The organism is Janthinobacterium sp. 344 (assembly GCF_900112025.1).
Taxonomy (GTDB): Bacteria; Pseudomonadota; Gammaproteobacteria; order Burkholderiales; family Burkholderiaceae_D; genus Janthinobacterium.
Window position 1 is genome coordinate 907,922 of sequence record NZ_FOKL01000001.1, and the last position, 57,487, is coordinate 965,408.

Sequence of the window (57,487 nt, forward strand, 5' to 3'; positions counted from 1 at the left end):
TCAATGCCGGGCCAGCCGCACCTCGCTTTCCCCGCGTCCCGCCATGCCGCGCGTAAACAGCAGCAGGCAGGCCGCGATGACCAGGATGACGGGAATATTCAGCAGCGCATACGTTTCCAGCGCATAGCCGAAACGCTGGCACAGCACGTTGTACAGCTGCAGCCAGGCGGACAAATAAATGCAGTACAGCAAGCTCATGGCGGCCGTCGTGAGGGTCATCGATTCCTTGCTGGCCGTGATGGCGCTGCGGATCAGGGCGCCGTTGAACAAGCCGAAGCCGATGGAATAGATAAACATGCAGGCGGCAAACACATCGACGTGATGGCGGCCTGCCCCCGCACCGAGCATGCCGACGGCCGCGATCAGCCCGCCCAGGCGCAGCAGCGAGACCAGGGGGAAATCCTGCCGCAGGCGCTGGATGGCGATGCTGCTGAGTACAAAGCCCGACAGGATCACGCATTGCAGGGCGATATACGTGGCGTACGACGCCCCCATCTCCTGCAGCACGAAGATGGGCGAAAAGCCGATCCAGGCCGTCAGGGGCACGGTGGCCAGCCCGGCCGTCAACATGCCGAACATGAAGCGCCCGTTGCTGAAAATGGCCGCATAGCTGCGCACGATGGCGGCAAGGTCCAGACGCGCCAGGGTCGGCGGCGTGCGCGGCATGCTCTTGAACAAGCCCAGCAAGGACAGCAGCGCCAGCAAGCCCGAGAGGAAAAACACATAGCGCCAGTCCAGCTGGCTGATGATGGCGCTGCCGAGGATGGGGCCGGCCAGCGGCGCCAGGATGGTGGTGCTGGACAGGATGCTGCTGAGCTTGACGGCCGCCATGTCGTCGAACAGTTCGTGGATCATGGCATAGCCGACAAAGACGAAGCAGCAGCCCATGCCCTGCACGAAGCGCGCCAGCAGGAATTGCTCGATGGACGTGCTCAATGGCACCGCCAGGGTGGCCAGCAGGAACAGGGTGTTGCCCGTCAGGACAAGCTTGCGCTTGCCGATGTAGTCGGCCAGCGGCCCGAGGAAAATCTGCAGCGAACTGCCGCCCAGCAGATACAGGCTGAGCGACAGGGGAATGAACTTTTTCTCCCCATGGAACTCATCGACGATGGCCAGCATCGCCGGCATGATCATGTCATTGGACAGATAGATATTCAGTTCAAAGACGAGAAAAAAAGCAAAAAACCACAGCAACTGTTTCGACTTGATGGACATGATGCATTCCGTGACGTGGGTGGACGCCGTCAATGCCGGCGCCCTGCCGGCGCGGGGCACGGCAAGCCTACTCTGGCACTGAAAAGTGTACCAATTGTATACCACTTTGCATTTTTGGCACCTGTTTTTGTTATTTTTAAATACCTATGCAATACCACTTACGGACAATGCACCATGCTGGCGCATGCGGCAGCCAGGCGGGAACGCGGCGCCCGGCGGCGTGCCGCCGCGCTGGCGGGAGCGCGCGCGGCCCGGGCCGGCGCGGGAAGGAAAAGCGGAGGAATGCGTACCGAATGCGTACCAGTACCTGCCACGCCGCAGTGGCGAAACGGCTTATCCGCGGCGCTGGGTGGCGAAGAAATCGAGCAGCAACTTGCTGGCATCGGGCTTGGCCTTGTCGTTGAAAGGCAGGCTGGCGTCGCCGCCGCTCCAGGCGTGCTCGAGGTGCTCGACCTGCGCCACGCGCAGCAGCACCTGCTTGCCTACCTGGTAATCGTGCAGCGCATACGCGTGCGCGGGCGTGCGCCCGCCCGCCGCGCCGGCCGGCAGCCGTTGCGCCGTCACCACGGTGTCGGCCGGCATGCGGTTCACGCGCACGCTCTGGCGCACCAGCTGCGTCTGGTTAACAGGCCGCACCACCTTGTCGGACTGGCCCTGGATCAGCATGGTGGGCAGGCGGGGGAAGGCGGGCTGGCGCGCCAGCACTTCATCGATGGCCGCATCCATGCGCGCGGCCGCGCCATGCTGCATCACGTGCAGCGCGCCGATCAGATTGTGGCCGGCGCCAAACACGGGACCCGAATGCAGGCCCAGCGCCGCGAACAGATGGGGATGATTCAAGGCCACGATATGCGCCATGCCGGCGCCGGCGGAAATGCCGCAGATATAGATACGCGCGCGGTCAATCGCATACCGCGCCGCCACCTGCTCGATGGCGCCGACGATGAGGCGCGCATCGCCGCCGCCGTCCTGCGTCGGCTTGTCGTACCACTTCCAGCAGCGGCGCGCATGCGAACGCAACGATTGCTGCGGATACAGCACCGCATAGCCCTTGCGCTCGGCCAGCCGGTTCATGCGCGTGCCCTCGGCAAACTGGGTGGCGCTCTGCTCGCAGCCATGCAGCATCACCAGCAGCGGCCGCCCGCGGCTGCGCATGGCCACGTTCGGCGGCTTGTCCGGCAGATACAGGAAATAGGACAGGCGCCGGCCCGGCAATTGCCCCAGTTCCGGCAGCGGCGCATAGTGGGCCGCCAGCCACTTGCCCGGCGCGGGGGATGCCCGCTTGCGCACGCGCGGTGGCGGCAGGGGCGTGGCGAAGGGCCCCAGGGCGGGGACCAAGGCGGGCACGGCAGATCGCGCCACGGTTTCGCGGACCGGCCTGGCGCGCGGCTTGGCGGCGGCCTTGGCGGCGGGCTTGCTGCGGGGCTTGGACCTGGGCGCCGGCACGGGGCCGAACAGCACCTTCGCCAGCCTGGTTGCCGTGCGCTGCTGCGCCTTCCCCGCGCGCAATAGCCCGCGCAGCCACTTGCTTGCGGGCTTTACCATGGACAAAGGCACACTGGCCGGTGTGGAGCGTACCGCAAGTTCATCCCTCTGCATCGTTGCGTCATCAGCATGTGCGGTTCCTCCGTTGAACGCATAGAGTACCGCACTTGGCTTGCGGCACCGTACGTTTGCACGCTTATAAAGTGCCGCTGGCACGATTGAGGCAGATCAAGCGCGACCTCGTGCACATGCTTAATCTGGGGACTCGATCCGCACCACTTTTACAGGAGAGACCACCATGAGTTATCTGGACCGCGACATCTTGGGCATGTACCGCAACAACGACGGCCCGGGGCCGGCCTTGATGGGTGCCGACACCCTGATCGGCGACGATGTCTACAATCATAACGACGAGGAACTGGGCGACATCAAGGAAATCATGCTCGACATGCGCACCGGCCAGATCGCCTATGCCGTGCTGTCCTTCGGCGGCATCCTGGGCATGGGCGACAAGCTGTTCGCCGTGCCCTGGGAACGCCTGACCCTGGACCCCGTCAACAAGCGTTTCCTGCTCAACGTGGAAAAAGGCCAGCTGAAAGACGCGCCCGGCTTCGACAAGAATAACTGGCCCGACATGGGCAGCGATGCGTGGAACCAGCAGATGGAAGCGTTCTACGGCAGCGGCATGCGCTATGGCAGCGGCGCCATGGCGGGTAGCCGCATGCAGTCCGGCAGCGACCTGCGCGGCGGCGCCAGCCTGCAATCAGGCAGCGAAGGCAGCATGTCCGGCACCTCGATGAGCGGCAGCCGCGCCGGCATGGGCAGCGGCCAGGGCGACCTGGGCGACCTCGGTTCGCGCTCCTCGCTCAGCGATGATGATGATTTGAACAAGCGCACGTGATCCGAGCAGAAGGAAGAGGGGCAAGTCAGGTAAAGGCCGATCGGGCGGCGTAAGGCGGCACAGGGCGGCGTAGGGTGGCACAGGGCTGCACAGCGTGGCACAGCGTGGCACAGGGTGGCGTAGGGCTGCAGGTGGCGTAGGTCGGCGTAGGTCGGATTAGCGGCGCAGCCGCGTAATCCGACGTCACCAGTGACGCCAGGCGTAGTCACCAGTAGCGCCAGCCATACCCTCCGCTGGCCGCCACCCAGCACCCATCACCCGCCAACGCTGCTGTCGGATTACGCGTGGCTACGCCCCGCCAATCCGACCTGCGCCGTCCAACATCAGACCCACATCCGACCTGCGCCGCCCCACATCCGACCTGCATCCGACCACCTGCATCCGACCTGTTTGCAACTGGCATCCAGCCGATCCGATTGCATCCAACCTAGCGCTGCATCGACTCCCATACCTTCTGCAAGCGCTTGGCCGACACCGGCATCGGCGTGCGCAACTCCTGCGCAAACAGCGACACGCGCAGTTCTTCCAGCATCCAGCGGAAGTCGACCAGTTTCGGGTCCGTGTTCTTGCCGGCCTGGCGATCCTTGGCCTGGCGCAGATACGGCGCGGCGGCCGATTGCCATTCGGCCATGAGCTTGGTGTCGCGCGCGGGGTCGGCGCGCAGCTTTTCCAGGCGCACGTTGATCGCCTTCAGATAGCGGGGGAAGTGCGCCAGCTGCGTGTACTCGTTTTCCGTCAGGAAGCGTTTATGCACGAGGCCCTGCAGCTGCGCCTGGATATCGGTGGCGGCCGCGGCGGGAATATTTTGCAGCCGCTTGGGCAAGCCGTGGAATTCCGTCAGCACTTGCGACAGCAGGCGCGCGATTTCATTTACCAGCAGCACCAGGCGCGACTTGCCTTCCGCCTGGCGCTTGGCGAACGAAACGGCATCCAGCGGCAGCGGATCTTGCAAGCAAGCAATGTCCAGCGCCTTGTTGATGATTTGCTCGCGCAACTCTTCCTGCGACCCCAGGGCCATGAATTGCATGCCCATCTGCTGCAGGCCGGGAATGCTTTTCTCGACGTACTTGATCTGCTCCTTCATCTGCAGCGCAAATAAACGGCGCAAACCGACCTTGTGCGTGCGGGCGGCTACGGTCGGGTCGTCGAACACTTCCAGGTCGCAATGCGTGCCCTTGTCGACCAGCGCGGGGAAGCCGATCAGGGTCAGCTTGCCTTGCACGATTTCGAGCAACTCCGGCAATTCGCCGAAGGTCCAGCCCGTCAAGCCCATGTGCTGCGAGACGGTGGCATTGCTTGACGCCGGGGCCGGGGCAGCGCCCTTGGCCGGCGCGCCGCCCTTGCCTGCCGCCGCGTTGGCAACGGTTCCCTGTGCCTGCGCCTGCAGCCGCGACGCCACTTGCGCGCCCGCCACCTTGGCACCGGGCGTGCCCGTGCCCGACACACCCGACACTTCGGCCAGCTTCTGGAAACTCTGGCGCGCCTGGCCGCCGAATTCCGCCTGCAGGGTGGCCAGGTTGCGGCCCATGTCCAGCTGGCGGCCATGCTCGTCGATCACCTTGAAATTCATGAAGTGATGGGCAGGCAAGGTTTCCGGCTTGAAGTCCGTCGTCAGCACGTTGATGGTGATCTGCGCGCGGATGTCAGCGATGATGGCGTCGACCAGGTCGCCGCGGCCGAACACGCCCGCCGCATGCACGCGCTCGCAGAATTTCGCCGCATAGTCAGGCAGCGGCACGCAGTGGCGACGCAGCTTTTGCGGCAACGATTTCAATAGCAGATGCACCTTTTCCTTCAGCATGCCCGGCACCAGCCACTCGCAGCGCTCGCGCGGCAACTGGTTCAGCGCATACAGGGGCACGCTCAAGGTGACGCCGTCGCGCACGCTGCCCGGCTCGAAATGGTACGTCAAGCCCATTTCCAGGCCCGTCACGGACATGGTTTTCGGGAACAGGTCCGTCGTCACGCCGGCCGCTTCGTGGCGCATCAGCTCGTCGCGGTTCAGGTACAGCAGCTTCGGGTTGTCGCGCGTGGCCTCCTTGTGCCATTTCTCGAAACCGGCGCCATTGCACACGTCCGCCGGCAGCAGCTTGTCGTAGAAGGCGGCGATCAGCTCATCGTCGACCAGCACGTCCAGGCGGCGCGATTTATGTTCGAGGTTTTCAATGTCCTTGATCAGCTTGTGATTGTGCGCAAAGAACGGCGCGCGCGTGTCGAAGTCGCCACCGACGAGGGCGTCGCGGATGAAGATCTCGCGCGCTTCCGGCAAGTTGAAGTTGCCATAGTTGATGCGCCGCTGGCTGTACACCACCAGGCCATACAGGGTCGCCCGTTCGGACGCCGTCACCTGCGCCGAGCGTTTTTCCCAGCGCGGCTCGCCCCACGATTTCTTCAGCAGGTGCTCGCCCACCTTTTCCAGCCACTCGGGCTGGATCTGCGCCACGCAGCGCGCATACAGCCGCGTCGTGTCGACCAGCTCGGCCGCCATGATCCACTTGCCCGGCTTTTTCAATAGCGAGGAACCGGGCCAGATGTGGAACTTGATGCCGCGCGCGCCCAAATACCCCGCGCCCGGCTCGTCCTCGCCCTTGAAGCCGATATTGCCCAGCAAGCCGGTCAACAGCGCCATGTGCAGGTTGTCGTAGGTGGCCGGCGCTTCGTTCAGGCGCCAGCCCTGTTCCTTGACGATGGTCAGCAGCTGCGAATGCACGTCGCGCCATTCGCGCAGGCGCATTTGCGACAGGAAATTCGTGCGGCAATTATCCTGCAGCTGGCGGTTGGTTTTCTTGTGCTCGATGGCGGACTCGAACCAGCGCCAGATTTTCAGGTAGCTCAAGAATTCCGACTTTTCATCGGCAAATTTCTTGTGCGCCTCGTCGGCCGCCTGCTGGTGTTCCATCGGACGGTCGCGCGGGTCTTGCACGGACAGGGCCGAGGCGACGATCAGCACTTCCGTCAGACAGGCGTTCTCGAGCGCGGCCAAAATCATGCGGCCCACGCGCGGGTCCAGCGGCAGCTTGGCCAGCTTGTTGCCCAGCGGCGTGAGCTTGTTGACCTCATCGACGGCGCCCAGTTCCTGCAGCAGCTGATAGCCGTCGGCGATCGCGCGCGCCAGCGGCGGCTCGATGAAGGGGAAGGTTTCCACGTCCGTCAGGTGCAATGACTTCATGCGCAGGATGACGGCGGCCAGCGAGGAACGCAGGATTTCCGGCTCCGTGAACTTCGGCCGCAGCAGATAATCCTGCTCTTCGTACAAACGGATGCAGACGCCATCGGCGACGCGGCCGCAACGGCCCGCGCGCTGGTTGGCGGCCGACTGGGCGATCGGCTCGACCTGCAGTTGCTCGACCTTGTTGCGGTAGCTGTAACGCTTGACCCGCGCCAGGCCCGCATCGACCACATAGCGGATGCCGGGCACGGTCAGCGAGGTTTCCGCCACGTTGGTGGCCAGCACGATGCGGCGCGCATTGCTGGTCTTGAACACGCGCTCCTGCTCCTCGGCCGACAAGCGGGCGAACAGGGGCAGGATTTCCACGTGCGGCGGGTGATGCTTGCGCAGCGCTTCGGCGCAGTCGCGGATTTCGCGCTCGCCCGGCAAGAACACCAGCACGTCGCCCGAGCCGATGCGGCACAGCTCTTCCACGCCATCGACGACGGCATCCATCAGGTCGCGCTTTTCGCGCGCGGCGGCCGTGCGCTGGCCCGGCTTGTCGGCATTCGCGCCCGCACCCGGCATGGCCACCTGCTCGCGTTCCACGGGACGGTAGCGCACTTCCACCTGGTACAGACGGCCCGACACTTCGATCACGGGCGCCGGTTTTTCCGGCGTGCCGAAATGGCGCGCAAAGCGCTCGGCGTCGATGGTGGCCGAGGTGATGATGATTTTCAGGTCGGGCCGGCGCGGCAGCAGCTGTTTCAGATAGCCGAGCAGGAAATCGATGTTCAGGCTGCGTTCATGCGCCTCATCGATGATGATGGTGTCGTAATTTTTCAACAACGGATCGGTCTGCGTCTCGGCCAGCAAGATACCGTCCGTCATCAGCTTGACGGATGCGCCACGGCTCAGGGTATCGGTAAAACGCACCTTGAAACCCACCGTTTCGCCCAATGGCGTGCCCAGTTCCTGCGCGATGCGCTTGGCCGTCGACGAGGCGGCGATGCGCCGTGGCTGCGTATGGCCGATCATGCCCTTCTGGCCCCGTCCCAGTTCCAGGCAAATCTTCGGCAGCTGCGTCGTCTTGCCGGACCCCGTCTCGCCCGAGACGATGATGACCTGGTTTTCCATCAGGGCCTTGGCGATTTCGGCGCGCCGGCCCGAGACGGGCAAGTCTTCCGGATAGGTAATCGGTGGCAGCGGATTGCGGAACGCCTTTTCCGCCTCGCGCGCGGCGCGCGCCGCGTCGCGGGCTTCGCGGCTTTCACCACTTTCCCGGTTGGCCTGCGCATTGCGCGGCGCCTGTCCCTCGCGCGGCGGACGCGGCGGGGATGGATGCTCGCCACGTCCGCCTGTGCGCTGCTGCTGTTGCTGCCGCTGTTGCTCTTTCGGCTGCTCCGCGCGCGGACCCGCCGGCCGTTGCTGGCTCACGGGCGGACGCCGGCGGTCCTGCGCAGGCGCGGGTGCGGCGGCAGGCGAAGAGGCGGTAACGGATGCGGAATCGGGCACAGAAACGGGCACATTCGCAACGTTGGACGGAGGGGAAGACTTATTGCTGGCTGAAGACATTGTTTTTTACAGGTATTTTAAGCGCGCACATCGCGCAGCGAATTATAATGCGCTTAATGGAAAACCCTACCCAATTCGTCCAATGGCTGCGCTCCGTCGCGCCCTACATCCACGCCTTTCGCGGCAAGACCTTCGTGGTCGCCTTCCCCGGTGAACTCGTCAGCGCCGGGGCGCTGCAGGTGCTGGCCCATGATCTTTCCCTGCTGCATGCGCTGGATATCAATGTCACCGTCGTCTACGGCTCGCGCCCGCAAGTGGCGGAACAACTGGCCCTGCGCAATGTCGAAGGCCGTTTCCACAATGGCGTGCGCATCACCGACATTGCCGCACTGGAATGTGCGAAGGAGGCGGCTGGCGAGCTGCGCCTCGATATCGAGGCCGCGTTCAGCCAGGGCTTGCCGAACACGCCCATGTCGCATGCGGCCATCCGTATCATTTCCGGCAACTTCATCACGGCGCGCCCGCTGGGCGTGATCGATGGCGTGGACCTGGAATTGACGGGCATCACGCGCAAGGTCGACGCCGAAACCATCCACTCCATCCTCGGCTCCGACGGCCTGGTGCTGCTCTCGCCGCTGGGCTTCTCGCCCACCGGCGAAGCGTTCAATCTCACCATGGAAGACGTGGCCTGCAGCGCCGCCATCGCCCTGCACGCGGACAAACTGATCTTTATTACCGAAACGCCGATGATGGAAGACGCCACGGGCGTGGAAATCCGCGAACTGTCGTCGCACCAGGCCGAAGCCGTGCTGATGGCCGGCTTCCTGCCCGACGCCACGGCGTTTTATTTGAAACATTGCGTCAAGGCTTGCCACAACGGCGTCGAGCGCTCGCACATCGTGCCCTTCTCGATGGACGGCTCGGCCCTGCTGGAATTGTTTACCCATGATGGCGTGGGCACCATGATCAGCCATGAAAACCTGGAAAGCCTGCGCCAGGCCACCATCGAAGACGTGGGCGGCATCATCAAACTGATCGAACCGCTGGAAGCGGACGGCACCCTGGTCAAGCGGGGCCGCGAGCTGATCGAACGCGAGATCGATTACTTCTCCGTCATCGAGCATGATGGCGTCATCTTCGGCTGCGCCGCCCTGTACCCGTTCCCCGCGCAAAAGATGGCGGAAATGGCGTGCCTGACGGTCAATCCCGAAGTACAGGCCCAGGGCGACGGCGAGCGCATCCTGAAACACATGGAAAACCGCGCGCGCGCCGCCGGCCTGAACAAATTGTTCGTGCTGACCACGCGCACCTCGCACTGGTTCAAGAAACGGGGCTTCGTGCCCGCCACGGTCGACGATCTGCCGAAGGACCGCCAGCATATGTATAACTGGCAGCGCAAATCGCAAGTATTAATTAAAACCTTGTAGCGCATTCCACAAAAAGGCCTTGGCGTTGTTGCATTGCCCTGGCCATTTTGTTCAACGCTAAGAAAAAGCCCGGCATGCCGGGCTTTTTCTTTACTTGCTTGCCATTACTTGATGTTCAACGGCGCAAACGATTTCACCAGGTCGTCGAGCGCCTTCAATTGCGTCAGGAACGGTTCCAGCTGGTCCAGCGGCAAGGCGCTGGGACCGTCGCAGCGGGCGTTGTCCGGGTCCGGATGGGCTTCCAGGAACAGGCCGGCGATGCCGACGGCCAGGCCGGCGCGCGCCAGGTCCGCCACTTGCTGGCGGCGGCCGCCCGAAGCGGCGCCACCGGGGTCGCGCTGCTGCAGCGCGTGCGTGACGTCGAAGATGATGGGCAGGTCGTCGCAGGTTTTCTTCATGACGCCAAAGCCCAGCATGTCGACCACCAGGTTGTCGTAACCGAGGCAGGTGCCGCGGTCGCACAGGATCAGCTGGTCGTTGCCCGCTTCCTTGAATTTCTCGACAATATTGGCCATCTGGCCAGGGCTGAGGAATTGCGGCTTCTTGATGTTGATGACTTTACCGGTCTTCGCCAGGGCGACGACGAGATCCGTCTGGCGCGCCAAAAAGGCGGGCAATTGCAGCACATCCACCACTTCGGCCACCTGCTGCGCCTGCCATGGCTCATGCACGTCGGTAATCACGGGCACGCCGAACGCCGCTTTCACGTCCTGGAAGATGCGCATGCCTTCTTCCAGGCCCGGACCACGGTAGGAATGGATGGAAGAACGGTTGGCCTTGTCGAAACTGGCCTTGAACACATAGGGAATACCCAGTTTTTGCGTGACGCGCACGTATTCTTCGCACGCGCGCATGGCGAGATCGCGCGATTCGAGCACGTTGATGCCGCCAAACAGCGCGAAGCTGCCGGTATTGCTGACATCGATGCCATGGACTTTCACTGAGGTCATAGGGATTCCATATTGGTTAATTATTACTACTTGCTTGGAAGAGGCGCAGCCAGCGGCTGGCGCGATAAGGCATCTTACTAGCTAGGGCGGCGCAGATCAAATTTGATCCCGCGCAAGGGCGCGGCAAACGGCGCGTGGCCGGGCCGCGATGGCGCCGCGAGGGCAGGCGCAAAGTGCCTTATAATCACGCTTTATCTCTACACTGATTCAGGAGCACAGATGGCCCGCACGATCCACTGCATCAAACTCAACAAGGAAGCCGAAGGACTGGACTTCCCGCCGTACCCGGGCGAACTGGGCAAGAAGATTTATGAGTCGGTGTCGAAAGAAGCCTGGGCTGCCTGGCTCAAGCACCAGACCATGCTGGTCAATGAAAACCGCTTGAACCTGGCCGACGCGCGCGCCCGCAAATACCTGGCCACGCAGATGGAAAAACATTTCTTCGGCGATGGCGCCGATGCCGCCATGGGCTACGTGCCACCAACGGAATAAGTTTTTTGCCTTGAATGCCCGTGGCCGCCGCGCCACGGGCAGTTTCCCCTGCGTTTCACGCCCTCCCCCGCCGTTTCACGGCACCGCCTCCCCGTTTCGTCGCACCCCGCTCGCCGCCCGCGCCGCGTGCAGGCACAGTACGTCCATCGACAACCTCACTCCAAAGGCGGACACCATGTTGCAGCAAATCTTCAGCCACACTCCCCTGTATGTCTGGGCCATCCTGGGCTTCCTCGTGTACCGCGGCGTGCTGGCCAGCCGCGCGCGCGAAGTGACCTTGCGCAAACTGTGCATCATTCCCCTGGTCATGCTGGCCCTGTCGCTGAGCGGCGTGCAGGGCAGCTTCGGCTTGACCGGCATGGCGCCGTTCGCCTGGGCGGCCGGTGCGCTGGCCGGCGCGGCGCTGGCCTGGTCGCTGACCGATGCGCGTGCCATCGTGGCCATTCCCGCGCGCGGCAGCGTGCAGCGTCCCGGCAGCTGGCTGCCGTTGATCCTGATGATGAGTATTTTCTGCATGAAATATGCGGTGGCCGTGACCCTGTCCATCGCACCGGCCTACGCCCATGCGGCCGGCTTCATGCTGCCCGTGTGCCTCGCCTACGGCTGTTTCAGCGGCCTCTTCCTCGGTGGCTTGCTGCGCACCGTGGCCGTGTACCGGACGGTACACATGACAAGCGACCCGCAAGGGGCCGCCGTGTAAGACAAGTGCAAATGCCGGCGCACGCCGGCGATCACCTTAGTACGCCAGGGTGCGCACGCCTTCCGGCATGCCCAGCAGGCAAACGTTGGCGCCGCGCACGGCGAACAGGCCGACGGCGATGACGCCGACGATCTGGTTGATCTGCTGTTCCAGCGCCACCGGGTCGGCGATCTGCAAGCCCAGCACGTCGATGATCTCGCCGCCGTTGTCCGTGATGAAGGCTTCCGTGCTGCCCGCCTTCAGGCGCAGACGGGGCGTGCCGCCCAGCGCGGCCAGCTGGCGCGAGACGGCGGCGCGCGCCATCGGGATCACTTCCACGGGCAGCGGGAAGGCGCCCAGGGTCTCGACCAGCTTGGAGCCGTCGGCGATGCAAACAAATTGCTTGGCAACGGAAGCGACGATCTTTTCACGCGTCAATGCCGCGCCGCCGCCCTTGATCATGGCGCCGCTGGCCGTGATTTCATCGGCGCCATCGATGTAGACGGCGATCGATTCGACGTCGTTGAGGTCGAAGACGGGAATGCCGTGACCGGCCAGGCGCGCGGCCGTCGCTTCGGACGACGCCACGGTGCCCTTGATGGTGTCCTTGATCTTGGCCAGTTCATCGATGAAGAAATTGGCGGTGGAACCGGTGCCGACACCGATGATTTCACCGGCCACCACGTAGTCAATGGCGGCGCGGGCTACGGCTTGCTTCAATTCGTCTTGGGTCATGGCATAAAGGCTAAAGTGGGGAATGCCGCTATTTTAACGGATTGGCGGCGCGCCAAACGGGGCTTGCCCGCCTGGCGTCGCATTTGCTCCACCATGCCGCCGCCAATTTTGCCCAAGAGCAATTCATTGGCCAATTCCTCCGTATGCCCGTTAAAATATGCGAAAATGCCACTATTGACACATATGACGTTTCAGGAATAGCAAATGACTCACAGTAAACAGGTACTTGTTGTCGATGACAGCCGGGTTTCACGTTTGATGTCGCATCAATTTATCCTCAGCAAACATGCCGACTGGCAGGTCATCGAGGCGGCGACGGGTGAGGAAGCCCTGGAAAAAGTCAAGACCTTCACCCCTGTGCTGATACTACTGGATGTCAACATGCCCGGCATGGGCGGCGTGGCGGCGGCGGAGCAATTGCGCGCGCTGTGCCCGCAAACCCACATCTTCCTCGTCACGGCGAATGTGCAAAACGCCATCCGCAACCGCGCCAGCGAACTCGGCGTCGGCTTCATGGAAAAACCGATCACGGAAACCCGCATCCACCAGCTGATCGAATCACTGGGACTGTGAGCATGGTCAATCTCTCCGAACTGGAAAACGATGCCCTGGTAGAGATATTCAACATCGGGGTGGGCCACGCGGCCGCCGCGATGAGCGAGATCGTCAATGAGGAAGTCACCATGTCGGTGCCTTCCATCACCTTTCTGAACCGCGCCGACGCGGCCGCCCTGCTGGGCAGCAAGAAGGATGGCGAACGCATCTGCGGCGTCAGCCAGCATTACGATGGCGCCTTCGCCACCGAAGCCATCCTGATGTTCCCGGAAGATAAAAGCCTGGAAATCGTGCGCCTGATGGTGGGCGACGCCATGCCGCTGCAGGAACTGACGGAGATGGAACAGGAGGCGATGAGTGAAATCGGCAACATCATCCTCAATTCCTGCGTCGGCACGCTGGCCAACCTGTTCGACAGCGAACTGCATGGCTCCCTGCCCCTGTACCACGTGGGCACCAGCGCGGAAATCCTCTCGTCGTTCGGCGGCCAGGACGACGACGCCGTCGTGCTGATGCTGCACATCGACTTCGTGCTGTCCAAGCACCAGATCCACGGCTATGTCGCGTTCGTGCTCGACCTGTCCGCCTTGCACGACCTGAAACAGCAGGTCAGCCGCTATCTGGCCAAGGTCCTGGGACAGGCGTGACGATCATGCCGCATGCCTTGCACCGCCTCGCCCTGCTCGAGAGCATCATCGGTGCCGTCAACCTGGGCGCCATCGTGCTCGACGAGCAGCACCGCATCGTGCTGTGGAACGGCTGGATGGCGCGCCACGCGGGCCGGCCGGCCGAGGCCGTGCTGGGCCAGGATTTCTTTGCCGTCTTCCCGGAGCTGCGCCACAAGCGCATCGCCTCGGCCATCACCCAGGCCCTGCGCGACAATTTCCAGTCGCTGCTGTCGCAGACCCTGCACAAGGCGCCGTTCGCCCTGTACACGCATGGCGCGGCCGCCGGCGGCAACGAGGGCGCGGAGCGCATGCAGCAAGCCATCGCCGTCACGCCCGTCAACCTGCCCGGTTCGCCACGCCATTGCCTGATCCAGATCAATGACGTCACCATCGCCGTGGGCCGCGAAAAGCTGCTGCGCGAACAGACCATGGTCTTGCGCTCGCAAACCTTCTCCGACGGCTTGACGGGCATCGCCAACCGCCGCCACTTCGATGTCGCCATCGAGAAAGAAATGCGGCGCGCCATGCGCACGGGCAGCCCGCTGTCGCTGCTGATGATCGACATCGACCATTTCAAGGATTACAACGACCACTACGGCCACCAGCAGGGCGACGGCTGCCTGATCCGCGTGGCCGCCGAACTGGCCGCCATGCTGCAGCGCCCCACCGACCTTCTGGCGCGCTACGGCGGCGAGGAATTTGCCGCCATCCTGCCCGACACGGATGCGGCGCAAGCCTTGCGCCTGGCCGAGGCGATCCGCCAGCGCGCGGCCGACCTGCGCATTCCGCATGCCAAGACGGGCAATGAGGCCAAGCACATCACGGTCAGCATCGGCATCGCCACCCAGCACCCGCACCAGCCGCTGGAAATTTCCGCCCTGATCGGCGCCGCCGACCGCGCCCTGTACCTGGCCAAGCGGGCAGGACGCAACCGGGTCATGGTGCAGACGCTGTAGGAAAGCAACGTCGCGCGTACAATTCCAGTGGACATCCGTACGGCGGATGCGTAGACTCGCTTCTGATTGCAGCAAAAACAACAAGAATTTATCTGTGGCATCCATCCATGCGCATGTGCCGTCCATGCGCGGATATGGCCAGGAGTGCTTGTGAACCTCGACCTGCCCCTCAAATCCAGCTTGCCGGGCACCGGCATGGATACGGCCATGGTGAATGGCATGCGCTTGCTGCTGTCCAGCGCAACCTTGCTGACCCTGTTCATCGATCCCGAAAGCGCGGGCAAGCTGACGCGCATCACCTGGCTCATCTTTTCCGCCTATACCCTGCACAGCCTGCTGCTATACGTGCTGGCCATCTGCGGCGTCAATTTGCCGCAGGCACCGCTGCTGTACTGGCTGGACGTGGCCTGGTATGCGCTGATCGTCTTTTCCACCAGCAGCCACAACAATCTGTTCTTCCTGTTTTTCTTCTTCGCCATCCTGACGTCCTCGTTCCAGCGCGGTTTCGAGGAAGGCGCGCGCATCACCCTGGCCTCGGCCGGCCTGTTCGCCGCCACGGCCCTGTTCGGCGAAACGGATGCAGAGCTGTCGCGCCTGCTGCTGCGCACCACGTTCCTGCTGGCGCTGGGCTACATGATCGCCTACTGGGGCGGCTCGGCCATCACCCAGCGCAGCCACCTGGCCCTGCTGCGCGATGTCAGCCAGCTGTCGAATCCCCGCTTCGGCGTCGAACAGACCATCACCTCGGTGCTGGAGAAAACCCGCAGCTACTTCCATGCCCGCAGCTGCCTGCTCGTCATGCAGGACAAGGGGGCGCCACACTGGTCGCTGCGCAGCGCCATCCATAACGGGGGCGAGGTACTGAGCACCAGCTCGATCCTGACCGACGATGCGGCCAGTCCCCTGCTGGCCTTTCCGCACGACAAAATCGTGCTGTATAACCAGCCGCTGGCCACCTGGCTGCCATGGACGGGCGGCGTGCGCATCCTGGTGCCGGACAGCGGACGCTGGCTGCGCAAGGACGATGCCGCCGGCGCCAGCCTGGCCGAACTGCTGGAAGCGCACTCGTACATCAGCGCGCCCCTGCCGCTGCGCAATGGCAAGGGGCGCATCTACGTTGTTTCCGCAACCAGCCTGAGCAAGACCGACGCCCTCTTCCTCAGCCATATTGGCGCGCAGGCGTTTCCCGTGATTGAAAACATCGACCTGCTCGACCGGCTCGCCTCGCAGGCCGCCTCGCGCGAACGCGAAAAGATGGCGCGCGACCTGCACGACACGGCAATCCAGCCGTATATCGGACTGCGCCATGGACTGGCGGCCCTGCGCAACGAGGCAACGCCCGGCAATCCCCTGCTGCCGGAACTGGAAAAGCTGATCCTCATGTCGGGCCAGGTGATCGCCGACCTGCGCAGCTACGCGCGCACCTTCCGCAACGGCCAGGTGCAAAGCGAACCCGAACTGCTGGTGGCGCTGCGGCGCCAGGCAACGCAGATCCACGAATTCTATGGCATTGACATCGCCCTGCACATCGAGGGCGACCTGCACATCAACGACCGCCTGGCGGCCGAGGTGTTCCAGATCGTCAACGAGGGCATGAGCAATATCCGCAAGCACACGTCGGCGCGCCACGGCGCCGTCAAGCTGACCTGCGTGCTCGGTGCCTTGCACATCAGTATCGACAACGAATGCGCGGCCGCGCACGTCCCCGATTTCCTGCCCGACTCGCTGGCCGAGCGGGCCGCCGCCCTGGGAGGCGCCGCCCGTGTCACCCACAGCACCCTGGGTAATACCTCGGTGCAGATCGAGATCCCCATATGATGAATAGCAGCCCGATGCCAGCCGCCAGCCAGCCCATCCGCGTCATGCTGGTGGATGACCACAAGACCATGCTGTGGGGCCTGGAGCGCCTGATCGGCAGCGACCATTCCGGCATGCGCGTCGTCGCCACGGCGTCCGACAGCACCGAGGCCCTGGAACAGGCCAGGGCACTGGAACCCGACGTCATCGTACTGGACCTGGACCTGGGGGGCGTCAGTTCCCTGGCCATCCTGCCGGCGCTGGCGCAGCGCGGCTGCACGCGCATCCTGGTACTCACGGCCAGCCACGACCAGGCGGTTCTCGACCAGGCCATCCTGAAAGGCGCGCGCGGCATCATCAGCAAGGATGCGCCGGCGGAAATGGTGCTCAAGGCAATCGACAAAGTCTACCGCGGCGAACTATGGCTCGAGCACGCGATGCTGGGACGCATGCTGACCCAGCTGACGCAGCCGGGCGGCGGTTCGGCGCACGCCATCGCCGTGGCCAGCCTGACATTAAAGGAAAGAAAAATCATCGCCGCCCTGGTGCACGGCAGCGGCACGCCGGCCAAGCTGCTGGCCGACCAGCTATGCATTTCGGAACACACCTTGCGCAATCACCTGACCTCGATCTACCGCAAGCTGGGCGTGTACAACCGCCTGGAACTGTACGCCTACGCCACCAAACACCACCTGGGCGAATTGCCGCCTTCCGCCTGACGCCGTAATCCCGCAGTGTCCCCCACGCGGCCCGCCACAGGGCCGCGCATGCCGCAGGCAGCCCCCTGGCCGCCTGCGCCCGCCCGCCTGTCGCCCGCTCACGCCGAGCTCAGGCATGACAATTGTCCCGAAAAAAACAAGCAATTCCTCCCGGCATAAAAAGGAGGTTCTTCTGATGTAGATCAATTTGCTGACTTCTATAGTGGTGTTACCGGAGTACACATTACGTGCCACGGTCCACCACCACCCGGAGTACAGCATGCGCTTTGACAAGTTTCTTCCGATGGCCCTGGTCACCTACTTGCAGGGCAAGGAAAGAGCCGCGTTCTACCGCTATGCGCTGGTGGCGGCACTGCTGGCGGTGGTGTGCATCATCGGGCTGCTGGCACTGGGGGAAAGTCCATGAAAGCGCCGCCGCATGCGACCTGACTGTAAAGCAGCAAGACCGTTTCATCCACCGCCGTACCTTAACCACCGCTAGGAGTTGTCATGAACCTCATCAAAAACTTTATCCGCGAAGAAGATGGTGTCACCGCAATTGAATACGGCCTGATCGCCGCCCTGATCGCCGTCGTGATCATTGCCGCCGTCACCATCGTCGGCACCCAGCTGAAAAAGACCTTCAGCACCATCGGCACCAAGCTCACCACCGCCAACGCCTGACGCGGCCACGTCCGGGCCCGCCCAGCGCCGGCCCGGACATGCCACGAACCTGTCCACCTTGACGAACGCATAGCGAGGCTTATCGTGAAATATCTCTTCAGCCGTCTATCCGACGAGTCGGCCGTCACGGCGATCGAATATGCGCTGCTGGCCAGCCTGATCGCCGCCGTGCTGGTGGTCACGATCACCTTGCTCGGCGACCAGGTCAAGCTGCTGTTTGTCTACGTCAAGGACCAGGTGGTCCTGGCCCTGTCATGAACACCCTGCGCGCCTCGCTGCGCAGCCACAGCGTGCTGCTGCTGATCGTGCTGCTGTATGCCGCCGCTGCCACCCTGCTGGCCGGCAGCCTGCCCAGCGCAGCGGACATCCTGAATGTGCTGGCCGGCTTCCTGCTCGCCATCCTCACGGGCCCCGTCTTCATCCTGTGCGGCTACACCATCCACGTCATGCTGATGCGCCGCCCGCACCGCCTGTGCCATTACCTGTACCACGATCTGCGCGGCTACCTGAGCAACGAGCGCCTGCTGCACGCGCTGCCGGCCATGCTGCTCATCCCCATCTTCGCTTCCAGCTTTACCGTGTTCAAGGCCGCCATCCCGCGCCTGCATGCGTACACCTGGGATGCCACCCTGTCCAGCTGGGACATGGCCCTGCATGGCGGCATGGCGCCGTGGGAACGGCTGCAGCCGCTGCTGGGCCACCCGCTGGTGACGGGCCTGCTCAACTTTGCCTACCATTTCTGGTTTTTCCTGTTTTACGCCGTCCTCTACTGGCTCATCCTCGATACCCGCCGTCCGCTGCTGCGCATGCAGTTCCTGCTCAGCTTTGCGCTGACCTGGATCGTGCTGGGCAGCCTCATGGCCGTGCTGTTCGCCTCCGTCGGTCCCTGCTACTACGGCCACCTGCACGCCAGCGATCCCTACGCGCCGCTGATGGCCTACCTGCATGAGGCCAACCAGCACGTCCCCATCTGGGCCCTGCAAGTGCAGGAGATGCTGTGGCAGGGCTACCAAAGCAAGGGCGCGAACGGCGAGCTGGGCATTTCCGCCATGCCCAGCATGCACGTCGCCACGGCCGTGCTGATGGCCATCATGGGCTGGCGCTTGAACCGCGCCGCCGGCCTGGCCCTGACCACCTTCGCCGTGCTGATCCTGCTCGCCTCCATCCACCTGGGCTGGCACTACGCCGTCGACGGCTATGCGGGCGCCGTCGGCGCGGCGCTGGTGTGGCACCTGGTCGGACGGGCGCTGGGCAGGCAGGCTGCGGCCCCCGCCATGCACCTGGCCACGGCGCCGTGCATGAACAAGGGAGGGTTGACGTCATGAACACGCCTCTGCCCATGCTGCTGTGCCTGGCCATGCTGGCCGCGCTGCTGGCGGCCGCGCTGTGGCACGACCTGCGCACGCGCCGCATTCCCAACCAGCTGGTGCTGTGGGGCACCCTGGCGGGACTGGCGCTGAACAGTTTCATGCCTTCCGGCAGCGGCCTGTTCGATCCCTCGTTCGGCGGCCTGGGCCTGCAGCAGGCGCTGGCCGGCGCCGCCGCCGGACTGGCGCTGCTGCTGCCCATGTATCTGCTGCGCGCCCTGGGCGCCGGCGACGTCAAGCTGATGGCCATGTGCGGCGCCTTCCTGGGGCCCGACGCGGTGCTCGAGGCGGCCCTGCTCACGTTCCTGTGCGGCGGCGTGCTGGCGCTGGCCGCCGCGCTGGCCGGCCAGCGCCTGCGCCAGGTGCTGAAAAACACCTACCACATGATGCTGGGCGCACTGCTGCACAGCCTGGCGGGCGGCGCCGCCACCATCGCCGAGCCGCCGCCCGCCACCGGCAAGCTGGCCTACGCCTTTGCCATTGCCAGCGGCACGCTGCTGCAGCTGTTCCTGCATTACACCCACCTGTGGAGCTTGCGCTGAGGCGCGCCACTCCCACCGCCACCCGCCACCGGATACGACCATGGATACCATCACCGCCCTTTTCAGCTCCCGCCGCGCCAGCCTGTTCACGGGCATTGCCATGGCCTGCCTGTGGGGCGTCTTCGCCAGCGCCCACGTACTGGCCTTCCTGCGCGGCGGCGACTGGAGCTACCTGCTGTTCTGCGCCGCCGAAACCCTGGCCGCCCTGTTTTTCATCGTACGCTCGGCGCCCGTCAGCGTCTCCACCGACGCGGGCGACTGGCTGCTGGCCATCGGCGCCACCTTCGCGCCATTCTTTTTCGCCCCCTCGGACCTGACCATCTGGCCCGGCGCGCGCTACCTGCTGGCCATCGGCAGCCTGCTGCAGATGGCCGGCCTGCTGTCGCTGAACCGCAGCTTCGGCCTGGTGGCCGCGCAGCGCGACATCAAGACGGGCGGCTTGTACCGCGTGGTGCGCCATCCCGTGTATGCCAGCTACCTGATCTCGTCGAGCGCCTACCTGCTGACCAATACCTCGCCCATGAACGGCGCCGTGTACGTCCTGGCCATGCTGATGCTGGTGGCGCGCCTGCTGCGCGAAGAGCGCTTCCTGGCCGCCGACGTGCGCTATCGCGTCTACATGCGCCAGGTGAAATACCGCCTGCTGCCTTTCATTTTCTGACATCCGGCCACCAATCAGAACGAGGAGTACCCATCATGCCTGACACCTATCCAGAACGCAGCGACGGCGGCGGCATCGCACCGGCGGCCAAACGCGCGCCGCGCACGGTCGAGGAAACGGGGCTGCCCTTCCTCTTCCTGGTCGAACTGCTGGTGAAGATCCTTTTCCTGCGCGGCCAGATCGGCCTGCCAGCGCTGTCGAGCCACGTGAAGCTGGGCGCCGGCGTGCTCGAACCGCTGCTCGCCTTCATGCGCGCCGAAAAGCTGTGCGAAGCGCGCCGCAATGGCATCAGCGGCACCGACGCCGACCTGCAGTACCAGCTGGGCGACCAGGGCCGCCTGCGCGCCGCCGAATACATGCGTCGCAACGCCTACAGCGGCCCCGCCCCCGTCACCCTGGCCGACTACAGCAACCAGGTGCTGGCGCAAAGCGTGGCGCACATGCATGTCACCCGCGACGACGTGCAGCGCGAATTCCGCGACGTGGTGGCCAGTTCGGCCGTGCTTGACCAGCTGGGCGCGGCCATGAACTCCGGCCGCCCGCTGTTCTTCCATGGCCCCGCCGGCAGCGGAAAAAGCTACCTGGCCGAACGCCTCAATGGCCTGCTCAGCGGCGCCATCATGCTGCCGCACGCGGTCATGGTCGACGGCGAAGTGCTGCCCTTCCTCGATCCCATGCTGCACACCCTGTCGGACAGCGGTGCCACGCCAGCCGATCCCCGCTGGGTGCGCACGCAGCGGCCCGCCGTGCTGACGGGCGGCGAGCTGACGCTCGACATGCTGGACCTGCAATTCGACCAGGGCACCCGCCTGTACCAGGCGCCGCCGCACCTGAAAGCCAACAACGGCATCTTCATCATCGACGACCTGGGCCGCCAGCGCTGCTCGCCGGTGGAACTGATGAACCGCTGGATCGTGCCGATGGCGCGCCACATCGACTACCTGTCGCTGCATACCGGCTACAAATTCCCCGTGCCCTTCGACGTCATCGTGGTGTTCTCGTCGAACCTGGCGCCGCGCCAGCTGGCCGATGACTCCTTCCTGCGCCGCATCGGCTACAAGATCCACGTGGGTCCCTTGCGCGCCTACCACTACCTGGCCGTGTTCCGCAGCACCTGCGCCCAGCTGGAGATCAATTTCGACGAGGCGTCGTACACCTACCTGCTGCACCTGCACAGCCAGTACCAGCGCCCTTTGCTGGCCTGCTATCCGCGCGACATCCTGGCGCAGATCCGCGACCGGGCGCGCTACGAGGATTGCCCGGCGCAGCTCTCTCCCGAAGTGCTGTTCTGGGCGTGGGAAAACTATTTCGGCAGCGATGACGACCTTGCAGGCACACACAACGGACCGGTGGCGGTCCAGCACAAAGGGGAAGCAAAATGAGAAACGCACGCGCTCTGACGATGATGGCCATCGCGGTCATCCTGGCGTTCGCCGCGGTCATCGTGGCCGCGCGCTGGATCAATGCCCAGGCCTCGGGCAACATCAACAAGGTGGCCGTGGCCCAGGTCGACATCAGCCTGGGCGCGCGCCTCACGCCCGACATGGTGCGCATGGTGGACTGGCCATCGAACGCGCTGCCGCCGGGCGCCATCAACGATCCGAAACTGCTGGAAACGCGCGTCACGCGCACCAGCATCCAGCACGGCGAACCGATCATGGAAGGCAAGCTGGCGCCGCCCGGCACCCAGGGCGGCCTGTCGGCCGTCGTCGCCGAAGGCAAGCGCGCCATGACCGTGCGCGTCAACGACGTGGTGGGCGTGGCCGGCTTTGCCCTGCCCGGCAACTTCGTCGACATCCTCGTCAACACCCAGGGCGAGGGGGCGCGCAAGACGCCGGACCGCGACCCGAACATTTCCAAGATCGTGCTCGAACGCATCCTCGTGCTGGCCATCGCCCAGGAATCGAACCGCGACGACACCAAGCCCAAGGTGGTCAACGCGGTGACACTGGAACTGACGCCGGAGCAGGCGGAAAAACTCGACCTGGCGCGCAGCGTGGGCACCCTGTCACTGGTGCTGCGCAACCAGATCGAAGACAAGCCCGTCAACACGGACGGCGCCACCAAGAGCAGCCTGCTCGATGAAAAGGTCGCCATGGCCGCGCCCGCCGCCATGGTGCAGGCCAAGCCTGCTCCGCGCCGCCGTCCTGCCGCCGCACCCGCAGCACAGGCGGGTCCGCGCGTCGATGTCATCAAGGGGCTGGAACGCAGCTCCCAACAATTCTAACCTGCACCAGAGGAGCCATGCCATGAGCACATTTTGCACAGCAAGCGGAAGCCGGGTACTCAGCCTGGCGCTTGCCCTCGCCATGATCGGCGCCCTGGCGCCCCAGGCCCGCGGCGAAGCCGTCGCCGCTGCCGCCACCGCCGCCGACACGGGCGCCAGCCGCGGCAGCCGCGCCGCCACCCGGCCCAAGGCCACGCCGCCGCAAAGCGAATCGCGCGCCGGGCGCACCGAGATGGCGCCGCAAATGAGCCTGGCCGAAGGCAAGTCGACCCTGATGCGCCTGCCGTTCGCCGCCAGCCGCATGTCCGTCGGCGATCCGCGCATCGCCGACGTCATCCTGCTCAATCCCAGCGAGGTGTACCTGCTGGGCCGCGCCGTCGGCACCACCAACCTGATCCTGTGGAACAAGAGCAATGACGCCACCATCATCGACCTGGCCGTCGGCATCGACAGCAGCAGCCTGCAGGCGCGCATCGCCGAGCTGCTGCCGAACGAAAAGAATATCCACGTCACCGTGGCCGGCGATACGCTGATCCTGTCGGGCATGGTCAGCGATGTCGTCAAGGCCGACCAGGCCCTCGCGCTGGCCAACGCCTACGTGCAGCGCGCCGGACGTGGCGGCGCCGCCACGCCCGGCGCGGCGCCTGCCGCCGGCGCGGCCGCCGCTCCCGCAGCCGCGCCCGATGCCGGCATGCCGCGCGTGATCAACCTGCTGTCGATCGCCGCGCCGCAGCAGGTGATGCTGGAAGTGAAGGTGGCGGAAGTGTCAAAAGTGCTGGTCGACCAGCTGGGCGCCAGCATCGGCCTGAACCGCAACATCGGCAGCTGGACCTATTCGCTGCTGTCCAACCTGCTGAGCAACAACCCCAGCGGCGTGGGCGGCTCGAACCAGCACAGCTTCTTCAATCTCGACGCGCAAAAGCGCGATGGCCTGATCAAGGTGCTGGCCGAGCCGACCATCATGGCCATCAGCGGCCAGGAAGCCAGTTTCCTGGCCGGCGGCAAGATCTTCATCCCCGTCAACCAGACCAACACGGGCGGCGTCTCCACCATCACCCTGGAAGAGAAGGAGTACGGCGTGGCCGTGAAGTTCACGCCCACCGTGCTCGATGGCGGGCGCATCAATCTGAAGGTGGCGCCGGAAGTGTCGGACCTGAACAAGGACGGCATCGGCATCACCGCCACCGGCATTTCGACGACGGCCATCCTGCCCTCGTTTACCACGCGGCGCGCCACCACCACGGTGCAGCTGTTCGACGGCCAGAGCTTCGCCATCGGCGGCCTGATCAAGAACAATGTGACCAGCAACATCAAGGCCGTGCCGGGCCTGGGCGAAGTGCCCGTGCTGGGCGCCCTGTTCCGCAGCACGGACTTCCAGACGGACCGCTCGGAACTGGTCTTCATCATCACGCCGCACCTGGTCAAGCCGCTGCCGGCCGACTACAAGCTGCCCACCGACCCGTATGTGCAGCCGACGCGCGGCGACATGTTCTTGCAAGGAAAAATGGAAGGCACGGCGCCAGCTCCACAGCCCGCGCCGGCCGCCCCCATGCAGCCGCAAGCGGCCGCGCCCCAGCCCGCCGCCAGCGGCTTCGACCTCAAATAGGAGCACACCATGAAAACCGCACATTGCCTGCCCGGCGCCGCCCTGCTGTCGCTGTCGCTGCTGTCGCTGCTGGGCGGCTGCGCCGCCACCACCACGCCCGTGCTCGATTCCCACTTCGGCGAATCGGTGGCCCTGCTGAAGGCGCAGCAGATCATGTATCCGGATGCCTACCGCAACATGGACCCCGTCAGCGGCATGGATGGCAAGGCCGGCGCCAGCGCCTACCAGCGCTACCAGAAATCGTTCGCCGCGCCGGAACCGCAGCCGAACGTCTTCACCATCGGCGTGGGAGGACGCCAGTAGGCGCCAGTCCCCGATGCACTTCCCCAGGCCACCAGGAGAATCGCCATGAAAACAGCATGCCGCAGGCACGACAAGCAGCAGGGCGCGATCGCCATCGTGCTGGGACTGACCCTGGTGATCCTGTTTGCCATGGGCGGCCTGGTGCTCGACCTGGGCCACCTGTACATTGCCAAGGCCGAGCTGCAGAACGGCGCCGACAGCGCCGCCCTGGCAGGCGCCGTGGAACTCAATCAAAGCGCCGCCGGCATCGACAACGCGCAAGCGAAAGCCATCGCCATCGCGCAAAAGAACCGCTATGACTTTTCCACCGCGCTGACCATCACGGCCGCCAACATCAGCTTCGGCCCCAGCCCGGACGGGCCATGGTCGTCGGGCGCCAGCGCCCGCACCAGCCCGCAGGGGATGACCTTCATCCAGGTCGACACGGGCAGCAAGACCTTCGCCACCTACCTGATGGGCATCGCCGGCATCGCCAGCACCAGCACCTCGGGCGTGGCCGTGGCGGGCCGCTTCGTCAACGACGTCACGCCCATCGGCGTGTGCGCCGTCGATCCTGCCAACAAGACGGCGCAATACACCTATCCGGCGGCGCCGGCCGGCACGGGCCTGAAGGAACTGGTCGAATTCGGCTTTCGCCGCGGCGTCACCTACAACCTGTTCGGCCTCAATCCGCTGGGCGGCCCGTCCGATCCCTACCTGATCAACCCCGTCGACGCCCCGCCCGGCAGCTGCAGCGCCTCGCATGCGAGCGCCGCCTCCACCGCGCCCTTCATGTGCACGGGCAGCAGCGCCGTCATCACCAGCGGCACGGGCCAGGTCTACACCAACACGGGGCTGACGGCTTCGCTGGCCGCCTCGCTCAATTCGCGTTTCGACGACTACGGCGGGCCATCCGTGTGCGACCCGGCGACGGCGCCGCCCGACACCAACATCAAGGAATATCCGTGCGCGGGCGCCGCCTCGCCCTGCGCCGCCAGTGCCGCCAACTCGCCGCCCACGGGCTGGATGCAGCCGGGCGCCAGCACCTTGCCCAGCCAGCAGTCGGTCAGCCTGAGCGGCAGCAAGCCGAATTACCAGCTGCCATCGGCCGGCACCGTCCCGGCGCCGTCGGCCACGTTCGCCCAGTTCGCCGGATACGGCGTGCTGTGGTCCTACGGCCCGGCCTACCAAAGCAACGGCGCCACGCCGGCCAAGGCCGGCACGGCGTTCAGCGTCGCCGACGCCAACGCCAATCCCATGTACAGCACGGCCAAGGCAAATTACTTCGACACGGCCAGCTACCCCGCCAGCGCCGGCGCCGGCTTCCCTGCGGGCACGCCGCCCTCGCCCTACAACCAGACCAGCGGCCCCACGTTCCAGGCGCCGTCGGTGGCCCATCCCGGCCAGCGCAACCGGCGCATCCTCAACGTGGTGCTGGTCGACTGCCGCACGGCGCCCGTGGGCCCGGCCTCGTGCGGCACCATGAACGCGGTCGGCATCGGCAAGTTCTTCATGACGATGAAAGCCGATTTCAGCGGCGGCACCAAGCGCCTCGACGTCGAGTTCGCGGGCCTGATCGAGCCCGTGCCGAATTCCGAAATCAAGCTCTACAAGTGAGGCCGCCATGCGCACCCACCTTTCCCCATCCAGGCAGCGCGGCGCTGCCGCCGTCGAGTTCGGCATCGTGCTGGCCCTGCTGGTCACGCTGCTGGCCGGCATCTTTGGCTTCGGCCGCGCGTTCTGGTACTACGATGCGCTGACCAAGGCCACGCGCGACGCGGCGCGCAACATGTCCGTCAAGGCCAAGGCCAGCATCGCCTCGCAAGGCGTGGCGGCGGCCAAGCAGACGGTGGCCGACGCCGCCGCCAGCGCCGGCATCAGCGATTTCACCACGGCCAACGTGACGGTGACCTGCCTCGATGCGAGCTTCAACGACAGCAGCTGCAGCGATGGCACGGCGCCCGGCGGCATCCGCGTCGAAGTCGTCAACTACACGCTGTCGGTGGGCCAGTATCTGCCGTTCGTGATCGGCGCGGCCAGCACCTATGCCACGCCGCTGGCGCCGCGCACCACCATGCGCTACATGCTGTAAGGAGAACGCCATGCGCCCATCCCGCCCATCGCCAGTTGCCGTCCGCGGCCAGGGCGGCGCCGCCGCCGTCGAATTCGCCCTGGTGTCGCTGCTGTTTTTCACCCTGCTGTTCGGCATCCTGGAATTCGGCCGCCTGCTGTACCTGTACAACACGGTGCAGGAAGTGAGCCGCCGCGCCGCGCGTGAAGCCGTGGTGCGCTGGATCGACCAGACCGACGCCGTCAAGACGCTGGCCCTGTTCGGCGGCACGGCCCTGCCGGCCGCGCCCGAAGTGACGGCCGCCAACATCACCATCCGCTACCTGAACAAGAGCGGCGCCGAAGTGACCCTGCCGCCGCTCGACCCGGGCGACAACCTGTCGGCCTGCGGCGACATCACGCGCACGGCCAGCTGCATCGACAGCGTGCGCGTATCGATCGACAACGTCAGCTATACGCCGATGGTCAGCCTGTTCGGCTTTTTGAATATCGCCCTGCCCGCATCGGTGGTGGTCATGCACGCCGAAAGCCTGGGCTTCCAGATCAACTGAACGCCTTTACCGGGAGTACCAAGTGAATATCGTCATCGTCTCGAAGAATGAAATCCAGCTCAAGCGGCTGACCCGTTTGCTGCGCGAACGCAGCAGCGCCGACCGCATCTCGCTGCTGGCCAGCACGCCCGAGGCCTTCGACAGCGGCGTCACGCCGGACCTGCTGTTGCTGGAACAGGAGCATATGGGCGAGCAGGAGCTGGAAGGCGTCGAAGCGCTCGGCGGCCGCCACCCGAGCCTGGCCATCATCGTGCAAAGTGCGCAGCAAAGCCCGCAATTCCTGCTGCGTGCGATGCGCGCCGGCGTGCGCGAAGTGCTCTTGCCCGACGACGACGCGGGCCTGTGCGCCGCCTTGCGCCGCATCGAGGACAAACTGCAAAAACAGGTCACGCGCAAGGGCCAGGTGCTGGCCTTCGTCTCGTGCAAGGGCGGCAGCGGCGCCACCTTCATCGCCGCCAACCTGGGCTATGCGCTGGCCGCCGGCGAACAGCGCAAGGTGGCCCTGTTCGACCTGAACCTGCAATTCGGCGACGCCGCCCTGTTCGTCTCGGACCACAAGCCGGCCACCACCCTGTCGCAGCTGTCGCAGCAGATCGCGCGGCTCGACGCCTCGCTGCTGACGGCCAGCATGATCCAGATTACGCCCGCCTACAGCGTGCTGGCCGCCGCCGACGATCCGGCCCACGCGGCCGACGTGGAAGCGGAGCATATCGACCGCCTGCTGACCCTGGCGCGCAGCCAGTACGACTACATCCTGCTCGACGTGGGACGGGGACTCGATGCCGTCAGCGTGCGCGCGCTGGACCGGGCCGACCTGATCTTCCCCGTGCTGCAGGCCACCTTGCCGTACGTGCGCGACGGCAAGCGCCTGCTCGACGTGTTCCGCGGCCTGGGCTACCGCGAAGACAAGATCCGCCTGATCCTGAACCGCTATGCCAGCAGCGACAACATCCGCGTGGCCGACCTGGAGGCGGCATATGGCAAGCACGTCTACAAGTCCATCCCCAACCACTACGAGGCGGTGGCGGCCTCGGTCAGCCAGGGCGTGCCCATCCTCAAGCTGACGCCGCACAATCCCGTCACGCGCGCCCTGCAGGAACTGGCCGCCAGCCTGGCCGGCGAAACCCCGCCCGCCGCGCAAGGCTGGGTGGCGCGGCTGCTGGCGCGCGCCTGACACCTCAGCCCGATACGCAAGCCGACTACGCCCCATTCACCGGAGACCGACCATGACTGCCGAAAAACTCACCCTGCGGGACCGCCTGGGCTACGCCCAGGACGACGCCAGCCTGAATGACGCCGCGGCGCACCAGGGCGCAGCCAGCCACAGCTACCAGCAGCTCAAGCACCGCACGCACCAGGCGCTGCTCGACAGAGTCGACCTGGAGGGCATGCAGCGCCTGTCGCGCGAGCAGATCCGCGAAGAATTGAAGATCCTCGTCAGCGACGTGCTGAGCGAAGACAATGTGGTGATCAACGAACTGGAACGCCGCTCGCTGATCCGCGACATCCAGGACGAGGTGCTCGGTTTCGGCCCGCTCGAACCGCTGCTGGCCGACCCCGGCGTGTCCGACATTCTCGTCAATAACTGCCGCCAGGTGTATGTCGAGCGCCATGGCCGGCTGGAGCTGAGCGACATCTGTTTCACCGATGACGCGCACCTGATGAAGATCATCGACAAGATCGTCTCGCGCGTGGGCCGGCGCATCGATGAATCGAGCCCGATGGTCGATGCGCGCCTGCCCGACGGTTCGCGCGTCAACGCCATCATCCCGCCGCTGGCCATCGACGGCCCCGTGATGTCGATCCGGCGCTTCTCCGCGCAACCGCTGCGCCTGGCCGACCTGATGCTCAAGCACAGCCTGACCGAGGAAATGAGCACCATCCTGCAAGCCCTGGGCAAGGCCAAGATGAACATCCTCATCTCGGGCGGCACGGGCAGCGGCAAGACCACCATGCTCAATGCGATTTCCGGCTTCATCAGCACGGCCGAGCGCATCGTCACCATCGAGGACGCGGCCGAACTGCAGATGCAGCAGCCGCACGTGGTGCGCCTGGAAACGCGCCCCGCCAATATCGAAGGCAAGGGCGAAGTCACGCAGCGGGCTTTGGTGCGCAACGCGCTGCGCATGCGTCCCGACCGCATCATCCTGGGCGAGGTGCGCGGCGCCGAGGCGCTCGACATGCTGGGCGCCATGAACACGGGCCACGAAGGCTCGATGGCCACCATCCACGCGAATACCCCGCGCGACGCCCTGACGCGACTGGAAAACATGATCAGCATGGCCTCGGCCGCCCTGCCCGTGAAAGCCATGCGCCAGCAAATCAGTTCGGCCATCAGCGTGGTGGTGCAGGTGTCGCGCCTGACGGATGGCAAGCGCAAGGTCACCTCGATCCAGGAAATCACGGGCATGGAAGGCGAGATGATCACCATGCAGGAGATCTTTACCTTCCGCCAGACGGGCATCGGCGAGGATGGCACGGTGCAGGGGCATTTCCATGCCAGCGGCGTGCGGCCGCGTTTCCTGGAGCGCCTGCGCGCCTTCGGCATCAGCCTGCCGGAAACCCTGTTCGATCCCACCCGCCAGTATCACTAAGGGGAGCATCATGGACTATCTATACTACGTGTTCGCCATCTTCACCTTCATCGCCGTGGTGCTGCTGATCGAGGGCCTGTACCTGGCATGGAACAGCGCGCGCGGTCCCGAAGCGGAGCGGGTGGCGCGCCGCCTGCGCATCATGTCGGCCGGCGCGCATGGCGAGACGGGCAGCTCGATGATCAAGAAGCGCCTGCTGAGCGATACGCCGGCGCTGCAGCGCCTGCTGCTGAGCGTGCCGCGCGTGCATGCGCTCGACCGCTTGCTGGAACAGTCGGGGCTGAGCTGGAGCGTGGCCAGCTTTACCGGCCTCATGCTGGCCGCCGCCGGCACCGCGCTGCTGCTGTTCAGCTATTTCAGCGTGCCCTGGGCCTTGCGCCTGCCGCTGGTGGCCGGCGCGGCCGTGCTGCCGCTGCTGCTGGTGTTGCGCGCCAAGGCCAGGCGCCTGCGGCGCATCGAGCAGCAGTTGCCCGATGCGCTGGACCTGATGGGGCGCGCGCTGCGCGCCGGCCACGCCTTTCCCACCGCCCTGAAAATGGTCGGCGATGAAATGAACGCGCCGCTGGCCGTGGAATTTCGCGCCACCTTCGACGAAGTCAATTTCGGTATCGCCATGCCCGATGCGCTGATGAACCTGGCCACGCGCGTGCCCAGCACCGACTTGCGCTATTTCGTCATCGCCGTGCTGATCCAGCGCGAAACGGGCGGCAACCTGGCGGAATTGCTCGACAGCATCAGCCGCATCATCCGCGAACGCATCAAGCTGCTGGGACAGGTGCGCGTGCTGTCGGCCGAAGGCCGGCTGTCGGCCTGGATCCTGTCGCTGCTGCCGTTCGGCGCGGCCGCCATGATCCACCTGACCAATCCGCAATTCCTGGAAATGCTGTTCGTCGATCCGGGCGGACGCAAGATGCTGGCTGGCGCCCTGCTGCTGATGGTCTGCGGCGTCTTCGTCATGCGCAACATCATCCGCATCCGCGTCTGAGCCCGCAAGGAGAATCCCCATGAATCCCGTGCATATCGCCTTTCTCGCCCTGCTCTTCATCGCCGTCTTCGGCACGGCGCTGCTCGCCCTGCGCAGCTTTGCGCCGGACCCGCTGCGCCAGCGCTTCGACACGGCCGCCGGCAAGGCCGCGCCGCCGCCCGGCGCAGCGCCGCCCAGCGCCTGGCTGGCGCGCATCGTGCGCCTGACGGGTCCGCTGGCAAAGCTCTCGCTGCCCGACCAGGGCTGGGAAAATTCGGCGATGCGCCGGCGCTTCATGAATGCCGGCCTGCGCCAGCCGTCCACGCCGATCCTGTTCTTTTCCGCCAAGACCATGCTGGCCATCGGCTTGCCGCTGCTGCTGTTCCTGGGATTGAGCGCGTCGGGCAGCCAGATGGCCGGCAAGGCGCTCCTGTTCTGGCTGCTGATCGTGGCCGCCGTCGGCTACTACCTGCCCAACATCGTGCTGGCGCAGATGATCAAGCGGCGCCAGCGCGATATCTTTGAAAGCTTTCCCGACGCGCTGGACCTGATGACGGTCTGCGTGGAAGCGGGCCTGGCCATGGATGCGGCGCTGGCCAGGGTGGCCGCCGAGATCGCCCTGAAAAGCCGCGTGCTGGCCGAGGAACTGCATCTGGTGATGCTGGAACTGCGCGCCGGCAATACCAAGGAGCGGGCCCTGCGCAATCTGGCGCTGCGCACGGGCGTCGACGATGTCGACGCGCTGGTGGCCATGCTGATCCAGGCCGAGCGCTTCGGCACCAGCATCGCCGCCTCGCTGCGCGTGCAGTCGGACCAGCTGCGCACCAAGCGGCGCCAGCGCGCCGAGGAAGAGGCGGCGAAGATCGCCCTCAAGCTGCTGTTCCCGCTGATCTTCTTCATCTTTCCTTCGCTGCTGGTCGTCCTGATGGGACCAGCCTTCCTGCAAATTTACCGCGTGCTCCTGCCCAGCATGGGCGGCGGCAGCTGATGGGAGAAGCGCCATGTCACAGCACTCCACACTGATGTTCATGCTGGCCTGCGCCGGCCTGCTGCCCGCCTGCGGCAGCCTGCCCGGCGTCGCCAGCCACCCCGCGCCGGCTCCGGTGCAGAGCGACGACAGCGACGCCACGCGCGCCGCCGCGTACTGCAAGCTGGGCAAGCGCATGCAGGAACTGGGCGACCCGCGCGCGGCGCTGGCGGCCTACCGCGAAGCCTTGCTCCTGCTGCCCGCCTTGCCCGATGCGCGCAATGGCGCCGCCGTGCTGCACGCCCAATTGGGCCAGCTGGAGACGGCGCGCGCCATGCTGCAGGCGCTGAGCAGCGAAGCGCCGAGCGCCAGGACCTACAACAACCTCGGCTACGTGCTGTTCCTGCAGGGCGACTACGCGCAGGCGGCGGCCGTGCTGCGCCAGTCGCTGCAGCTCGACAACGGCCAGCAGCCGGCGCGCGCCAACCTGGACCTGGCCATCGCCGCGCTGGCGCGCCAGGTCGGCACGGTCGATGCCGGCACGGACGCCATCGCAGCCGACCTGGCGCCCGCGCCCCTGCCGGCGGCGCCTGCCAGCCGCCTGCAGCTGACGCAGTTGCAGCCGAATATCTTTGCGCTGAGCTGGCGCGATGCTGCCGTGGCGGCGCACACGGCCGCGCCGCTCCCGGCAAGACCGGTGGCGCCGGCGGCGCCGCTGCCACGGCTGGAAGTCATCAACGGCAATGGCGAAACGGGGATGGCGGCGCGCATGCGCGGCATGCTGGGCGGCATGGGCATCAGCGTGCTTCGCCTGGGCAACCAGCGGCCATATGGACGCCAGGCCAGCAGCATCGTCTACCGCCCCGGCCATGCCGGCGCGGCGGCCACCTTGGCCAAGGCCCTGGGCGGCATGCCGCAGTTGCAGGCGTCGAGCGAAGACGGCATCGGCGCCGGCGCCGACCTGCGCCTAGTGCTGGGCAAGGATGCGGCGGCCAGCCTGCGCGCGCCCGATGCCCTGCTGGCGGCGAACACGGCGCCGTAGCGAGGGCGCCGTCAGCGGGGCAGCAACTTGCGGTCGGCGGGGTCGAGCAGGAAGCCTTGCAGGATGTCCTGCAGCTGCGGCAGCTTCGCCACATAGGCGGGAATGCCCAGCTGGCGCGCGCCGAAGTAGTGAGCGATGATGTCGCCCTGCTGTTCCATGTTGAAGTCGGACAAGACGCCACCGGCCTGCGCCTCGTAGCGGTAGGCGCGCTGTTTGATGTAGCCGCCGCGCAAGGCCAGCAGCACCCCATGCAGCAGCACGCTGTAGCCGAGCTGGTACTGCCACACATGCACCATCTCATGGATGAAGAACAGCTTGCCGCCATTGCCTTCGCGCGAGAAGTCGTCGCGGTATTGGGCCGGCATGAAGTGCAGGTTGCCGCGCGGCGTCATCGCCGTGTTCTGGTCCTGCAAGCCGAACGGCAAAAAGGAGCCGCGCACCACGCGCACGCGCGCGTAGTCGATGGCGTCGCGGAAGACGCCGCGGGCCATGGCGGTTTCGCCGATGGTCAGGGGGCGGCGCAAGACGCGCATGGCACTCCGATACAAAAGAAGCGCGGCAAGCATGCAAGCTTGCCGCATATTACAACTGCGAGTATCCGACAGAAGCGTCGCGAGCGGCGGTGATTTGCGGCCGGGAAGCGCAACCGTACTGGCGTACGGTGAGCATCGCAGGCCGCAAAGCGCGACGCGCAGTCGCTGATGTCCGGTACGGCTAAGCGGAGCGCAGGCCGCTGGCCGCCTTGGCGATTTCCGTGATGCGGTCCCAGTTGCCGGCCGCGATCGCGTCTTTCGGCGTCAGCCACGAGCCGCCCACGCAGGCGACGTTCTTCAGCGCCAGGAACTGCGACGCCGTCTCTTGCGAGATGCCGCCTGTCGGGCAGAACGTCACGTCCGGCAGCGGGCCGTAGAGCGCGTTGAGCATGCCGATGCCGCCCGCCGGCACGGCGGGGAACAGCTTCAGCTGCTGGAAGCCGTTTTCGCGCGCCGCCATCACTTCGCCTGGCGTCATCACGCCCGGCAGCAGGGGCAGGCCGCTGCTTTTCGCCGCCGCCACCAGGGCGGAAGTCAAGCCTGGCGAGACGCCGAACACGGCGCCCGCATCGCGTGCCTGGGCAAATTCCTCGGGACGCGTCAGGGTGCCCACGCCCACGATGGCGCCCGGCACCGCTGACATGGCGCGGATCGCCTCGAGGCCGTGTTTCGTGCGCAGGGTGACTTCCAGCACGCGGATGCCGCCCGCCACCAGCGCGCGTGCCAGCGGTACGGCGTGGTCAGGGTCGTCGATCGCGATCACGGGGATCACGCTCGAGGTGCGCATAATTTCCAGTAGTGTCATGGTCATTTCTTATTTCCTAGCCAAAAAGTCTTCGTCGGAACCGGGCACAGTATCGCCGACATTGTCGGCATCGTGCAAGGCAACGGTGGTGGGAATCGGCGACGGCAGGCCGAAGGTGGTGGCCCCCTCCTCCGCCGCGCTGACGGTGGAACGGAACATGGAAAACAGCTCGCGGCCCATGCCGATGTGGTTCGGCGACAGGTCGGCCTGCACCAGCGAGCGGGCGTGCCAGACGTCGGCCGGCACCAGCGCTTCCAGTACGCCGGTAAACGCGTCGAGGCGGATGATGTCGCCGTCGCGCACCAGGCCCAGCGGGCCGCCGGCGAGAATCTCCGGCGACACGTGGATGGCCGCCGGCACCTTGCCCGACGCGCCCGACATGCGGCCGTCCGTCACCAGCGCCACATGGCGGCCCGCATCCTGCAGGTTGGCCAGCGCCGGGGTCAGCGCATGCAGTTCCGGCATGCCGTTGGCGCGCGGGCCCTGGAAGCGCAGCACGGCGACGAAATCGCGGTCCAGCGTGCCCGCCTTGTAGGCGGCCATGAAATCTTCCTGCGAGTTGAACACCAGCGCCGGCGCTTCCACCGTGCGGTGCTGCGGCTTGACGGCCGAGACCTTCATCACGGCGCGGCCCAGGTTGCCCGCCACCAGCACCATGCCGCCGTCCGGCGCGAACGGGTTCGATGCCGGACGCAAGACGTTTTCATCGGCGCTGGCGAGTGGCGCCTCTTTCCAGAAGACCTTGCCGTCTTCGCCCAGGAACGGTTCCTGGCAGTGCGCGCGCAGGCCGTGGCCCAGGATGGTGTTGACGTCCTCGTGCAGCAGGCCCGCGTCCAGCAGTTCGCGGATCAGATAGCCCGTGCCGCCGGCCGCGTGGAAATGGTTCACGTCGGCGTCGCCGTTCGGGTAGATGCGCGTGAGCATCGGCACGATGGCCGACAGCTCGTTGAAATCGTTCCAGTCGATGACGATGCCGGCCGCCTTGGCGATCGCCACCAGGTGCAGCGTATGGTTGGTCGAACCGCCCGTGGCCAGCAAGCCGACGACGGCGTTGACGATACATTTCTCGTCAACGATGTGGCCGACCGGCAGGTAGCTGGCGCTTTGCGCCGTGATGGCGGCCGCGCGCTGGGCGGCGGCTCTTGTGAGCGCATCGCGCAGCGGCGTATTCGGCGTGATGAAGGCGGCGCCCGGCATGTGCAGGCCCATCACTTCCATCAGCATCTGGTTGCTGTTGGCGGTGCCGTAGAAGGTACAGGTGCCGGCGCCATGGTAGGCCTTCGACTCGCCTTCGAGCAAATCTTCGCGCGTCGCCTTGCCTTGCGCATACAGCTGGCGCACCTGGGCTTTTTCCTTGTTCGACAGGCCCGACGTCATCGGACCGGCCGGCACGAAGACAGCCGGCAAATGGCCGAAGTGCAGCGCGCCGATCAAGAGGCCCGGCACGATCTTGTCGCACACGCCCAGGTACAGGGCGGCATCGAACATATTGTGCGACAGCGCCACGGCCGTCGACATGGCGATGGTGTCGCGCGAGAACAGCGACAGCTCCATGCCCGGCTGGCCTTGCGTCACGCCATCGCACATGGCCGGCACGCCGCCGGCGAACTGGGCCACGGCGCCCACTTCGCGCACGGCTTGCTTGATAATCTGCGGGAAGCCTTCGAATGGCTGGTGCGCCGACAGCATGTCGTTGTACGACGAGACGATGGCGACGGACGGTTTTTTGTATTCTTTCAGCGACAGCTTGTCGTTGGCGGGAAAGGCGGCAAAGCCGTGCGCCAGGTTGGTACACGACAGGGCGCCGCGCTGCACGCCCTGGATGCGGGCCGCATCCAGGTGCGCCAGGTAGGCGCCGCGCGATGGCCGGCTGCGCGCGATGATGCGCGCTGTTACGGATTCGACTACTGGATGCAGCGCCATATGGATTTCCTTAAAAATGAGTATTTCGTGAAATTTTACTACAAAATGGTGAAGAAGAAGCACTCTTGCATGGGCCAACAACACAAATAAGCCACGGCTTGAGGCTTATCGAGGCAAACTCGGGCAATATCGCGTCGCCGCACCCGCCAACCCACTTCCTATATGCCACTGGCACAATCGCTAAAAAAAGCACGACAAAAGCGGCTTCACGTCACAAACTGTAGTGAAATTACGTTTTTCTGATGTATTATTCTCATACCAACGCCGGATCCACTGTTCGCCACACCGAACGCGCCGCGCTCCTTTCAACCGAGACAAGCACCCAAGCCGACCGCCATGCGCCAGCCAGTACCTACTCCCGCCATCACCGCCACCGCCAGTTTCCAGTCGCTGCAAGCGCATAGCGCCAGCCTGCGCGAAGTCCACCTGCGCCACCTGTTCGCCGCCGACCCGGCCCGCTTTGCCAGCATGACGGTCGATGCGGCCGGCCTGCTGCTCGACTACTCGAAGAACCGGGTCGACGCCACCGCCATGGCGCTGCTGATGGACCTGGCCCGCGAACGCGGCGTGGAAGCGCAGCGCGAAGCCATGTTCACCGGCGAGAAAATCAATCTTACCGAACATCGGGCCGTTCTGCATACTGCCTTGCGCGCGCCGCGCGGCACCAGGCTGGTGGTCGATGGCCAGGATATCGATGCTGACGTGCAAGATGTGTTGCAGCGCGTGAAAGCCTTCACGGACAAGGTGCGCAATGGCAGCTGGCTCGGCTACACGGGCAAGCCCATCTGCGACATCGTCAATATCGGCATCGGCGGCTCGGACCTGGGGCCGAAGATGGCGTGCCTGGCCCTGCGCTCCTACGCCAACCCGGGCCTGGAAATGCACTTCGTGTCCAATGTCGACGGTCACGACATGGAAGCGACGCTGTCGAAAGTCGATCCGGAAACGACCCTGTTCATCGTGGCGTCGAAAACCTTCGTCACGGCGGAAACCATGCTCAACGCCAACACGGCGCGCGCCTGGTTCCTGCTCGAAGGCGAAGAAAAGGATTTGGCCAAGCACTTCGTCGCCGTCTCGACGAACACGCAAGCGATCGTCGACTTCGGCATTTCGCCGGACAATATGTTCCCGTTCTGGGACTGGGTCGGCGGCCGCTACTCCGTCTGGTCGTCGATCGGCCTGGCCGTGGCCCTGTCCGTGGGCTTTGAATACTTCAGCGACTTCCTCGCCGGCGCGCATGCGATGGATCAACACTTCCGCCAGGCGCCACTGGAACAGAACATGCCCGTGGTGCTGGCCATGGTGGGCTTCTGGAACCGCCAGTTCCTCGACTGCGGCTCCGTTTCCATCGCGCCCTACCACCAGGACCTGAGCCGCTTTGCCGCCTACCTGCAACAGCTGGACATGGAAAGCAACGGCAAGCGCGTCACCAAGGATGGCGCGCCCGTCGACGTGCCGACCGGCCCCGTCATCTGGGGCGACTGCGGCACGAATGCCCAGCACGCGTATTTCCAGCTGCTGCACCAGGGCACCGACATCACGCCCATCGACTTCATCGCCGCCCTGCGCGCCACGCACGACTTGCCGGGCCACCACGACGCCCTGCTGGCCAACTGCTTTGCCCAGTCGGAAGCGTTCATGACGGGCAAGACAGGCGAGGAAGTGCGCCTGGATTTGCAGGCGCAAGGCTTGCCGGAAAACGAGATCGAGGCCCTGGTGCCGCACAAGACCTTCCCCGGCAACCGTCCCAGCAACACCATCCTGATGGACCAGCTGACCCCGACCACCCTGGGCGCCCTGATCGCGCTGTACGAACACAAGACCTTCGTGCAGGGCGTGTTGTGGAACGTCAACAGTTTCGACCAGTGGGGCGTGGAGCTGGGCAAGGTGCTGGCGAAGAAAATCCAGGCCGAACTGACGGGCGAGGCCCGTCCCGACCACCACGACAGCTCGACCAATGGCTTGATCGCGCTGGCGAAAGCCGCCAAGGCGGCGTATTAACTTAATTGAGGTTTATGAATATTTACGAAATCAAGGTCGTCAGCGACAAAGCCATGCAAGTGGGCGAATGCCCGCTGTGGCATGGCAAGGAAGCGGCCCTGTACTGGGTCGACATCGACGGGCGCGCCGTGCACAAGCTGCACCCGGCCAGCGGCCAGCACGAACAGTGGGACATGCCGACGGAACCGTCGGCGCTGGCCATCAACGCGGGCGGCGGCCTGATCGTCGCCCTGCGCAGCGGCTTCGCCCACCTCGACACAAAAACGGGCAGCCTGGCGGAAATCGCCCCGGCGCCGTTCGACATGGCCACCACGCGCTTCAACGATGGCAAGGTCGATCCGGCCGGCCGCTTCTGGGTCGGCACGATATTCGAGCCGCGCAGCGCCGATGCGGCGGAAATGTTCGTGCTGGAAAAGGGTCAGGTGCGCAAGGTGTGGTCGGGCGGCATGACGGTGTCGAACGGCCTGGGCTTTTCCCCGGACAAGCGCACCATGTACCACGCAGATACCACCACGCACCGTATCGACCGCTTCGACTTCGACGCGACCACGGGCGCCATTTCCGAGCCGCAACCGTTCCAGCGTTTTTCCATGGACAAGAAGGCGGCGGATTATGGCGGACGCCCGGACGGCGCGGCCGTCGACAGCGAAGGCAATTACTGGGCGGCCATGTTTGAAGGCGGCAAGATTTTGCGCTTCGCCCCCGACGGCCACTTGCTGGGCGAAATCAGCGTGCCCGTGCGCTGCCCCACCATGGTGACGTTTGGCGGCCCCGACCTGCGCACCCTGTACATCACCAGCGCCAGCCACAACCGCTCGGCAGAGGAAATCGCCCACTACCCGCTTACGGGCCACGTGCTGTCCGTGCGCGTGGACGTGGCGGGCCAGCCGGAAACGCCGTACCAGGCGTAATAATACCGGGAATACCGCCGGGGTCAGACCCTCAATGCCGCTCACTCAGAGGCTTGTGCTGTCGCCCCCGGGGGTCTGACCCCAGCTTTTCGACCTTGGGTTGAAATTACCGCGCCAATACCTTGCGGATCGTTTCCGCCAATTCAGCCGCCACAAACTTGGCCACATAACCATCGGCGCCCACGCCCTTGACGTGGTCTTCGTTGGTCGAACCCGTCAGGGACGAGTGGATCACCACGGGGATGTTGGCGAAGCGGCCATCGTTCTTGATGTTGCGCGTCAGGGTAAAGCCATCCATTTCCGGCATTTCCAGGTCGGTCAGCACCAGCGCGATTTTGTCTTTCGCCGTCTTGCCTTCCGTTGCCGCCTGGGCCGAGATCGCCTGCAGGCGTTCCCACGCTTCCTTGCCCGTCTTGGTCATGATGAAGGGCACGCCCATCGCCTCAAGCCCCTTTTCGATCAGCGAACGGGCCAGCGAGGAATCGTCGGCCGCCAGGATCACGGCGCCCGCCGGCAGGCGCACCTGCGGGCCGATGCTGTTCTCGTCCACGTCCGGGTCGCCCGACGGCAGCACGTTGCGCAGGATCTGCTCCACGTCCAGCACTTGCGCCAGGCGCGTCTTGTCCGTGTCGCCATCGAGGCGCGCGATACTGGTGACGAGGCCGCCACCGACGCTCGATTCGGCCGACAGCACCTGGTTCCATTCCAGACGCACGATTTCATCGACCTCTTCCACGGCAAACGCCTGCGTCGAGCGGGCGAATTCCGTCACCATCAGGATCTTCAAGCCGTTGCTCTTGCAGCCGACCGCCATCGGCAAGTCGATCACGGGCACGATCTGGCCACGGATGTTCACCACGCCCAGCATGTGCGGATGCGAACCGGCGACGGCCGTGATGGCCGGCATTTCCATGATCTCCCGTACTTTGAACACATTGATGCCGAACAGTTCGCGGCTGGTCGAGTGATCACTGGTGCCCAGCTTGAACAGGAACAGCTCGAATTTGTTATTGCCTGTCAGGCTGGTACGTTCATCGACATCTTGCTGCATTGAATTCATTGTGTCCCCTTGTGCCGTCTTGTAAAGTTAAGTCTGCCTGCCCGCGAAGCGGACCAGGCTGACTGCATGCCGCATGGGCGTCGGGAGGCGGGTTCGGGGCATGGCCGGCGCTAACGGTGCAGTGGTGTGATCGTGCAAATTCATACAACCAATAGTTGCTATTGATTCGAGTCTGAATTATACGGTTTTTTACTTTCCACAAAGCTACTTTACGCCGCCAGCGGCCATCCTGGCGGCATTTCTTGACTTGCTTGTTGCTACAACGCAAATCGTGATGCAAAGCATGGAAAATTTCCCCAGCAACCATGGTTTCTTTGCAAAGCCGCGCTGCGATCACGTCCGCGCACCGGTACCGGGGAAGGGCCTATAATGGCTGCGCAAGATCGCCGCACTGGCAGGCATGGCAAAAGCCCCACGCCTGCAGCATGAATGTAGTAAAATTTCTTGCAATTGCCACTTCTACGTAGTAAATTTACACCACGATTTCAAGTAGCGACAGACTGGCACTTCCGGTCGGCCTCCTCCCCGCTCCGGCTCTTTTACTTTTGCGACGACACTCACACTTATGGCTCTTACCGATTTTGACCTGGTCCTGTTTGGCGGCAGCGGCGATTTAGCAATGCGCAAATTGCTGCCTGCCATGTATGCGCGCGACGTCGCGAACGACTTGCCGCCCACGGCGCGCATCATCTGCGTCGGCCGCCAGGACAGCGGCCAGGAAGCGTTCCTGAAAATGGTGGAAAGCAATGCCCGCCCGCACATCAAGGCCAGCACCCTGAACGCCGCCACCTGGAGCCGCTTCTGCGCGCGCATCGTGTACGTGTCGCTCAACGCCAGCGATGCCAAGACTTACGCGCCACTGGTCGAAGCGCTGCGCGACGGCGCCGAGCTGACGCGCGTGTACTACCTGGCCACGCCGCCGCATTTGTTCGCGCTGATCTGCGACAACCTGGAAGAAAATGGCCTCGTCACGCCGAACTCGCGCGTGGTGCTGGAAAAACCGCTGGGCCGCGACCTGGCCAGCGCCAAGCAGATCAACGCCGAAGTGGGCAAGGTGTTCCAGGAATCGCAGATCTACCGTATCGACCATTACCTGGGCAAGGAAACCGTGCAGAACTTGCTGGCCCTGCGCTTTGGCAACGTGCTGTTCGAACCGCTGTGGCGCCGCGAATGGATTTCCGACGTGCAGATCACCATCGCCGAGAAACTCGGCGTGGGCAACCGCATGGGTTACTACGACACCTCGGGCGCGCTGCGCGACATGCTGCAAAACCATCTGCTGCAACTGCTGTGCATCGTCGCCATGGAACCGCCGACCTCGATCGCGCCGGACGCCGTGCGCGATGAAAAGCTGCAAGTGCTGCGCTCGCTGAAAAAATTCACGCCCACCACGCTGGCGCAGAACATCGTGCGCGGCCAGTACCGCGCCGGCCACGTGGACGGTGTCACCGTGCCGAGCTACCGCGACGAGCCGGACGCGCCCGAACATTCGCGCACCGAGACCTTCGTTGCGCTGAAGGCGGAAATCGACACCTGGCGCTGGGCCGGCGTGCCGTTCTACCTGCGCACGGGCAAGCGCATGGCCGACAGCCTGGCCGAGATCGTCGTGCGTTTCAAACAGATCCCGCACTCGATCTTCAACCAGCCGACGTCGAGCTTCCAGCCGAACTGCCTGGTGATCCGCTTGCAGCCCGACGAAGGCTTGCGCATGAACCTGATGGCGAAAACGCCGGGCGACGGCATGCGCTTGAAACCGGCGGAACTGGAACTCGATTTCCGCGAATCGTTCAAGACGCCGCGCATGGACGCCTACGAGCGATTGCTGCTCGACGTGCTGCGCGGCCAGCTGACCCTGTTCATGCGCGGCGACGAACTGGAAGCGGCCTGGGAATGGGTCGAGCCGATTCTCGACAACTGGGAACAGAACGACAGCGCACCGATTCCGTACACGGCCGGCACCTGGGGCCCGGCCGCGGCCAGCGCCCTGATCGGCCGCGATGGCTTGCAGTGGCGTGAAGAAGCCTTGCCAGAGGACTAAGCTAGCAAGGCAAGGAGTCTGGCCTTGCAAGGCCAGACCGTTACGCAGGCGCGGAGCGGTGCTCCGCGAATTCCCTGCTTCACCCTTGCCAGAGGACTAAGCTAGCAAGGCAAGGAGCCTTGCAAGGCATGGCCGTTGCGCTAAGCGCCAGGAGCATTTGGCGCTTACCCCGCACAGCGAAAATACTGGGGTCGGACCCTGAGGGTCCGACCCCGGCAGTTTGCCGTTGGGGTGAAAAGGACGCGAACTTAACAGCGTTACCGATAGAAGATTAATCAATGCTACTCGACTCCATCCGCACCCAGCTCGATTCGCTCTCCAAGTCGGAGAAGAAGGTCGCGCTGGCCGTGCTTGACCAGCCCAACCAGACGGTCAGCCAGAACATCACGGCGCTGGCGAAAAGCGCGCAGGTGTCGGAACCGACCGTGGTGCGCTTTTGCCGCACCCTCGGCTATGACGGCTGGCATGAATTCAAGCTCAAGCTGGCGCAGGGACTGGCCCTGGCCATGCCGGGCGCGAACGAGCAGCCGGCGCAGGACGACCTGGCCGCCGACCTGGTGAATAAAATCTGCAGCCGCTCGATCAACACCCTGCTCGACCTGCGCAACAACCTGAATCCGGAAGCGATCCAGCGCGCGCTCGACATCCTGTCGCGCGCCAGCAAGATCGAATTCTATGGCCAGGGCACGTCGGGCATCGTGGCGGCCGACGCACAGCACAAGTTCTTCCGCTCGGGCGTGCCGACGGTGGCCTACAGCGATCCGAACATCCACAGCATCGCCGCGGCGCTGCTGCGCGGCGGCGACTGCCTGGTGGCCATCTCGCAGCGCGGCAACAGCCCCGCCCTCGTGCGCTCCGTGAAACTGGCGCGCCGCGGCGGCGCCGACGTCGTCGTGCTGGCACCATCGGGCACGCCGCTGGCCGACCTGGCCACGGTGCTGATCCCCATCGACCTGGTCTTCAATACCGATCCGTACACGCCGATCTCGGCGCGCCTGGCCTACCTGGTGGTGATCGACGTGCTGGCCGTGGGCCTGGCCCTGCAGCGGGGGCCGGAATTCCGCAAGAAGATGCAGAACGCGCAGAAGGCGCTGCAGGAATTCGACATGCAGTTCGATTCGTTTATCGGCTAAAAAGCGGCAATCCGGGGTCGGACCCGCCGGGTCTGCCCCCGGCACTTTCGCCCTGGGATCAAAAACGCCGCCACCGTCCCGCATTCGGTACAATAGTCCGGCAAGCCCATTCACTCTTTCCCGTGCAGCCATGAACCAACTCGAACAACTGAAGCAATTTACTACCGTGGTGGCCGACACCGGCGACTTCCAATCGATCCAGGCGTACACGCCGCGCGACGCGACGACGAATCCATCGCTGATCCTGAAAGCCGTGCAGAAGGCCGAATACAAGCCGCTGCTGGAAAAGGCCGTGCGCGACCATCCGAACGCCTCGAATGGCGAGATCATCGACCGCCTGCTGATCGCGTTTGGCGTGGAAATCCTGCAAACCATTCCCGGCCGCGTCTCGACCGAAGTCGATGCGCGCCTGTCCTTCGACGTCGCCGGCACGGTGGCCAAGGGCCGCGACCTGATCGCCCTGTACTCGAACGCGGGCATCGCGCGCGAGCGCGTGCTGATCAAGATGGCCTCCACCTGGGAAGGCATCCGCGCCGCCGAGATCCTGGAAAAGGAAGGCATCCGCTGCAACATGACCCTGCTGTTCTCGCTGGCCCAGGCCATCGCCTGCGCCGAAGCGGGCGCACAGCTGATTTCGCCATTCGTCGGCCGCATCTACGACTGGTACAAGAAATCGACGGGCATCGACTACGTGGGCGCGGAAGACCCGGGCGTGCAATCGGTCAAGCGCATCTACAATTACTACCGCAAGTTCGGCTACAAGACCGAAGTGATGGGCGCGAGCTTCCGCAACACCTCGCAAATCCTCGAACTGGCCGGCTGCGACCTGCTGACCATCAGCCCCGACCTGCTGCAGCAGCTGGCCGACAGCGATGCGCCGGTGGAGCGCAAGCTGAGCGCCGAAGCGGCGCCGTCCGCCAACATCGTGCAGATGTCGCTGAACGAGGAAGCCTTCCGCTTCATGATGAATGAAGACGCGATGGCGACGGAAAAACTGGCCGAAGGCATCCGCGCCTTCTGCGTCGATTCCGGCAAGCTGAAACAGATGATCGCGGCGCTGCGCTAATCCGGGCCTGCGTCAAGAAAAGCGGCGTCCGTGCACTGCACGGACGCCGCTTTTTTCATGCAGGACCGATCAGGAGCAGCGGAAGGTGGCCACGCCCTGATAGTTGCCGCCGTTGGCCAGTTGCACCTTGTAGGCGGACAGCAGCAGATAGCGGCCGGTGCCGCCATCGCCCAGCATCAGCTGCGCGCCCGTGCCACTCGACAGATAGCCGCCCGTGATGCTGCTCGACGCCGGCGAAGCGATGCTCGTGGAAGCCGTCACCTTGCCCGTGCTGCCGCCGGCGCTGGCGTCGATGGCCAGTACGATCCTGGCGCCCGAGCCATCGAAGGCGATGCTGGCATTGCCGCTGGCCGTGCCGAAGTTGGCGCTCGACGGGACGTTGCCGCCGCCGGTGTAGCTTGGCGCCGTGAACGTGCCTGCGTCGCAGGTGAACGTGCCGCTCGCCGGCAGCGCGGCGAGCACGTTATAGACGACGTAATGCGCGCTGGCATTGTTGCCCGTCAAGGTCGTGGCGCCGGTGCTGCTGCTGAACGCGCCCTTGAACCAGCGTCCCTGCGCAAAGCTCGCGTCGCCGCTGATCTCGTGCGTCACGGACGGGTTGCCCGTCAGGACGATGCTGCCGATGGTGCTCAAGGCGCCGGAGGCGTCCTGTACCAGCGTGCTGGCCTTGCCATTGCTCTGCAAGCCGATCGACGTAAAGATGAAACGGCTGTTGTCGCCATTGGCAAAACGGGCGCTGACGGCGCCCGTGCTGTCGCCGGTGAGCGTGGGCGTGACGGGTACGACCGGCGGCGTGACGGGCACCACGGGCGGGTTCACGGCGACAGCCGGGTCGGCCGGGGAGGACGAGCCGCCACCGCCGCAGGCAGCGAGGGAGCCGGCGATGAGGGTCAAAACAAAAGCGTGATTCAATTGCATGCTATTCCAATAAAAAAGACGTGACGCGTCCTTGGCACATGCCAAAAACTTAACGCCGAGCATTATGCAATATTTCCCAGGAGAATGCTTATTCAAAAGAAAATCACTAATACTAACAATGTGACGATAGCGCGCACGACTGTGTCGCGGCGCCACGCTGAAGGTAGAATACAAAGCTACCGTCCGCTTCTTGCTTGCCAACGTCACTCCATGCAATCACCGATCACCATCCGCCTGGGCCGCCGCGCCCGCGCCCGCATCGCCGCACACGGCGTGCGTGCCAGTGATATCGCCATCGTCCCCGCCGCCGCGGGCGGGCCGAAAGGCCTGATCCTGCACCAGCTCGACTGTTGGCTGTTCGGCGAATTCTTGCCGCAGGCACCGCGCCCGCGCCACTTCGTCGGCGCCTCGATCGGCGCCTGGCGCATGGCGGCCGCCGTGTTTCCCGATCCCGTCGCCGCGCAGCGCCGACTGGTGCGCGAATACGTGGGCCAGCGCTATCCGGACAAACCCGATGCCGCCCACGTCAGCCGCACCTGCCGCGCCCTGCTCGACGCCGTGCTCGATGGCCAGGATGCGCAATTGCTGCAGCATGGCCGGCACAGCCTGGGCGTGCTGGCCGTGCGCGGCATCGGCGCGCTGGCGCAGCCGGGCACCTGGCGCGACCGGCGCGGCTTCCTGCTGGCGGCGGCCAACAACGCCGTGGCGCGCGCGCGCCTGGCCGCCTCGCTCGAACGCGTGGTCTTCCATGCGGGCGCGGATGGGGCCAGCTGGCTGCGTTCGCGCTTCGACGCCTTTCATTCGCACTTCGTGCCGCTGGCGCAGGACAACCTGCGCGATGCGCTGCTCGCGTCCGGTTCCATCCCGCTGGTGCTCGATGCCGTGACGGACATCGCCGGCGCGCCACCCGGGCGCTACTGGGACGGCGGCCTGGTCGACTACCACCTGCACCTGCCCTACCAGCGCGAGCCGGACCTGGTGCTGTACCCGCATTTCGCCGACCATCTCGTGCCGGGCTGGCTGGACAAGGCCATGCCGTGGCGCCGCGCGCGCGCCGGCGATAGCGCGCTGGACAACATGATCCTCGTCTCGCCCTCGCGCGACTTCATTGCCAGCTTGCCGAACGGCAAACTGCCGGACCGGCGCGACTTCCCCCACTATGGCCAGGACCACGCGGGGCGCATGCGCGACTGGCGCCGCGCCATCGCCGAAAGCGAGCGCATGGCCGCCGCCTTCGCCCGCTGGGCCGAGCAGCCGGACTTGCGCCAGGCGGGCGATCTGTAGCACGGGCGTGCCTGCAACAGTCACGGCAACAGGCACTTGTTTCGCTTACCTATCGGTCACTTATCGGTGCATACTATGTCGCACAGGCAATTAAATCCCCTTGCGACAGGAGCCCGACCATGCACGCCCTCTCCCACCTTCGTATCGGCACGCGCCTGGCAGCGGGTTTCGCGCTGGTGCTGCTGCTGTCCGTGATTTCCACCTCGTACGCGCTGTACAGCGCCCACGTCAATGCCGAGGCGACCCGGCAAATGATGGAAAAACCGCTGGCCAAGGAACGCCTGGTGTCGGACTGGTACGTGCTGATTTATTCGGCCATCGCGCGCACCTCGATGATCGCCAAAAGCACGGATGAAACCCTGTCGAACGTCTTTGCCGAGACCATCGCCGACAGCACGAAACAGGGCGGCGAACTGCTGAAGAAAATAGAGGCCCTGCTCGACAGCGACGAGGAAAAAGCCACCTTCAAGGCCTCCATCGCCGAGCGCGTCAAATACCAGGATGCCAAGACCCTGGTGATGAATGCGCGCAAGGCGGGCAACGCGGCGCAGGCGGAAAACACCTACCGCGACAGCTTCGCGCCGGCCGCCGCCAATTACCAGAACAACGTCAAGGCCCTGCTGGCGCAGCAGCGCAAGGCCATCGACGCCACGGCGCTGGCGATCGAGGCGGCCAACGAACGCAGCTTCACCCTGCTGCTGACCCTGTGCGCGCTGGTGGTGGCCCTGGGCAGCGTCTGCGCCTGGCTGATCACGCGCTCGATCACCGTGCCGCTGCAGGCGGCCGTGAAGGTGGCGGAAACGGTGGCCGACGGCGACTTGCGCACGCATTTCGGTCCGGCCGCCAGCGATGAAATCGGCGACCTGATGCGCGCCCTGCACGGCATGAACGAAGCGCTGCGCAAGGTGGTGTCGGAAGTCCAGACGGGCACCAACGCGATCGCCACGGCGTCGGGCGAAATCGCCGCCGGCAACCAGGATTTGTCGGCGCGCACGGAACAGCAGGCCAGCTCGCTGGAAGAGACGGCATCGTCGATGGAAGAACTCACCAGCACCGTCAAGCAGAACGCGGACAACGCGCGCCAGGCCAACCAGATGGCGGTGGCCGCGTCCGGCGTGGCCGAACGGGGCGGCAGCATCGTCAGCCAGGTGGTCGACACCATGGGCGCCATCGACACGGCGTCGACGAAAATCGTCGACATCATCGGCGTCATCGACGGCATCGCCTTCCAGACGAATATCCTGGCGCTGAACGCGGCCGTCGAGGCGGCGCGCGCCGGCGAGCAGGGGCGCGGCTTTGCCGTCGTCGCCACGGAGGTGCGCAGCCTGGCACAGCGCTCGGCCGCGGCGGCGCGCGAAATCAAGACCCTGATCGGCGACTCGGTGGAGCAGGTCAACAACGGCACGCGGCTGGTGCAGCAGGCCGGCAGCACCATGGGCGAAGTGGTCGACAGCGTGCGCCGCGTTACCGACATCATGGCCGAGATCACGGCCGCCAGCGCCGAGCAAAGCATGGGCATCGACCAGGTCAACCAGGCGATCGCGCAGATGGACCAGGTGACGCAGCAAAACGCCGCCCTGGTGGAAGAAGCGGCGGCCGCCGCCGAGAGCATGCAGGACCAGGCGGCGCGCCTGGCGCAGGTGGCGGCCGGCTTCCAGCTGGAGCACATGGCGGCAGCGGCGGCGCCGGCACGCGCCGCGCGGCCGGTCAAGGCCGCGCCACCCGGCGTGCCCCGTCTGGCGCCACAGCGCAAGCCGGCCAGCGCGCCGCCAGCGGCCGCCACGCCGCGCAAGCCCTCCGCGCATGTCGGCGGCGAGCAGGACTGGGAAGAATTTTAGGCCGGCGCCTGGCCGGGCCAGCAAAGTATTTGACAGCCGGGCCGGGCGCGCCGATACTGGTTTCAGGTGGGACTGGCGCGCCACCGCACGATGCACCAGCCGGCGCCTCCAGGGAGAGACCATGCGCCCCTATCTTGTTACCGCCCAGTGCCTGCTGCGCCTGGGCGCCATTGTGCTCTGCGCCGCCCTGGCAGCCTGCGCCGCCACGCCAGTGGCCAGCCTGCCCCCCGTCTTCAACGATGCCGACTTCGCGCCCGCCGCGGCGATAGACGCGGGCCAAGTCTTCGCCGTCAATGATGTGATGCGGCACTATATACAGGACGAGGTGCGGCACGCGGCGCGCAACGGCAATCCCCGCGTGGCCCTGTACGACGCCCTGTACGACAAATCCAGGCTGAAGCTTGAATACGATGCGGCCATGACGCGCAATGCGCGCGAGACGTTCGCCGCGCGCAGCGGCAATTGCCTGTCGCTGGTGATCATGACGGCGGCGCTGGCGCATGAAATGGGCTTGCAGGTGCGCTACCAGGAAGTGCTGGGCGAAGAGAGCTGGAGCCGCAGCGGCGACATGTATTTTGTCGCCGGCCACGTCAACCTGGTGCTGGGCAGGGGCTTGAGCGAGAACCCGAACAACTACGATGCCAAGGGCATGATGGTGATCGACTTCCTGCCCGCCGGCGACGTGGCGGGCTACCGCACGCGCGAAATCAGCGAAGCGACCGTGCTGGCCATGTACATGAACAACCGCGCCGCCGAAACCATGAGCGAAGGGCAGCTGGACCAGGCTTACTGGTGGGCCAGGGCGGCCATCGGACAGGATCCGTCGTTCAGCAGCGCCTACAACACCCTGGGCGTGATCCAGTTCCGCCACGGCAATCTGGAGCAGGCACGGCGCACGCTGGCCCATGCGCTGACCCGCACGCCGGACAATACCGTGCTGCTGTCGAACCTGGCCCAGGCGCTGGAAGCGTCGGGCCTGCCGGGCGAAGCGCTGCCGCTGCGCAGGCGCCTGCTGGCGCTGCAGCCGCAACCGCCGTTCTACTACTTCAACCAGGGCAAGGCGGCCATGCGGCAAGGCGACTATGCGCAAGCCATCCGCCTGTTTTCACGCGAACTGGCGCGCGATCCCTACTACCATGAATTTCACTTCGGGCTGGCGCAGGCGTACGCGCGCATGGGACAACTCTCGCAGGCGGACAAGCAGCTGGAACTGGCGATGGACAACAGCACCACGCGCAGCGACCACACCCTGTATGCGGCCAAGCTGCAGCGCCTGCGCGCCGTCGCGCATTAATCTTCCAGGAACATCTGCTGCAGGTCGTTCAGGAAGCACAGGCCCAGTTCCGTCGGCCGGATGAGCTGGTGGTCGCGGTACAACAGGCCTTTCGCCTCGGCCGCATTGAGCGGCTGCTCGATGGCGTTGATGGCCAGGCCCGTGCGCTCGGTGAACAGGTTCGGCGAAAAACCCTGCGTCAGGCGCAGGGTATTGAGCATGAATTCAAAGCCCATTTCCTCGCGTGCCAGCTCGCGCTCTTCCTGTACCGGATTGCCGGCGCCAACGGCGTCCATGTAGGCCTTCGGCTGCTTGTAGCGGGCCTGGCGCAGCACGCGGTGCGGGAACGAGATTTTACTGTGCGCGCCCGCGCCGATGCCGATATAGTCGCCGAATTCCCAGTAGTTGCGGTTATGCCTGGCCTGGCGGCCCGGCTGCGCATAGGCCGACACTTCATAGCGGCCATAGCCCGCCTGCGCGGCGCGCGCGGCCACCATGTCGGCGATGTCGGCGCTCTCGTCGTCATCGGGCAGCACCGGCGGATACTTGGCGAACAGGGTGTTCGGTTCCATGGTCAGGTGGTACAGCGACAGGTGCGGCGGCGCGAACGCCAGCGCCGTGTCGAGGTCCTGCTGCGCCTCGGCCAAGGTCTGCGTGGGCAGCGCGTACATCAGGTCGAGGTTGAAATTGTCGAAATGCGCATGCGCGATGTCCACCGCGCGGCGCGCCTCGTCGTCGTCGTGGATGCGCCCCAGCGCCTGCAGATGGCGGCCATTGAAACTCTGGATGCCGATCGACAGGCGGTTGATGCCGCTGGCCCGGTAGGACTTGAACTTGTCCGTTTCAAACGTGCCCGGATTGGCTTCCATGGTGATTTCGCAGTCGGGCTCCAGTGGCAGCAGGGTGCGCACGTCCGACATCAGCCGGTCCAGTCCCGCCGCCGACATCAGGCTGGGCGTGCCGCCACCGATGAAGATGGTGTGGATCTTGCGGCCCCAGATCAATGGCAGCGCCATTTCCAGGTCCAGCCGCAGGGCCGCCAGGTAGTCGTCTTCCGGGAAGCTGCCGCGCACCTCGTGCGAATTGAAATCGCAATACGGGCATTTTTTCACGCACCACGGGAAGTGGATGTACAGCGACAGCGGCGGCAGGGCCGTCAGGTTCAGCGCGCCCGGCTGCAGGTATTTCAGGGCCGCGCCGGCGGCGCCGGAAATGCCCTCCTGCGGCACCGGCGCGGCTCCCGCCTTGGCGCCAGGCCTGGCAACGGCACCCACCAGTTTGATCGGGATCATCGCAGCTTTTCCACCAGCGCGCGCAGGGCCTGGCCGCGGTGCGACAGCGCGTTCTTTTCATCGGACGTCAGTTCGGCGGCGCATTTGCCCAGCGCGGGAAGGTAGAAATGCGGATCGTAGCCGAAGCCGCCCTGGCCGCGCGGCGCGGCAATCATCTCGCCGTTCCAGCGGCCATCGGCGATCACCGGCTGCGGATCGTCCGCATGGCGCACGTACACCAGCACGCAATAGTAGTACGCGGACTTGTCGGCATGCGCTTCCAGGTCGGCGATCAGCTTGGCGCTGTTGGCGGCGTCCGATTTCGGCTCGCCCGCATAGCGGGCCGAATACACGCCCGGCGCGCCGCCGAGCGCATTGACGCAGACGCCGGAATCGTCGGCCAGCGCCGGCAAGCCCGTCAGGCGCGACGCGTGGCGGGCCTTTTGCAGCGCGTTTTCAACGAAGGTGTGGAAGGGCTCGTCGCTTTCGGGTACGTCGTACTCGCCCTGGGCGTGCACGGAAAAACCGATGGTCGAGAGCAGCTCGTTGAATTCCTTGAGCTTGCCGGCGTTGTTGGAGGCGAGGATGAGGCGTTGGGTCATGTCAGTAGTCCGGTTGAAGTGCCGACATTGTAAACCTTTTGCGCTCCCCTCACCGTGGCCCGCTGCCGCGCCCGACGGCGGCGGATGTGGGCTTTTTGCCCGGCGCGGCGGGCGGCGATGTGTAAATCTATGTAAAGATCAGATCCCCAATGCCTGCTTCTGCATGGCGATCAGATCGGCGATGCCGCCTTGCGCCAGATCCAGCAGGCGGTTCATGCCGGCGCGGTCGAACGCGGCGCCTTCGGCCGTGCCCTGCACTTCGATGAAGTGGCCCGCTTCCGTCATCACCACGTTCATGTCCGTGTCGCAGCCCGAGTCTTCCACGTAGTCGAGGTCCAGCACCGGCATGCCCTGGTAGACGCCCACCGAGATGGCGGCGACGAAGCTTTTTACGGGGATGGCCGTGATCGCGCCGCGCGCCTGCAACTGGGAAAACGCGTCATACGCGGCCACCATGGCGCCCGTGATCGAGGCCGTGCGCGTGCCGCCGTCGGCCTGGATCACGTCGCAGTCGAGGTGCAGGGTGCGCTCGCCAAAGGCTTGCAGATCAAAGGCGGCGCGCAGCGAGCGGCCGATCAGGCGCTGGATTTCCTGCGTGCGGCCGGACTGCTTGCCGCGCGCCGCTTCGCGGTCCATGCGCGTGTGCGTCGAGCGGGGCAGCATGCCGTACTCGGCCGTCAGCCAGCCTTGTCCCTTGCCCTTCAGGAAACCCGGCACCTTGTCTTCGATGCTGGCGGTACAGATGACCTTGGTGTCGCCGCACTCGATCAGCACCGAGCCTTCGGCATGCTTGGTGTACTGGCGGGTGATGCGGATGGCGCGCAGCGCGTCGACGGCGCGGCCGCTCGGGCGGGATTCAAATGTCATGGGAGGTCCTGTGTGAGTGGGGGTTGCGGCAGCGATTTTACCACCGCGCCCGCGCACATTTACAGCCATGCAACAGCGCCGCGCCACCACGGCCCGCGGCGGGGGCGCTGCACACATGATCCCTACAATCCTGCCCCGCCATACACAATTTTCTTTACAATGCCGTAAAACGCACACTATTCAGCAATTTTCAGGCCACCGGACGATCCGGCACTGTTTGACGGCGCGGGCGGGTATTGCCTGCGCTGGCTGATTAAGTGTATAAGTGACTGTATACAAGATCAAATCGGGGAATCCTTTGAGCATTTCAAGCATGACAGGCTACGCGGTTGCCACCAGCGAAGGTGCTGCAGGCACACTGACAATTGAAATCAAGAGCGTCAATTCGCGCTTTCTCGACCTGCAATTCCGTATCAACGACGATTTGCGGGCGCTGGAGCCTGACTTGCGCGCCGCCGTCATGTCCGCCATCACGCGCGGCAAGGTGGAGGTACGCCTGAGCTTTGGCCGCAAGGCCGCGACCGCCGGCACGCAGGCGCTGAACCTGCCCCTGCTGACCGAACTGGCGCGCCTGCAAAATGAAGTCGGCCAGCATTTCGTCTCCGCCCCCGTCATGACGGTGGCGGAACTGCTGCGCTGGCCTGGCGTCATCGAAGAAGCGCAAGTGGGGCAGGAATCCCTGCAGGCGGACGTGGGCGCGCTGACCCGCCGCACCGTCGCCGCCTTCGTCGACAGCCGCAAACGCGAAGGCGCGGCGCTCGAAGCCGTGCTGGTTTCGCGCATCGAAGCGATGGAAGCCATCGTCAAGCGCATCACGCCACTGATTCCGCAAGTGGTGGCGGCCTTCCAGCAAAAAGCCATCGAACGCATGCAGGACGCGCTGGGCCTGGCCAGCCAGGGCTCGAATTCGGCCCTGTCGCGCCAGGACGCCATGGAGCGCATCCGCCAGGAAGTCATCCTGTACGGCATCCGCATCGACGTCTCGGAAGAGCTGGCGCGCCTGTCGGCCCACCTGGGCGAGACGCGCCACATCCTCACCAAGGGCGGCCAAGTGGGCAAGCGCCTGGACTTCATGATGCAGGAACTCAACCGCGAAGCGAACACCCTGGGCGCCAAGGCCTCCGTCAAGGAACTGGCCGACGCCTCGATGGATCTGAAGCTGCTGATCGAGCAGATGCGCGAACAAGTGCAGAACCTGGAGTAATGCCCCGGCCATGCCGGCCTCTTTGGGACTGGCCCACCGCCTTGCCTCTTGGTAAAATACCGGATTGGGCGCCGCCTGCGCGAGCATCGGCGCCAACAACACGATTATTGAAAGATCCGCATGAGCCACCCTACCGCCTTCTCCGGCAGCCTGTTCGTGGTTGCCGCGCCTTCGGGCGCCGGCAAATCGACACTGGTCAATGCATTGCTGGCGCAAGAGCCCGGCATCAAGCTGTCGATCTCGACCACCACGCGCGCGCCGCGTCCCGGTGAACAGCACGGCCGCGAGTACTACTTCACGACGGCGGAAGACTTTGTCGCGCGCGCCGAGCAGGGCGAATTCCTGGAATGGGCGGAAGTGCACGGCAATTACTACGGCACCTCGCGCATCATGGTGGAACAGCAGATGGCCGCCGGCACCGATATCCTGCTGGAAATCGACTGGCAGGGCGCGCGCCAGGTGCGCAAGCAATTCCCCCGCGCGGCCGGCATTTTCATCCTGCCGCCGTCGATCGATGCGCTGGAAGAGCGCCTGAACAAGCGCGGCCAGGACGAGCCGCACGTGATCACGCGCCGCCTGCTGGCGGCCGGCGGCGAAATCGCACACGCTCCCGAGTTCGAGTATGTTATTATCAATGAAGAGTTTACGGTCGCTTTGTCCGAACTGAGCGCGATCGTGAGAGCGGCCCGTTGCCGGTTTGCGCAACAAGCGGCCCGCAACGCATCGCTATTCGCCCAGCTGGGCCTGCACGCGGAATAATCGCTTCTGCACGCCAGTTCACACAGCACCACGCACAAATTTTAGGAGTTACCATGGCCCGTATCACAATCGAAGATTGCCTGAAGCAGATCCCTAACCGTTTCCAGCTGACCCTGGCTGCAACCTACCGCGCACGCCAGTTGTTGCAAGGCCACACCCCCAAGGTGGAAGCCAAGGACAAGCCTACCGTTGTCGCACTGCGCGAAATCGCTGCCGGTAAAGTCGGCATCGAAATGCTGAAAAAGGTCCCGATGTAAGTGGGAACCCGCGTGCCGGAACAGTGCTGACCCCTGGTTCTACCGTATCCATTATTCACACTGTGAAGCAACGCGACGTTTTATGAGTCTGACCCCAGCCGACACGACTTCCGCAGCACTGCAGCCCCTGGCCTCGCGCCAGGCGGCAAAATCGCAGGGCGCTTCCGCGCCCGGCGCCGGCACGTCCGGCAACAACACCCCCGCGGCACCGCCAGCGCCCGCCTTGGGCGTGGCCTCCGTCAGCCACCTGGCCGACAAGCTGGCCGAATACCTGTCTCCCGCCGACCTGAAAAAAGTCAAGGAAGCCTACCGCTTCTCCGACGAAATGCACCTGGGCCAGATGCGCCGCTCGGGCGAGCCGTATATCTCGCACCCGATCGCCGTCGCCGAAATCTGCGCCGACTGGAAACTCGACGCGCAAGCCATCATGGCCGCCCTGCTGCATGACGTGATGGAAGACCAGGACGTCAAGAAGGAAGAATTGATCGAGCGCTTCGGCGCGCCCGTGGCGCACCTGGTCGACGGCCTGTCGAAGCTGGAAAAGATCGAATTCCAGAGCCAGATCGAAGCGCAGGCGGAAAACTTCCGCAAGATGCTGCTGGCCATGGCCTCCGACGTGCGCGTGATCCTCATCAAGCTGGCCGACCGCCTGCACAATATGCGCACGCTGGACTTCATGACGGCGGCCAAAAAGCGCCGCATCGCCAGCGAGACCATGGAAGTGTACGTGCCGATCGCGCACCGTCTCGGCCTGAACAATATTTATCACGAGCTGCAGGACCTGTCGTTTTCGCACCTGTACCCGATGCGCTACCGCACCCTGGCGAAAGCCGTCAAGGCGGCGCGCGGCAACCGGCGCGAAGTGGTCAACAAGATCATGGAAGCGGTGAAAAGCACCCTGTCCATGGCCGAGCTCGACGCCGAAGTCACGGGCCGCGAAAAGACCCTGTACGACATCTATAAAAAGATGCGCAGCAAGCATTTGTCGTTCTCGCAAGTGCTGGACGTGTACGGTTTCCGCGTGGTGGTGGGCAGCTTTGCCGACTGCTACGTGACCCTGGGCACCCTGCACAGCCTGTACAAGCCGATGCCGGGCAAGTTCAAGGATTACATCGCGATCCGCAAGCTGAACGGCTACCAGTCGCTGCACACGACCGTCATCGGCCCGTATGGCACGCCGGTGGAATTCCAGATCCGCACGCAGGAAATGCACCGCACGGCCGAATCGGGCGTGGCGGCGCACTGGCTGTACAAGAGCGGCGAGTCGAACCCGTCCGATTTGCAGCAGCGCACCCATGCGTGGCTGCAATCGCTGCTCGACATCCAGCAGCAGACGGGCGATTCGGCCGAATTCCTCGAACACGTCAAGGTCGACCTGTTCCCCGATTCCGTCTACGTGTTTACGCCGAAATCGAAGATCATCGCCCTGCCGCGCGGCGCCACGGCCATCGACTTCGCCTATTCGATCCACACGGGCATCGGCGACCAGACGGTGGCGGTGAAAATCAACAACGAAACCTCGCCGCTGCGCACCGAGCTGCACAATGGCGACATCGTCGAGATCATCACCGATTCCTCGTCGCGCCCCAGCCCCACGTGGCTGTCGTTCGTGCGCACCGGCAAGGCCCGTTCGGCCATCCGCCACCATTTGCGCACGATCAACCTGCCCGAATCGATCGCCCTGGGCCAGCAATTGCTGTCGCAGGCGCTGCACACGCTGAACATCGACGCCGAGCTGCCCGCGCCATTGGTGGAACGCCTGCTCAACGAGTCGAGCGCCAATTCCATGGACGAGCTGTACGCGGACATCGGCATCGGCAAGCGCATGGCCACCCTGGTGGCGCGCCACATCTTCGGCCTGATCGGCGGCGAAGCGGCCAGCATGCCGGTGGAACACAATAGCGGCAGCGAGCTCGACCCTGTCACCATCTGCGGCAGCGAAGGCGTTTCGGTGCAACTGGCGCCGTGCTGTTTGCCGATTCCCGGCGACCAGATCATCGGCCAGCTGCGCCGCGACCAGGGGCTGCTCGTGCACACGAGCGACTGCTCGCAAGCCAAGCGCCAGCGCGCCAAGGAACCGGACCGCTGGATCGCCGTGCGCTGGGGAACCGAACTGAACCGCCGCTTCGATTGCCGCATCAAGGTCCTCATCAACAGCGAGCGGGGCATCCTCGCCCGCGTGGCCGCCGAAATCGGCGAATCGGACGCCAACATCATCTATGTCGGCATGGATGAAGACAAGGACAACGTGCTCGACCAGCTGCGCTTCACCGTGCAGGTCAAGGACCGCGTCCACCTGGCCGCCCTGCTGCGCAACGTGCGCCGCGTCGCCGGCGTCAACCGCATCCTGCGCGAACGTAATTAAAATTGTTGGCAAAGGGCTGGGGTCAGACCCGCCGGGTCTGACCCCAGTTTTCCGCTGCGGGCTACCGGCTCAGTTCCGCAACGCGTCGCAAAAACGCCTGATCACCCACCGCAAATTCAGCATTGACTGCTTCTCGCAGTTGTCCGATGCAACGCTCGCCTAATTCATCCTGAAATAACGATTGGTATGTCGCTTGCCGCTCAAGCACATCACATCCAAGTTGCATATAAAAAGAATGCGGAGACAGCAGATCATCATGCACGCCCTGCGCATTGCTTCGATAACTGGACCAGCAATATTGACCAGGCAATGCCACGATACCGGCCCTGACAGGGTTAAGTTCGATATAGCGCTGGCAAATCAATAAATAACGCTCGCCCTGCACCAGGCAAGATTTATAGCGGCCTTCCCACAAACCGCCGGTGCGACCATAGCGCCAGTTGAAATACTGCACATAACGCTGGTTCAGCATTTTCATCAGCGACGACAGGGACGTTGTGCTTTGCGTGGAAAGCAATAGATGCACATGATTATTCATCAGCACATACGCATGCAGATGGCATGGCGCAAGCTCCAAACAATTACGCAGATAGTCAAGATA

The 57,487-nt window shown here is 64.9% G+C and carries 53 protein-coding genes (1 of these 53 only partly in view); 39 read left to right on the forward strand and 14 right to left on the reverse strand.

What is annotated here, in order from left to right:
• Together BM193_RS04040 and BM193_RS04045 are read right to left on the reverse strand one after the other, a co-directional pair.
• Window positions 1-1,215, reverse strand: a complete 1,215-nt coding sequence (locus tag BM193_RS04040; RefSeq protein ID WP_092795568.1) for an MFS transporter — start codon at window positions 1,213-1,215, stop codon at window positions 1-3.
• A gap of 333 nt (window positions 1,216-1,548) precedes the next feature.
• A complete protein-coding gene (locus tag BM193_RS04045; RefSeq protein ID WP_092795570.1) occupies window positions 1,549-2,760 on the reverse strand; it encodes an extracellular catalytic domain type 1 short-chain-length polyhydroxyalkanoate depolymerase in 1,212 nt (403 codons plus the stop codon).
• A 238-nt stretch (window positions 2,761-2,998) separates the two neighbouring features.
• On the opposite strand from BM193_RS04045, the gene BM193_RS04050 reads away from it, so the two are divergent.
• A complete protein-coding gene (locus tag BM193_RS04050; RefSeq protein ID WP_092795572.1) occupies window positions 2,999-3,601 on the forward strand; it encodes a PRC-barrel domain-containing protein in 603 nt (200 codons plus the stop codon).
• 427 nt (window positions 3,602-4,028) lie between these two features.
• On the opposite strand, the gene hrpA is transcribed toward BM193_RS04050, so the two are convergent.
• Entirely contained in the window at window positions 4,029-8,186 is a 4,158-nt protein-coding gene (hrpA, locus tag BM193_RS04055) for an ATP-dependent RNA helicase HrpA (protein WP_092795574.1), read from the reverse strand.
• Between the two features lie 194 nt (window positions 8,187-8,380).
• On the opposite strand from hrpA, the gene argA reads away from it, so the two are divergent.
• Window positions 8,381-9,691, forward strand: coding sequence for an amino-acid N-acetyltransferase (gene argA, locus BM193_RS04060; RefSeq protein WP_046685875.1), 1,311 nt, complete (start codon window positions 8,381-8,383; stop codon window positions 9,689-9,691).
• A 104-nt stretch (window positions 9,692-9,795) separates the two neighbouring features.
• Here the strand turns inward: argA and kdsA are convergent, their stop codons facing one another.
• A complete protein-coding gene (gene kdsA, locus BM193_RS04065; protein WP_070260419.1) occupies window positions 9,796-10,641 on the reverse strand; it encodes a 3-deoxy-8-phosphooctulonate synthase in 846 nt (281 codons plus the stop codon).
• A 219-nt stretch (window positions 10,642-10,860) separates the two neighbouring features.
• On the opposite strand from kdsA, the gene BM193_RS04070 reads away from it, so the two are divergent.
• Both BM193_RS04070 and BM193_RS04075 read left to right on the forward strand, forming a co-directional pair.
• Entirely contained in the window at window positions 10,861-11,133 is a 273-nt protein-coding gene (locus tag BM193_RS04070) for an oxidative damage protection protein (protein ID WP_034750797.1), read from the forward strand.
• A gap of 175 nt (window positions 11,134-11,308) precedes the next feature.
• Window positions 11,309-11,833, forward strand: coding sequence for a DUF6622 family protein (locus tag BM193_RS04075; protein WP_092795576.1), 525 nt, complete (start codon window positions 11,309-11,311; stop codon window positions 11,831-11,833).
• A 36-nt stretch (window positions 11,834-11,869) separates the two neighbouring features.
• Here the strand turns inward: BM193_RS04075 and rpiA are convergent, their stop codons facing one another.
• Window positions 11,870-12,547, reverse strand: a complete 678-nt coding sequence (rpiA, locus tag BM193_RS04080; RefSeq protein ID WP_092795579.1) for a ribose-5-phosphate isomerase RpiA — start codon at window positions 12,545-12,547, stop codon at window positions 11,870-11,872.
• 204 nt (window positions 12,548-12,751) lie between these two features.
• Between rpiA and BM193_RS04085 the strand changes: the two genes are divergently transcribed.
• The 23 genes from BM193_RS04085 to BM193_RS04190 all read left to right on the forward strand — a co-directional run bounded on the left by BM193_RS04085 (window position 12,752) and on the right by BM193_RS04190 (window position 32,778).
• Window positions 12,752-13,120, forward strand: a complete 369-nt coding sequence (locus BM193_RS04085) for a response regulator (RefSeq protein ID WP_092795581.1) — start codon at window positions 12,752-12,754, stop codon at window positions 13,118-13,120.
• 2 nt (window positions 13,121-13,122) lie between these two features.
• Complete coding sequence (locus tag BM193_RS04090) at window positions 13,123-13,749, forward strand: chemotaxis protein CheC (RefSeq protein WP_071322448.1); 627 nt, start codon at window positions 13,123-13,125, stop codon at window positions 13,747-13,749.
• A 5-nt stretch (window positions 13,750-13,754) separates the two neighbouring features.
• Window positions 13,755-14,726: a diguanylate cyclase gene (locus BM193_RS04095; RefSeq protein WP_092795583.1), complete on the forward strand. Its 972-nt coding sequence runs from the start codon at window positions 13,755-13,757 to the stop codon at window positions 14,724-14,726.
• Between the two features lie 150 nt (window positions 14,727-14,876).
• Window positions 14,877-16,544 (forward strand): sensor histidine kinase, encoded by a 1,668-nt coding sequence (locus BM193_RS04100; protein ID WP_092795585.1) that lies wholly within the window; start codon window positions 14,877-14,879, stop codon window positions 16,542-16,544.
• On the forward strand, window positions 16,541-17,242 hold the full coding sequence (locus BM193_RS04105; protein WP_254785829.1) for a response regulator transcription factor: 702 nt from the start codon (window positions 16,541-16,543) through the stop codon (window positions 17,240-17,242). Before BM193_RS04100 ends, BM193_RS04105 begins: the two co-directional genes overlap by 4 nt.
• 259 nt (window positions 17,243-17,501) lie before the next feature.
• Window positions 17,502-17,648, forward strand: a complete 147-nt coding sequence (locus BM193_RS28685) for a hypothetical protein (protein ID WP_175533140.1) — start codon at window positions 17,502-17,504, stop codon at window positions 17,646-17,648.
• Between the two features lie 83 nt (window positions 17,649-17,731).
• Window positions 17,732-17,905 carry a Flp family type IVb pilin gene (locus BM193_RS04110; RefSeq protein ID WP_070281259.1) on the forward strand — a complete coding sequence of 58 codons (174 nt, stop codon included), beginning with the start codon at window positions 17,732-17,734 and terminating at the stop codon, window positions 17,903-17,905.
• 84 nt (window positions 17,906-17,989) lie between these two features.
• Window positions 17,990-18,163, forward strand: a complete 174-nt coding sequence (locus BM193_RS04115) for a Flp family type IVb pilin (RefSeq protein ID WP_092795587.1) — start codon at window positions 17,990-17,992, stop codon at window positions 18,161-18,163.
• Window positions 18,160-19,230 (forward strand): phosphatase PAP2 family protein, encoded by a 1,071-nt coding sequence (locus BM193_RS04120; RefSeq protein ID WP_092795589.1) that lies wholly within the window; start codon window positions 18,160-18,162, stop codon window positions 19,228-19,230. Before BM193_RS04115 ends, BM193_RS04120 begins: the two co-directional genes overlap by 4 nt.
• Window positions 19,227-19,814 (forward strand): A24 family peptidase, encoded by a 588-nt coding sequence (locus BM193_RS04125; RefSeq protein WP_217638406.1) that lies wholly within the window; start codon window positions 19,227-19,229, stop codon window positions 19,812-19,814. The genes BM193_RS04120 and BM193_RS04125 overlap by 4 nt, the downstream gene beginning before the upstream one ends.
• 40 nt (window positions 19,815-19,854) lie before the next feature.
• On the forward strand, window positions 19,855-20,475 hold the full coding sequence (locus BM193_RS04130; RefSeq protein ID WP_092795591.1) for a methyltransferase family protein: 621 nt from the start codon (window positions 19,855-19,857) through the stop codon (window positions 20,473-20,475).
• A 35-nt stretch (window positions 20,476-20,510) separates the two neighbouring features.
• Window positions 20,511-21,857, forward strand: coding sequence for an ATP-binding protein (locus BM193_RS04135; protein WP_217638407.1), 1,347 nt, complete (start codon window positions 20,511-20,513; stop codon window positions 21,855-21,857).
• Complete coding sequence (gene cpaB / locus BM193_RS04140) at window positions 21,854-22,702, forward strand: Flp pilus assembly protein CpaB (protein WP_092795593.1); 849 nt, start codon at window positions 21,854-21,856, stop codon at window positions 22,700-22,702. The genes BM193_RS04135 and cpaB overlap by 4 nt, the downstream gene beginning before the upstream one ends.
• A 22-nt stretch (window positions 22,703-22,724) precedes the next feature.
• Window positions 22,725-24,308, forward strand: a complete 1,584-nt coding sequence (locus BM193_RS04145) for a type II and III secretion system protein family protein (protein ID WP_092795595.1) — start codon at window positions 22,725-22,727, stop codon at window positions 24,306-24,308.
• A 9-nt stretch (window positions 24,309-24,317) separates the two neighbouring features.
• Complete coding sequence (locus BM193_RS04150; RefSeq protein WP_217638408.1) at window positions 24,318-24,611, forward strand: hypothetical protein; 294 nt, start codon at window positions 24,318-24,320, stop codon at window positions 24,609-24,611.
• Window positions 24,612-24,656: 45 nt separating this feature from the next.
• A complete protein-coding gene (locus tag BM193_RS04155) occupies window positions 24,657-26,207 on the forward strand; it encodes a pilus assembly protein TadG-related protein (protein ID WP_092795596.1) in 1,551 nt (516 codons plus the stop codon).
• A gap of 7 nt (window positions 26,208-26,214) precedes the next feature.
• Window positions 26,215-26,682 carry a TadE/TadG family type IV pilus assembly protein gene (locus tag BM193_RS04160; RefSeq protein ID WP_092795598.1) on the forward strand — a complete coding sequence of 156 codons (468 nt, stop codon included), beginning with the start codon at window positions 26,215-26,217 and terminating at the stop codon, window positions 26,680-26,682.
• Between the two features lie 10 nt (window positions 26,683-26,692).
• Window positions 26,693-27,211 (forward strand): TadE/TadG family type IV pilus assembly protein, encoded by a 519-nt coding sequence (locus BM193_RS04165; RefSeq protein ID WP_092795599.1) that lies wholly within the window; start codon window positions 26,693-26,695, stop codon window positions 27,209-27,211.
• 22 nt (window positions 27,212-27,233) lie between these two features.
• On the forward strand, window positions 27,234-28,385 hold the full coding sequence (locus BM193_RS04170) for a CpaE/TadZ family protein (RefSeq protein WP_092795601.1): 1,152 nt from the start codon (window positions 27,234-27,236) through the stop codon (window positions 28,383-28,385).
• A gap of 52 nt (window positions 28,386-28,437) precedes the next feature.
• A complete protein-coding gene (locus BM193_RS04175; protein ID WP_092795603.1) occupies window positions 28,438-29,805 on the forward strand; it encodes a TadA family conjugal transfer-associated ATPase in 1,368 nt (455 codons plus the stop codon).
• Between the two features lie 10 nt (window positions 29,806-29,815).
• Window positions 29,816-30,790, forward strand: coding sequence for a type II secretion system F family protein (locus BM193_RS04180; RefSeq protein ID WP_092795605.1), 975 nt, complete (start codon window positions 29,816-29,818; stop codon window positions 30,788-30,790).
• Between the two features lie 19 nt (window positions 30,791-30,809).
• Window positions 30,810-31,757 (forward strand): type II secretion system F family protein, encoded by a 948-nt coding sequence (locus tag BM193_RS04185; RefSeq protein ID WP_092795607.1) that lies wholly within the window; start codon window positions 30,810-30,812, stop codon window positions 31,755-31,757.
• A 13-nt stretch (window positions 31,758-31,770) separates the two neighbouring features.
• On the forward strand, window positions 31,771-32,778 hold the full coding sequence (locus tag BM193_RS04190) for a LytR C-terminal domain-containing protein (protein ID WP_092795609.1): 1,008 nt from the start codon (window positions 31,771-31,773) through the stop codon (window positions 32,776-32,778).
• A gap of 11 nt (window positions 32,779-32,789) precedes the next feature.
• Here the strand turns inward: BM193_RS04190 and BM193_RS04195 are convergent, their stop codons facing one another.
• The 3 genes from BM193_RS04195 to edd form a co-directional block, all read right to left on the reverse strand.
• Window positions 32,790-33,311 (reverse strand): hypothetical protein, encoded by a 522-nt coding sequence (locus BM193_RS04195; RefSeq protein WP_092795611.1) that lies wholly within the window; start codon window positions 33,309-33,311, stop codon window positions 32,790-32,792.
• Window positions 33,312-33,492: 181 nt separating this feature from the next.
• The gene (eda, locus tag BM193_RS04200; RefSeq protein WP_092795612.1) at window positions 33,493-34,122 is read right to left on the reverse strand and encodes a bifunctional 4-hydroxy-2-oxoglutarate aldolase/2-dehydro-3-deoxy-phosphogluconate aldolase; all 630 of its coding nucleotides are present in this window, start codon (window positions 34,120-34,122) and stop codon (window positions 33,493-33,495) included.
• 3 nt (window positions 34,123-34,125) lie between these two features.
• On the reverse strand, window positions 34,126-36,039 hold the full coding sequence (edd, locus tag BM193_RS04205) for a phosphogluconate dehydratase (RefSeq protein ID WP_092795614.1): 1,914 nt from the start codon (window positions 36,037-36,039) through the stop codon (window positions 34,126-34,128).
• Window positions 36,040-36,375: 336 nt separating this feature from the next.
• Between edd and pgi the strand changes: the two genes are divergently transcribed.
• Together pgi and BM193_RS04215 are read left to right on the forward strand one after the other, a co-directional pair.
• Window positions 36,376-38,040: a glucose-6-phosphate isomerase gene (gene pgi / locus BM193_RS04210; RefSeq protein ID WP_092795616.1), complete on the forward strand. Its 1,665-nt coding sequence runs from the start codon at window positions 36,376-36,378 to the stop codon at window positions 38,038-38,040.
• Between the two features lie 14 nt (window positions 38,041-38,054).
• Window positions 38,055-38,951 carry an SMP-30/gluconolactonase/LRE family protein gene (locus tag BM193_RS04215; RefSeq protein WP_092795618.1) on the forward strand — a complete coding sequence of 299 codons (897 nt, stop codon included), beginning with the start codon at window positions 38,055-38,057 and terminating at the stop codon, window positions 38,949-38,951.
• A 106-nt stretch (window positions 38,952-39,057) separates the two neighbouring features.
• Here BM193_RS04215 and BM193_RS04220 read toward each other — a convergent pair whose 3' ends face one another.
• Entirely contained in the window at window positions 39,058-40,011 is a 954-nt protein-coding gene (locus tag BM193_RS04220) for a chemotaxis protein (RefSeq protein WP_092795620.1), read from the reverse strand.
• Window positions 40,012-40,576: 565 nt separating this feature from the next.
• Here BM193_RS04220 and zwf point away from each other — a divergent pair.
• The 3 genes from zwf to tal all read left to right on the forward strand — a co-directional run bounded on the left by zwf (window position 40,577) and on the right by tal (window position 44,248).
• Complete coding sequence (zwf, locus tag BM193_RS04225; RefSeq protein ID WP_092795622.1) at window positions 40,577-42,049, forward strand: glucose-6-phosphate dehydrogenase; 1,473 nt, start codon at window positions 40,577-40,579, stop codon at window positions 42,047-42,049.
• Window positions 42,050-42,327: 278 nt separating this feature from the next.
• Window positions 42,328-43,182, forward strand: coding sequence for an SIS domain-containing protein (locus tag BM193_RS04230; RefSeq protein WP_034750862.1), 855 nt, complete (start codon window positions 42,328-42,330; stop codon window positions 43,180-43,182).
• Window positions 43,183-43,312: 130 nt separating this feature from the next.
• Entirely contained in the window at window positions 43,313-44,248 is a 936-nt protein-coding gene (tal, locus tag BM193_RS04235; protein WP_092795624.1) for a transaldolase, read from the forward strand.
• 69 nt (window positions 44,249-44,317) lie between these two features.
• On the opposite strand, the gene BM193_RS04240 is transcribed toward tal, so the two are convergent.
• Window positions 44,318-45,166: a hypothetical protein gene (locus BM193_RS04240; protein ID WP_092832222.1), complete on the reverse strand. Its 849-nt coding sequence runs from the start codon at window positions 45,164-45,166 to the stop codon at window positions 44,318-44,320.
• A gap of 210 nt (window positions 45,167-45,376) precedes the next feature.
• On the opposite strand from BM193_RS04240, the gene BM193_RS04245 reads away from it, so the two are divergent.
• From BM193_RS04245 to BM193_RS04255, 3 genes are all read left to right on the forward strand, one after another.
• The gene (locus BM193_RS04245; RefSeq protein ID WP_092795628.1) at window positions 45,377-46,450 is read left to right on the forward strand and encodes a patatin-like phospholipase family protein; all 1,074 of its coding nucleotides are present in this window, start codon (window positions 45,377-45,379) and stop codon (window positions 46,448-46,450) included.
• 119 nt (window positions 46,451-46,569) lie between these two features.
• On the forward strand, window positions 46,570-48,288 hold the full coding sequence (locus BM193_RS04250) for a methyl-accepting chemotaxis protein (protein ID WP_092795630.1): 1,719 nt from the start codon (window positions 46,570-46,572) through the stop codon (window positions 48,286-48,288).
• Between the two features lie 121 nt (window positions 48,289-48,409).
• Window positions 48,410-49,582 carry a tetratricopeptide repeat protein gene (locus tag BM193_RS04255; protein ID WP_175533141.1) on the forward strand — a complete coding sequence of 391 codons (1,173 nt, stop codon included), beginning with the start codon at window positions 48,410-48,412 and terminating at the stop codon, window positions 49,580-49,582.
• Here BM193_RS04255 and hemW read toward each other — a convergent pair.
• The 3 genes from hemW to rph form a co-directional block, all read right to left on the reverse strand.
• Complete coding sequence (gene hemW, locus BM193_RS04260; protein ID WP_092795634.1) at window positions 49,579-50,853, reverse strand: radical SAM family heme chaperone HemW; 1,275 nt, start codon at window positions 50,851-50,853, stop codon at window positions 49,579-49,581. The genes BM193_RS04255 and hemW overlap by 4 nt on opposite strands.
• Window positions 50,850-51,434, reverse strand: a complete 585-nt coding sequence (rdgB, locus tag BM193_RS04265) for an RdgB/HAM1 family non-canonical purine NTP pyrophosphatase (protein ID WP_092795636.1) — start codon at window positions 51,432-51,434, stop codon at window positions 50,850-50,852. The genes hemW and rdgB overlap by 4 nt, the downstream gene beginning before the upstream one ends.
• 138 nt (window positions 51,435-51,572) lie before the next feature.
• Entirely contained in the window at window positions 51,573-52,301 is a 729-nt protein-coding gene (gene rph, locus BM193_RS04270; protein WP_070303642.1) for a ribonuclease PH, read from the reverse strand.
• A 313-nt stretch (window positions 52,302-52,614) separates the two neighbouring features.
• Between rph and BM193_RS04275 the strand changes: the two genes are divergently transcribed.
• From BM193_RS04275 to BM193_RS04290, 4 genes are all read left to right on the forward strand, one after another.
• On the forward strand, window positions 52,615-53,505 hold the full coding sequence (locus tag BM193_RS04275; protein WP_092795637.1) for a YicC/YloC family endoribonuclease: 891 nt from the start codon (window positions 52,615-52,617) through the stop codon (window positions 53,503-53,505).
• A 120-nt stretch (window positions 53,506-53,625) separates the two neighbouring features.
• Window positions 53,626-54,264, forward strand: a complete 639-nt coding sequence (gene gmk / locus BM193_RS04280; RefSeq protein ID WP_175533142.1) for a guanylate kinase — start codon at window positions 53,626-53,628, stop codon at window positions 54,262-54,264.
• Between the two features lie 53 nt (window positions 54,265-54,317).
• On the forward strand, window positions 54,318-54,521 hold the full coding sequence (rpoZ, locus tag BM193_RS04285) for a DNA-directed RNA polymerase subunit omega (protein ID WP_010400723.1): 204 nt from the start codon (window positions 54,318-54,320) through the stop codon (window positions 54,519-54,521).
• Window positions 54,522-54,603: 82 nt separating this feature from the next.
• Complete coding sequence (locus BM193_RS04290) at window positions 54,604-56,886, forward strand: RelA/SpoT family protein (protein ID WP_092795641.1); 2,283 nt, start codon at window positions 54,604-54,606, stop codon at window positions 56,884-56,886.
• A gap of 61 nt (window positions 56,887-56,947) precedes the next feature.
• Here BM193_RS04290 and BM193_RS04295 read toward each other — a convergent pair whose 3' ends face one another.
• Window positions 56,948-57,487, reverse strand: the 3' portion of a protein-coding gene (locus BM193_RS04295; RefSeq protein ID WP_092795643.1) for a transposase. The gene runs 105 nt beyond the window's last position; only the last 540 of its 645 coding nucleotides appear in the window; the start codon falls outside the window, past its right edge — the gene reads right to left on this strand; it ends in the stop codon at window positions 56,948-56,950.

Coding starts and splice junctions, on each gene's coding strand:
- BM193_RS04040 (WP_092795568.1), bottom strand. CDS start 1,215: ATGTCCATCAAGTCGAAACAGTTGCTGTGGTTTTTTGCTTTTTTTCTC.
- BM193_RS04045 (WP_092795570.1), bottom strand. CDS start 2,760: ATGGTAAAGCCCGCAAGCAAGTGGCTGCGCGGGCTATTGCGCGCGGGG.
- BM193_RS04050 (WP_092795572.1), top strand. CDS start 2,999: ATGAGTTATCTGGACCGCGACATCTTGGGCATGTACCGCAACAACGAC.
- argA (WP_046685875.1), top strand. CDS start 8,381: ATGGAAAACCCTACCCAATTCGTCCAATGGCTGCGCTCCGTCGCGCCC.
- kdsA (WP_070260419.1), bottom strand. CDS start 10,641: ATGACCTCAGTGAAAGTCCATGGCATCGATGTCAGCAATACCGGCAGC.
- BM193_RS04070 (WP_034750797.1), top strand. CDS start 10,861: ATGGCCCGCACGATCCACTGCATCAAACTCAACAAGGAAGCCGAAGGA.
- BM193_RS04075 (WP_092795576.1), top strand. CDS start 11,309: ATGTTGCAGCAAATCTTCAGCCACACTCCCCTGTATGTCTGGGCCATC.
- rpiA (WP_092795579.1), bottom strand. CDS start 12,547: ATGACCCAAGACGAATTGAAGCAAGCCGTAGCCCGCGCCGCCATTGAC.
- BM193_RS04085 (WP_092795581.1), top strand. CDS start 12,752: ATGACTCACAGTAAACAGGTACTTGTTGTCGATGACAGCCGGGTTTCA.
- BM193_RS04090 (WP_071322448.1), top strand. CDS start 13,123: ATGGTCAATCTCTCCGAACTGGAAAACGATGCCCTGGTAGAGATATTC.
- BM193_RS04095 (WP_092795583.1), top strand. CDS start 13,755: ATGCCGCATGCCTTGCACCGCCTCGCCCTGCTCGAGAGCATCATCGGT.
- BM193_RS04105 (WP_254785829.1), top strand. CDS start 16,541: ATGATGAATAGCAGCCCGATGCCAGCCGCCAGCCAGCCCATCCGCGTC.
- BM193_RS28685 (WP_175533140.1), top strand. CDS start 17,502: ATGCGCTTTGACAAGTTTCTTCCGATGGCCCTGGTCACCTACTTGCAG.
- BM193_RS04110 (WP_070281259.1), top strand. CDS start 17,732: ATGAACCTCATCAAAAACTTTATCCGCGAAGAAGATGGTGTCACCGCA.
- BM193_RS04120 (WP_092795589.1), top strand. CDS start 18,160: ATGAACACCCTGCGCGCCTCGCTGCGCAGCCACAGCGTGCTGCTGCTG.
- BM193_RS04125 (WP_217638406.1), top strand. CDS start 19,227: ATGAACACGCCTCTGCCCATGCTGCTGTGCCTGGCCATGCTGGCCGCG.
- BM193_RS04130 (WP_092795591.1), top strand. CDS start 19,855: ATGGATACCATCACCGCCCTTTTCAGCTCCCGCCGCGCCAGCCTGTTC.
- BM193_RS04135 (WP_217638407.1), top strand. CDS start 20,511: ATGCCTGACACCTATCCAGAACGCAGCGACGGCGGCGGCATCGCACCG.
- cpaB (WP_092795593.1), top strand. CDS start 21,854: ATGAGAAACGCACGCGCTCTGACGATGATGGCCATCGCGGTCATCCTG.
- BM193_RS04145 (WP_092795595.1), top strand. CDS start 22,725: ATGAGCACATTTTGCACAGCAAGCGGAAGCCGGGTACTCAGCCTGGCG.
- BM193_RS04150 (WP_217638408.1), top strand. CDS start 24,318: ATGAAAACCGCACATTGCCTGCCCGGCGCCGCCCTGCTGTCGCTGTCG.
- BM193_RS04155 (WP_092795596.1), top strand. CDS start 24,657: ATGAAAACAGCATGCCGCAGGCACGACAAGCAGCAGGGCGCGATCGCC.
- BM193_RS04160 (WP_092795598.1), top strand. CDS start 26,215: ATGCGCACCCACCTTTCCCCATCCAGGCAGCGCGGCGCTGCCGCCGTC.
- BM193_RS04165 (WP_092795599.1), top strand. CDS start 26,693: ATGCGCCCATCCCGCCCATCGCCAGTTGCCGTCCGCGGCCAGGGCGGC.
- BM193_RS04175 (WP_092795603.1), top strand. CDS start 28,438: ATGACTGCCGAAAAACTCACCCTGCGGGACCGCCTGGGCTACGCCCAG.
- BM193_RS04180 (WP_092795605.1), top strand. CDS start 29,816: ATGGACTATCTATACTACGTGTTCGCCATCTTCACCTTCATCGCCGTG.
- BM193_RS04185 (WP_092795607.1), top strand. CDS start 30,810: ATGAATCCCGTGCATATCGCCTTTCTCGCCCTGCTCTTCATCGCCGTC.
- BM193_RS04190 (WP_092795609.1), top strand. CDS start 31,771: ATGTCACAGCACTCCACACTGATGTTCATGCTGGCCTGCGCCGGCCTG.
- BM193_RS04195 (WP_092795611.1), bottom strand. CDS start 33,311: ATGCGCGTCTTGCGCCGCCCCCTGACCATCGGCGAAACCGCCATGGCC.
- eda (WP_092795612.1), bottom strand. CDS start 34,122: ATGACCATGACACTACTGGAAATTATGCGCACCTCGAGCGTGATCCCC.
- edd (WP_092795614.1), bottom strand. CDS start 36,039: ATGGCGCTGCATCCAGTAGTCGAATCCGTAACAGCGCGCATCATCGCG.
- pgi (WP_092795616.1), top strand. CDS start 36,376: ATGCGCCAGCCAGTACCTACTCCCGCCATCACCGCCACCGCCAGTTTC.
- BM193_RS04215 (WP_092795618.1), top strand. CDS start 38,055: ATGAATATTTACGAAATCAAGGTCGTCAGCGACAAAGCCATGCAAGTG.
- BM193_RS04220 (WP_092795620.1), bottom strand. CDS start 40,011: ATGAATTCAATGCAGCAAGATGTCGATGAACGTACCAGCCTGACAGGC.
- zwf (WP_092795622.1), top strand. CDS start 40,577: ATGGCTCTTACCGATTTTGACCTGGTCCTGTTTGGCGGCAGCGGCGAT.
- BM193_RS04230 (WP_034750862.1), top strand. CDS start 42,328: ATGCTACTCGACTCCATCCGCACCCAGCTCGATTCGCTCTCCAAGTCG.
- tal (WP_092795624.1), top strand. CDS start 43,313: ATGAACCAACTCGAACAACTGAAGCAATTTACTACCGTGGTGGCCGAC.
- BM193_RS04240 (WP_092832222.1), bottom strand. CDS start 45,166: ATGCAATTGAATCACGCTTTTGTTTTGACCCTCATCGCCGGCTCCCTC.
- BM193_RS04245 (WP_092795628.1), top strand. CDS start 45,377: ATGCAATCACCGATCACCATCCGCCTGGGCCGCCGCGCCCGCGCCCGC.
- BM193_RS04250 (WP_092795630.1), top strand. CDS start 46,570: ATGCACGCCCTCTCCCACCTTCGTATCGGCACGCGCCTGGCAGCGGGT.
- BM193_RS04255 (WP_175533141.1), top strand. CDS start 48,410: ATGCGCCCCTATCTTGTTACCGCCCAGTGCCTGCTGCGCCTGGGCGCC.
- hemW (WP_092795634.1), bottom strand. CDS start 50,853: ATGATCCCGATCAAACTGGTGGGTGCCGTTGCCAGGCCTGGCGCCAAG.
- rdgB (WP_092795636.1), bottom strand. CDS start 51,434: ATGACCCAACGCCTCATCCTCGCCTCCAACAACGCCGGCAAGCTCAAG.
- rph (WP_070303642.1), bottom strand. CDS start 52,301: ATGACATTTGAATCCCGCCCGAGCGGCCGCGCCGTCGACGCGCTGCGC.
- BM193_RS04275 (WP_092795637.1), top strand. CDS start 52,615: ATGACAGGCTACGCGGTTGCCACCAGCGAAGGTGCTGCAGGCACACTG.
- gmk (WP_175533142.1), top strand. CDS start 53,626: ATGAGCCACCCTACCGCCTTCTCCGGCAGCCTGTTCGTGGTTGCCGCG.
- rpoZ (WP_010400723.1), top strand. CDS start 54,318: ATGGCCCGTATCACAATCGAAGATTGCCTGAAGCAGATCCCTAACCGT.
- BM193_RS04290 (WP_092795641.1), top strand. CDS start 54,604: ATGAGTCTGACCCCAGCCGACACGACTTCCGCAGCACTGCAGCCCCTG.